Annotated in this window: 40 protein-coding genes (2 of these 40 cut by a window edge); 9 read left to right on the top strand and 31 right to left on the bottom strand. The window is 54.2% G+C overall.

Features of this window, described 5'->3' with window-relative positions; all coding sequences use genetic code 11:
• From NSS64_RS06830 to NSS64_RS06790, 9 genes are all read right to left on the bottom strand, one after another.
• Positions 1–380, bottom strand: the 5' end (the start) of a protein-coding gene (locus NSS64_RS06830) for an FAD-dependent oxidoreductase (RefSeq protein WP_341139667.1). The gene continues 2,383 nt to the left of window position 1, outside the view; only the first 380 of its 2,763 coding nucleotides appear in the window; its start codon is at positions 378–380; the stop codon falls past the left edge of the window.
• Between the two features lie 18 nt (positions 381–398).
• Positions 399–1,235, bottom strand: coding sequence for a carbohydrate ABC transporter permease (locus NSS64_RS06825; protein ID WP_340993649.1), 837 nt, complete (start codon positions 1,233–1,235; stop codon positions 399–401).
• A gap of 2 nt (positions 1,236–1,237) precedes the next feature.
• Entirely contained in the window at positions 1,238–2,221 is a 984-nt protein-coding gene (locus NSS64_RS06820) for a carbohydrate ABC transporter permease (protein WP_341139666.1), read from the bottom strand.
• A gap of 48 nt (positions 2,222–2,269) precedes the next feature.
• Complete coding sequence (locus NSS64_RS06815) at positions 2,270–3,793, bottom strand: ABC transporter substrate-binding protein (RefSeq protein WP_341139665.1); 1,524 nt, start codon at positions 3,791–3,793, stop codon at positions 2,270–2,272.
• Positions 3,794–4,177: 384 nt separating this feature from the next.
• Positions 4,178–7,363: an alpha-mannosidase gene (locus NSS64_RS06810; RefSeq protein ID WP_341139664.1), complete on the bottom strand. Its 3,186-nt coding sequence runs from the start codon at positions 7,361–7,363 to the stop codon at positions 4,178–4,180.
• 48 nt (positions 7,364–7,411) lie between these two features.
• Complete coding sequence (locus NSS64_RS06805) at positions 7,412–10,660, bottom strand: alpha-mannosidase (protein ID WP_341139663.1); 3,249 nt, start codon at positions 10,658–10,660, stop codon at positions 7,412–7,414.
• 565 nt (positions 10,661–11,225) lie between these two features.
• A complete protein-coding gene (locus NSS64_RS06800; protein WP_341139662.1) occupies positions 11,226–11,588 on the bottom strand; it encodes a hypothetical protein in 363 nt (120 codons plus the stop codon).
• 126 nt (positions 11,589–11,714) lie between these two features.
• Positions 11,715–12,755 carry a LacI family DNA-binding transcriptional regulator gene (locus tag NSS64_RS06795; RefSeq protein WP_341139661.1) on the bottom strand — a complete coding sequence of 347 codons (1,041 nt, stop codon included), beginning with the start codon at positions 12,753–12,755 and terminating at the stop codon, positions 11,715–11,717.
• A 188-nt stretch (positions 12,756–12,943) separates the two neighbouring features.
• On the bottom strand, positions 12,944–13,459 hold the full coding sequence (locus NSS64_RS06790; protein WP_209871359.1) for a hypothetical protein: 516 nt from the start codon (positions 13,457–13,459) through the stop codon (positions 12,944–12,946).
• 249 nt (positions 13,460–13,708) lie between these two features.
• On the opposite strand from NSS64_RS06790, the gene NSS64_RS06785 reads away from it, so the two are divergent.
• Positions 13,709–14,716, top strand: coding sequence for an ABC transporter substrate-binding protein (locus tag NSS64_RS06785; protein ID WP_341139660.1), 1,008 nt, complete (start codon positions 13,709–13,711; stop codon positions 14,714–14,716).
• A gap of 452 nt (positions 14,717–15,168) precedes the next feature.
• On the opposite strand, the gene NSS64_RS06780 is transcribed toward NSS64_RS06785, so the two are convergent.
• From NSS64_RS06780 to NSS64_RS06755, 6 genes are all read right to left on the bottom strand, one after another.
• The gene (locus NSS64_RS06780; protein ID WP_341139659.1) at positions 15,169–16,515 is read right to left on the bottom strand and encodes a glycoside hydrolase family 30 protein; all 1,347 of its coding nucleotides are present in this window, start codon (positions 16,513–16,515) and stop codon (positions 15,169–15,171) included.
• A 61-nt stretch (positions 16,516–16,576) separates the two neighbouring features.
• Positions 16,577–18,217: a sugar ABC transporter substrate-binding protein gene (locus tag NSS64_RS06775; protein WP_341139658.1), complete on the bottom strand. Its 1,641-nt coding sequence runs from the start codon at positions 18,215–18,217 to the stop codon at positions 16,577–16,579.
• A 33-nt stretch (positions 18,218–18,250) separates the two neighbouring features.
• Entirely contained in the window at positions 18,251–19,138 is an 888-nt protein-coding gene (locus tag NSS64_RS06770; RefSeq protein WP_340939351.1) for a carbohydrate ABC transporter permease, read from the bottom strand.
• A 13-nt stretch (positions 19,139–19,151) separates the two neighbouring features.
• Positions 19,152–20,147, bottom strand: coding sequence for an ABC transporter permease (locus tag NSS64_RS06765; protein ID WP_341139657.1), 996 nt, complete (start codon positions 20,145–20,147; stop codon positions 19,152–19,154).
• Between the two features lie 125 nt (positions 20,148–20,272).
• On the bottom strand, positions 20,273–21,292 hold the full coding sequence (locus tag NSS64_RS06760) for a LacI family DNA-binding transcriptional regulator (RefSeq protein ID WP_036698589.1): 1,020 nt from the start codon (positions 21,290–21,292) through the stop codon (positions 20,273–20,275).
• 390 nt (positions 21,293–21,682) lie between these two features.
• On the bottom strand, positions 21,683–22,438 hold the full coding sequence (locus tag NSS64_RS06755; RefSeq protein ID WP_340993657.1) for a YheC/YheD family protein: 756 nt from the start codon (positions 22,436–22,438) through the stop codon (positions 21,683–21,685).
• 217 nt (positions 22,439–22,655) lie between these two features.
• Here NSS64_RS06755 and NSS64_RS06750 point away from each other — a divergent pair, with 217 nt between their 5' ends.
• Together NSS64_RS06750 and NSS64_RS06745 are read left to right on the top strand one after the other, a co-directional pair.
• Complete coding sequence (locus NSS64_RS06750; RefSeq protein ID WP_341142776.1) at positions 22,656–23,471, top strand: DUF6492 family protein; 816 nt, start codon at positions 22,656–22,658, stop codon at positions 23,469–23,471.
• A 16-nt stretch (positions 23,472–23,487) separates the two neighbouring features.
• Positions 23,488–24,813 (top strand): sugar phosphate nucleotidyltransferase, encoded by a 1,326-nt coding sequence (locus tag NSS64_RS06745; protein WP_341142775.1) that lies wholly within the window; start codon positions 23,488–23,490, stop codon positions 24,811–24,813.
• A 177-nt stretch (positions 24,814–24,990) separates the two neighbouring features.
• Here the strand turns inward: NSS64_RS06745 and NSS64_RS06740 are convergent, their stop codons facing one another.
• The 7 genes from NSS64_RS06740 to NSS64_RS06710 all read right to left on the bottom strand — a co-directional run bounded on the left by NSS64_RS06740 (position 24,991) and on the right by NSS64_RS06710 (position 37,689).
• Positions 24,991–28,479, bottom strand: coding sequence for a glycoside hydrolase family 2 TIM barrel-domain containing protein (locus tag NSS64_RS06740; RefSeq protein ID WP_341139656.1), 3,489 nt, complete (start codon positions 28,477–28,479; stop codon positions 24,991–24,993).
• Between the two features lie 56 nt (positions 28,480–28,535).
• Complete coding sequence (locus NSS64_RS06735; RefSeq protein ID WP_341139655.1) at positions 28,536–29,414, bottom strand: carbohydrate ABC transporter permease; 879 nt, start codon at positions 29,412–29,414, stop codon at positions 28,536–28,538.
• Positions 29,415–29,426: 12 nt separating this feature from the next.
• Positions 29,427–30,335, bottom strand: coding sequence for an ABC transporter permease (locus NSS64_RS06730; protein WP_341139654.1), 909 nt, complete (start codon positions 30,333–30,335; stop codon positions 29,427–29,429).
• Positions 30,336–30,419: 84 nt separating this feature from the next.
• Positions 30,420–32,030 carry an extracellular solute-binding protein gene (locus NSS64_RS06725; RefSeq protein WP_341139653.1) on the bottom strand — a complete coding sequence of 537 codons (1,611 nt, stop codon included), beginning with the start codon at positions 32,028–32,030 and terminating at the stop codon, positions 30,420–30,422.
• A gap of 173 nt (positions 32,031–32,203) precedes the next feature.
• On the bottom strand, positions 32,204–34,492 hold the full coding sequence (locus NSS64_RS06720) for an AraC family transcriptional regulator (protein ID WP_341139652.1): 2,289 nt from the start codon (positions 34,490–34,492) through the stop codon (positions 32,204–32,206).
• A gap of 285 nt (positions 34,493–34,777) precedes the next feature.
• The gene (locus tag NSS64_RS06715; protein WP_341139651.1) at positions 34,778–35,572 is read right to left on the bottom strand and encodes a Nif3-like dinuclear metal center hexameric protein; all 795 of its coding nucleotides are present in this window, start codon (positions 35,570–35,572) and stop codon (positions 34,778–34,780) included.
• A 32-nt stretch (positions 35,573–35,604) separates the two neighbouring features.
• The gene (locus NSS64_RS06710; RefSeq protein ID WP_341139650.1) at positions 35,605–37,689 is read right to left on the bottom strand and encodes an alpha-glucuronidase family glycosyl hydrolase; all 2,085 of its coding nucleotides are present in this window, start codon (positions 37,687–37,689) and stop codon (positions 35,605–35,607) included.
• 185 nt (positions 37,690–37,874) lie between these two features.
• On the opposite strand from NSS64_RS06710, the gene NSS64_RS06705 reads away from it, so the two are divergent.
• A complete protein-coding gene (locus tag NSS64_RS06705; RefSeq protein ID WP_245368073.1) occupies positions 37,875–38,780 on the top strand; it encodes an AraC family transcriptional regulator in 906 nt (301 codons plus the stop codon).
• Positions 38,781–38,987: 207 nt separating this feature from the next.
• Here the strand turns inward: NSS64_RS06705 and NSS64_RS06700 are convergent, their stop codons facing one another.
• A complete protein-coding gene (locus NSS64_RS06700) occupies positions 38,988–39,641 on the bottom strand; it encodes a GntR family transcriptional regulator (protein ID WP_341139649.1) in 654 nt (217 codons plus the stop codon).
• 227 nt (positions 39,642–39,868) lie between these two features.
• Between NSS64_RS06700 and uxuA the strand changes: the two genes are divergently transcribed.
• Complete coding sequence (uxuA, locus tag NSS64_RS06695) at positions 39,869–40,945, top strand: mannonate dehydratase (protein ID WP_341139648.1); 1,077 nt, start codon at positions 39,869–39,871, stop codon at positions 40,943–40,945.
• On the top strand, positions 40,946–42,562 hold the full coding sequence (locus NSS64_RS06690; protein ID WP_341139647.1) for a mannitol dehydrogenase family protein: 1,617 nt from the start codon (positions 40,946–40,948) through the stop codon (positions 42,560–42,562).
• A 569-nt stretch (positions 42,563–43,131) separates the two neighbouring features.
• Here the strand turns inward: NSS64_RS06690 and NSS64_RS06685 are convergent.
• The 3 genes from NSS64_RS06685 to NSS64_RS06675 are packed head-to-tail and all read right to left on the bottom strand — an operon-like array spanning position 43,132 to position 47,491.
• The gene (locus NSS64_RS06685; protein ID WP_341139646.1) at positions 43,132–44,715 is read right to left on the bottom strand and encodes a glycoside hydrolase family 43 protein; all 1,584 of its coding nucleotides are present in this window, start codon (positions 44,713–44,715) and stop codon (positions 43,132–43,134) included.
• The gene (locus NSS64_RS06680) at positions 44,712–46,691 is read right to left on the bottom strand and encodes a YjhG/YagF family D-xylonate dehydratase (protein WP_445667778.1); all 1,980 of its coding nucleotides are present in this window, start codon (positions 46,689–46,691) and stop codon (positions 44,712–44,714) included. Before NSS64_RS06680 ends, NSS64_RS06685 begins: the two co-directional genes overlap by 4 nt.
• Positions 46,692–46,732: 41 nt before the next feature.
• Positions 46,733–47,491, bottom strand: coding sequence for an IclR family transcriptional regulator (locus tag NSS64_RS06675; RefSeq protein ID WP_341139645.1), 759 nt, complete (start codon positions 47,489–47,491; stop codon positions 46,733–46,735).
• A 96-nt stretch (positions 47,492–47,587) separates the two neighbouring features.
• Between NSS64_RS06675 and NSS64_RS06670 the strand changes: the two genes are divergently transcribed.
• Both NSS64_RS06670 and NSS64_RS06665 read left to right on the top strand, forming a co-directional pair.
• On the top strand, positions 47,588–48,502 hold the full coding sequence (locus NSS64_RS06670; RefSeq protein ID WP_340939324.1) for a dihydrodipicolinate synthase family protein: 915 nt from the start codon (positions 47,588–47,590) through the stop codon (positions 48,500–48,502).
• A gap of 247 nt (positions 48,503–48,749) precedes the next feature.
• Positions 48,750–49,778, top strand: coding sequence for a CdaR family transcriptional regulator (locus tag NSS64_RS06665; RefSeq protein ID WP_341139644.1), 1,029 nt, complete (start codon positions 48,750–48,752; stop codon positions 49,776–49,778).
• Between the two features lie 40 nt (positions 49,779–49,818).
• Here the strand turns inward: NSS64_RS06665 and NSS64_RS06660 are convergent, their stop codons facing one another.
• The 5 genes from NSS64_RS06660 to NSS64_RS06640 form a co-directional block, all read right to left on the bottom strand.
• A complete protein-coding gene (locus tag NSS64_RS06660) occupies positions 49,819–50,961 on the bottom strand; it encodes a glycerate kinase (protein ID WP_341139643.1) in 1,143 nt (380 codons plus the stop codon).
• A gap of 27 nt (positions 50,962–50,988) precedes the next feature.
• Positions 50,989–52,290: a GntP family permease gene (locus tag NSS64_RS06655; RefSeq protein WP_341139642.1), complete on the bottom strand. Its 1,302-nt coding sequence runs from the start codon at positions 52,288–52,290 to the stop codon at positions 50,989–50,991.
• A 641-nt stretch (positions 52,291–52,931) separates the two neighbouring features.
• On the bottom strand, positions 52,932–53,153 hold the full coding sequence (locus NSS64_RS06650) for a hypothetical protein (protein ID WP_340939320.1): 222 nt from the start codon (positions 53,151–53,153) through the stop codon (positions 52,932–52,934).
• Positions 53,154–53,249: 96 nt separating this feature from the next.
• Positions 53,250–53,879 carry a hypothetical protein gene (locus NSS64_RS06645; protein WP_341139641.1) on the bottom strand — a complete coding sequence of 210 codons (630 nt, stop codon included), beginning with the start codon at positions 53,877–53,879 and terminating at the stop codon, positions 53,250–53,252.
• Complete coding sequence (locus tag NSS64_RS06640; RefSeq protein ID WP_341139640.1) at positions 53,880–55,874, bottom strand: hypothetical protein; 1,995 nt, start codon at positions 55,872–55,874, stop codon at positions 53,880–53,882.
• Between the two features lie 698 nt (positions 55,875–56,572).
• On the opposite strand from NSS64_RS06640, the gene NSS64_RS06635 reads away from it, so the two are divergent.
• A protein-coding gene (locus tag NSS64_RS06635; protein WP_341139639.1) for a sensor histidine kinase crosses the window boundary here: on the top strand, positions 56,573–57,671 show its 5' portion. The gene runs 692 nt beyond the window's last position; 1,099 of the gene's 1,791 nt are visible here — the first part of the coding sequence; the start codon lies at positions 56,573–56,575; its stop codon lies off the right edge, out of view.

Genomic DNA, 57,671 nt, shown 5'->3' with positions numbered 1-57,671 from the left:
AGTAGCCGCACACCTGCGACTCCCTCACCTTCCATGATTACCTCATAGACCACCGAATCCAGCCAGACCCGGATTCCCTTCTCCCGGCAGAGGGCGGCGAGCGCCACCCGCTTCGCATCGGGATGGAAGCCCTTGGTCCTCCCTCCGAACACGGCAGCCGCTTCGGCAGTCCGGCGGTCAATCTCTTCCTGAAGCCCCCCGGGAGACCCGTAGTAATAACGGTGGATGCCGCCCCGGGTGGCGACACCGCCCAAGGCGGTATCATTTTCTATCAGGATCACGCTGACGCCTTCTTCGGCGGCCGCAAGGGCCGCTACACAACCAGCCGTCCCTCCTCCAACGACAAGTACATCTGCTGAGACGGCTTTTGACTGAATCATGCACACACCTCCTGTTGCTTAGCCTTTGATGGAGCCGGCCAGACCTTCGATGAAATACCGCTGCAGGAACAGGAACACGATGATAATCGGCACCACCGACATCACCGCTCCCGCGGCAAGTCCCGTCCAGTCTACGCTGTTCGTCCCGAAGAAGTTATACATGCCGACCCCCAGCGTACGCAGCGACGGCTTGCTTAAGGTGAAGGTCAGCGGGACGAAGAATGCATTCCACGCGCCGATGAAGCTGAAGATCGTCACTGTGCCGAGAATCGGCTTGGACAGCGGCAGCATGATGCTGAAGAACATCCGGAAGTACCCGGCGCCGTCAATCGTAGCGGATTCCTCCATCTCTTTGGGCAGGGAGGCGAAGTAGCCGACGAACAGCAGAATCGAGACGATTTTGGACGGACCGGACTCGGCCAGAATGACCCCCATCAGCGTATTATTGAAGCCGAGGCCGACAATCAGCTCGAACAGCGGGAGAATCGTGAAGCCCTTGGGCAGGAACATGGAGATAACCAGCAGGGTCATAATCAGTTTTTTGCCAGGCATGTTGCCTCTCCCCAGCGCATACCCGGCCATCGAGGTAATTACCAGGACAAGCAGAACTACCGATGCGGTAACAATCACCGAGTTGAAAAAGTACTGATAAAAGTTCGCCAGCTCCCACGCCCGCACAAAGTTATCGAAGGTCGGCTCTTTGGGGATGACGTTAATGCCGCCCAGGAACATTTCGCTCTGCGACTTGAAGGATGACGAGATGATCCAGATGAACGGATAACTCCAGATTAAAGTGAAGCCCAGCAGCAGAAGCTGGACAGGCAGTTGTCTGAGCAGCCGGTTAAGCCTGTACATGGTTATTCCGCTCCTTTCGCGCCGGATCTGCGGGCATATTTGCCGGTCAGCGCCTGGATGATGACGACTACGAGCACAGCCAGACTGAACAGAATGCCTGCGGCCGAGGCGAAGCCATACCGGGACGAACCGCTCTCCGGCTCAAACGCATACCGGAAAATATAAGTCTGCACCACATCGGTCGCTTTGACCGGGCCGCCCTCAGTCATCGTACGAACCAGATCGAACGGGTCCAGGTTATTGATGAACGTCAGCAGGGTAATGACCAGGCCAATCGGGGCCAGCATCGGAATCGTGATCCGGAAAAAGCTCTGCACTCTCCCCGCCCCGTCAATTCTCGCCGCCTCGTACAGCTCACCCGGGATCGTCTGTAATCCTGCGAGCCAGTAGATCATGGGGGTCCCGAAGCTTTTCCAGACGGAAACCGCCAGCAGGGTGGGCAATGCCAGCTTGGTAGAACCCAGGAAGTTAATCGGCTCACTGATGATTCCGGTATTCAGCAGCATCTCGTTCACCGCACCGCCCAGCGGATTCAGCAGAATGGAGAAGATCACTCCGATTACCGCTGTCGTAGAGATCACAGGCACAAACAGCAGCAGCCTATAGATATTTCTCCCCGCCAGGAACTGGTTGTTGAGAATAACCGCCACCACCAGCGCCAGCGGCATCTGGATCAGGACATGGGTCAGGGCGAAGAAGAAGGTGTTCATGAACGCGTTCCAGAAGCCCGGGTCGGCAGCCACCTCCCGGAAGTTGCCCAGTCCGATGAAATCAGCCGGCCAGCCGATGCCATCCCAGTTGAAGAATGAATAATACCAGCTTGCAATCATCGGCCATAGGGTAAAAGCGGAAAAGAACACCAGCATCGGCAGCACGAACAGATAATGATAGCGGTGCTTCTTGATTTGTTTGAACAGCTCCGCTCTCCGAGAGAGCGGAGCCTTGCCGGCGGGAGCAGGGATCGTCTGCTGCGTGCCGTAGCCCATGATGCATTCACTCCTGTCTGTTTCTGTATGGTTTCCGGGGTTCAGCGCTTATTCAATGATGTAGTTCTGCATCGGGTCCCAATCCGGGTACTTCAGGTCATCTCTGGTGAAGGTGATTCCGCCGTCATTGGCGATTTTGATCTGCTCATCGATCACCTTATTGGCCTTGGCATCGTATTCCTCCGCGAGCGGCACCGGATCTTCATTGCTCATTACCGCCTTCAGGAAAACCTCCTGAATCTTCGGCTTCGGCATCGAGTCACTGATGTTCTTCGAGAACTGGTCATAGTTCTGGTTGTTCGTATTCACCGCCGGGGCCATGCGGATCGTCTCGTCCATGACCTTCACAATCTGCTGCATATCGGCGGACATCTCAATGCCTTCCATGGCTGCCGGCATCAGCACCAACTCTTTGGCATATTCATAATTCGCCCGCTCGAACGCTTCCGAGCCCAGGAAGTCCAGCACCTTCCACGCAGCATCCTTGACCTTCGACTGCGAGCTCATGGCATACCGCGGCTCGGCAATGGTCGGCGTGTCGCGGTAACCCTTGCGGCCTGCATCCGGCACCGGCGCTGCGGCAATCCCCATATCCATGCCTGCATTCAGCTTGCGGATCTCTTCCGCCTGCCAGGCTGCGCCGATGAACATGGCTACGCGTCCGGCGGCGAACTGCTGGTGCATCTGCGCGGTATCCCAGTTCTCCCAGCCCGGAGCCACAATCTTCTGCGCATTCAGCTGACGCAGAATCTCGACCACCGGCGTCGCCGACTTCGACGAGAATAGGCCGGTCTTCAGATTAATGATCGTATTTCCTTCATATCCGATTACACCGCCGTCAAGTCCCGAACCCAGGCCGGATACGCTCAGCCCGAACACCGCCGGAGCCTTGCCCATCATGGCAAAGCCGTAGACCTGCCCCTTGCCCTCCTTCGTAATCTTCGTTGCAGCTTCGACGAATTCACTGTGTGTCTTCGGCGGCTCACTGTAGCCGTATTTCTCCAGAATGGCCTTGTTGTAATACAGCGGTCTTACCTTATCGAAGCGCGGGTCGCGGACCGGAACGCCGATGATCTCCCCGTTCACCCGGGTCTGGCTGGTGCGGCTGAAGGCGCCCTCCGGGAAGCGGGCCTGAAAGGCATCGTCCATGTAGCTGTCCAGCGGCTCCGCCCATTTGTTGTCGTAGACGGTGCGGGCCTGCGGCTGGCCACCTTCGATGAAGAAGAGGTCCGGGCCCTCATTGGCGGCAAAAGACAGCTGAAGCGCATTATTATACTGCTCTGTCGGATTGGCGATAACGGTGACTTTGACGTCCGGATTTGATTTCATGAAGATGTCCATTTGTTCCTTGTAAAAGGCTTCATCGCCGGGTCTGGCCGAGACGATGGAGAAATTCACCTTCTGGACCGCAGCGGCTGTAGCCGCAGGTGCTTCAGATGATCCAGCCGGAGCAGTTGTCCCGCTGCTTTCCCCCGTGTTATTGCCGCCGCAGCCGGCCAGCACCCCTGCCATCATGCCCGTCAGGGCAAATACCGTTGTCAGCGCTCTCATGAATGAACGTTTTTGGGTCAATTGCATACACTCCCCTTTAAGTAGGCTCGGTGATGATTGATATACCTCGTCTGTATCGTTACTTCTCCTTACAGCCTTATTGTAGCAAGTACCGCGAACCGCGCGTATCCCATGCATCTACGATCCGGGTGGAGATATCTATGCAATTAGTGAGGGATGGGGTGCACATGTACAGTCGTCGCGGGCAGCGTCCAGCGAAATCAGGATCACTTATGCTCCTCATTCGCTCACCTAGCCGACTTTTGAGGAATTCAAGTGCACTTCTGCTCTTCATTGGCTCATTTGGCCAGATAGAAACTTGTATGCATTAGCCAGCAATCTGAGCGCCTGCTCTCCTCATCAAAAAAAGCAGTGCCGCCCATACAGGCGAACACTGCTCTTTCATTATGGTGCGGTCACTTTCAGCGTAACCACCTCGTACGGTGTCAGGACGCGGAAGACGGTCCCTCCGCTGGCCGCCAGCCTGGACTCCGTAACCGGCTTCTCCATCAGGTTAAGTTCCGTCAAGCCGGCTGGGTCCAGCGGCAGGTTAAGCTCCACCCGGTCCCGGCCGCCGCCGGATTCGTACAGGCGGAGTACAGCACCGCTGCCGTCCTCCGCGATCTTGACGGCATCCACGATCGTATGCCGGCTATGCACATCCAGCAGCGGGCCGGACGGCGGCAGGCTGCCCTCATGCTGAACGGCCGTACAGGCAAGCAGCGGCTGGTTCAGCTCGAACCCTTGCTGCACAACGTTCCCTGCTCTCCAGTCACCTTCGTGCGGATAGAGGGAATAGGTGAATTCGTGCACCCCGATATCGGCGGTATGGTCCGGCCAACGGGGCGAACGGAGCAGGGACAGGCGCATCGTATTTCCTTTGATATCGTAGCCGTACTTACAGTCGTTCAGCAGGCTGATCCCGTAGCCGCCCTCCGACAGATCCGCCCAGCGGTGCCCGCATACCTCGAACTGGGCTTGTTCCCAGCTGGTATTGTTATGGGTCGCCCGCTCAATGCTGCCGAAAGGAATCTCATACACTGCCTTCGCGGCCCGGATATCCACCGGAAAAGTAGCCTTCAGCAGCTTATGCTCCTCCCGCCAATCCACCCGGGTCTCGAAATCCACACGCCGGGAATGGCGGTGGAAGATGATATGCTGTTCCACCCGTGACTGGTTCAGCTCCCAGGTGAAACGGAGAATATCGCGGGTGTTCCCCTGCAGGACCGCTTCACTGGACAGCAGTCTGGCTTCCGCAGCGGGCTGCTCCGCAAAATGCGGGTCCATATCCCACGCATCCCAGACCGTCGGCCGGTCATGGAACAGCTGCAAGCCGTTGGCGGCGGCGCCTGGGGCGACAAGCTCCCGGCCGTTGCTTTTGTCCAGCCAGGAGCTGATCCGGCCCAACCTATCGAAGGTAATGTGAGCATTCTCTGTCTCCCAGCGGTCAAGTAGGGCAGGTATCTCTGCTGATTCTCCGCCAAGACTTGCCGGGTCCGCAGCAGCTACTGCCACAGCCCCTCCTGCTCCTCCGGTCACCCTATGGCGCAGCCAGATTACCTTGTACCCCATCGCTGGAACTTCTCCCGGCGCAATGAACAGCTTCACCTTGCCGCCAGACTCCAGCACATCGCAGGGAAGGGCCTGACCCTCCGCATCATAAGGCCGCTGAGCGAGCAGCTCCGCACCGCCTTGAACCAGAACCGTATCCTTCCGCGCCCAGGACAGGCTGTTGAACACAATCAGCGGCGTGCCTTCTCCCCGCGTGTCTATAGCAGCTGCCAGTGTGCTGGTGGCTTGACTGCGGGCCTGTTCCCCATAGCCAAAAACATCCTCATAATGCGCCTCCGACTTCACATACACCTCCGGGATGGAGGTGCCGGGAATGATGTCGTGGAACTGGTTCAGCAGCAGCAGCTCCCAGCCTTGGCGCAACGGCCCCTGTTGCACCTCCGCACAACGCTCAAGCGCTGCCGCGCCGGACAAATAGGACAGAGCATTCCAGATTTCCGCTTCGCGGTAGAGCGCCTCCGCCTTGCGGTTCCAGCGTTTATTTTTGGCGTGTGTGGTATAGGTTCCTCTGTGCAGCTCCAGATACATATCCCCGGACCAGACAGGCAGCTCAGGGGCAGCATCACGGATTCCGTCAAAAAACGCATGGGCCGTGCTGAACCGGCTCTCCGGCAGCCCCGGCAGGGAAGCGGAGCGTTCAATCACTTCCAGCATTTCGCGCGTGACCCCGCCGCCTCCATCCCCGTAGCCGTAGAGCAGCATTTGTTCGGGGTGTGCTTTTTGCTGGCGGAAGCTGTCCCAATGCTCTCCTACATCCGCCGGAAGTGTATTCTCATTCAGGCCGTGATTAAGGAAGGACAGAATCCGCGTGCCGTCGATGCCCTCCCACTGAAACAAATCATACGGAAAAGCATTCGTGTCATTCCAGTTCATCTTCGTAGTCATGAAGTAATCGACACCGGATTGCTTCAGCAGCTGGGGCAGGGAGGCACAATAGCCGAAGGTGTCCGGCAGCCATTCCACCCGCGGAACCTGGCCGAATTCCTGCTCATAGAAGGCACGCCCGTAGAGAAGCTGCCGGACCAATGACTCTCCGGAGGGGATATTCAGATCCGGCTCGACCCACATCCCGCCTACCAGCTCCCAGCGTCCCTCTGCGATACGCTGTTTGATGCGCTCGTACAGGTCGGGATAGTGCTTTTTGGCGTATGCATATAGCTGCGGCTGGCTCTGGGAATACCGGTAATGCTCATAATGCTCCATCAGCGTGATGACTGTCGAGAAGGTCCGGCCGGTCTTGCGCACCGTCTCCTTCAGCGGCCATAGCCAGGCCAGATCGATATGGGACTGGCCGACCATGTGCATCGTACCGGCTACTCCCGGGTCCCGGCTTCCTCCGGCAGCTTTGAGTGCGCTCCTAAGCTTCGCCTCCGCTTGCCCCATCTGCTCTTCACTTAGCGCTGCCGGGTCCCCGGCTTCCTGAATCAGCGCTTCCAGTGCGCGTTCAAGATATAGCCGTTCTGCGGAATGTTCCGGCAGCCGCTGCAATGTCTCGTAACCTACGGTTACCGTAAAATATAAGCTCTCCGCCGCCGTATCCACGCTCACCAGTCTGGCCTCCTCGAACCTGACCGGCGGGGCATCATTGTCCTTCTGCCCGTTGAGCGGATCTGTGGGAATCGGCGGCACATGATACAGCTCGATCTCCAGCTTCAGCTTACCGCTTGCCGCCAGTTCAGCGGAGAGCGGCACGAAGCTCCGGTTCTTGTCCAGGCCGTGATACGGTGTGCCGTTCACAGACAGCAGCCCCTCGCCCCCGGCCTTGAACACAAGGCCGGTCGTTCCTGCCTGCCATGCAGCAGGCACCTGTGCGGTTGCCGTAAGGAACAGGGTCTCCCGAACCTTGCTCGCAAGACGCCCGGGGGAAGCCGTCTCCCCTTCCGGTCCGTAATAACGGTAATCCCCTTCGTCTACATACTCCGCTCTGCGCAGCGACCACTCTTCAATCTCCAGGCTGTCCCTATACCGGCGCAGCATCAGCTCACTCAGCAACCGTCCGGTCCGTCTTGTCAGCGGCATATCCCAGCCTCCTCTATTGAGTTAGATGCTCCTGTTTCAACCCTCGCGTCAGGCAAAAGTCAAATGAACTGTGTGGATCTCATAAGGCTTGAAATCAAGCCGGATCGCAGGTCCGTCCACCTTCTCAGTCTCCAGCGGCCGCTCCATCAGATCGCGCAGCTCCCAGGAGGAGACGGCATAATCGCTGCTAACATCCGCCGTGCAGCGTGTTCCGGTGAACTCATGCAGCCGGACGATACAGCCGCTGCCGTCTTCGGCCAGCTTCACGGCATCGATGGCAATGTTCGGGGCATTGCAGGTGATCAAGGATTTGCCGGCTCCGGCGGTGTAGGCTCCTTCGACGGCCAGCAGCGGCTGGTTCAGCGCCCATGCTTCCTGCACCGTACCCGCAGCCACCCAATCCCCTTCATGCGGAAGCAGCGAATACGTAAAGTTATGCTCTCCCTGATCCGCCAGCCGGTCGGGGCTGGTCGCCGATTTGATCAGCGACAGCCGCATCGTATGATCCTTAATGTCATAGCCGTATTTACAGTCATTCAGCAGGCTGACCCCGTAGCCCCGCTCCGACAGATCCGCCCACTGATGACCCACGCTCTCAAACCGTGCATAATCCCAGCTTGTATTCCAGTGGGTCGGCCGCTTCACGTTACCGAACTGGATATCATAGGTCGCTTCTGTAGCACGCACAGCCACAGGGAAAGCCGCCTTCAGTAGCTGGTGCTGCTCATGCCAGTCAACATAGGTCTCGAAATCAATCCGCGCGCTTCCGGCATAGACCTTGACCTTCTGGACAATGGTGGAATCCATATAACTCCAGGCGAATTCCAGCACCGCCTGAAGCGGGCCGCTTTCGGTCAGCTTGACGGAGCGCAGATCGCTGATGATCCGCATCTTCTCCTGATAGTACAGATCGATATCCCAGGCATCAAACATCTTTGGCTTATCCTCGAAGACCTGAAGCACATTGCCGCATTCACCCGGTGCCAGCACCTCGCGTTCTGCGCTGCGGTCGAAGATCCGGCTAAGCTGTCCGTCCGCATTCCACTCCAGAATATAATAAGGAGTAGTTAGTATGGAATCCTGCCAGCGGAAGGGAACGGAGGGTTCTGGCTGAGCGGCTTCTGAACCGTCAAGCTGAGCGGCAACAATCACTGTACTGCCCATCGCCGGGACCGCCGCTGTCTGCACCAGCCACTGCCCGCCGGAGCGCTGTGCAATCAGCCGTTTGCCCTCGGCATCCGTCCAGATGGCGTTTTCTGTATCGTGAGACACGGTTGCCAGCCGGGGCGCGGTGAAGAAGGCGCTGTTAAACAGTGTATATTCTGTGCGCAGCGGGACTTCCGCCGGAGAGAGCCCGGCTTGCGGCGCAGGTGAACCCCCGGCAAACTCCGCAGGGAGACCGGCATGCGCTGCAGGCGAACCTTCGGCAGACGCAGACGCTGGACCGACAAGTCCTTCCACAGCCGCTGTCCGCGCGGCCAGGCCAAGCTGCTCCGCTTCGGCATATTCTACGCGGGAATCCTGGTACACCTCATGAATGGAGGAGCCGGGAATAATATCGTGGAACTGGTTGCGCAGAATAGTCTGCCAGCCTTCCAGAAGCGAGTCCGCAGGATACTGCTCGAATCCTCCGCTTTCCGCCGCCCAGAGCATCTGCAGCCATTCCGCTTCGCGGTAGAGCAGCTCCAGCTTGCGGTTCATTCTTTTATTATAGGCTTGGCTGGTATAGGTCCCCCGGTGGTACTCCAGGTATAGCTCCCCGTCCCAGGTATGCACATACTCCTCTGTAGCATCTATCGTCTCATGGAGACGCTCGAAGTACTCCGCTGCCCGGCCCGTCTTCACCTGCGGAAGACCCGGCATACTATCCAGCCGCCGCCGCATCTCCAGCATCTCGCGGTTGACACCGCCGCCCCCGTCCCCGTATCCGTAGGATAGCAGCAGCTCACGGTTCAGGTTCTTGTCCCGGTACTGTTCCCAGATTCCCTGCACGGAGAACGGCTCGATCAGGCCGTTATAGGTGTAATACCAGGCACCCGATTCCGGGCCCTCCGGCGTCGTGATGAAGTGGGTCAGCACCTCGCTGCCGTCAATTCCTCTCCACTGGAACGTATCATGCGGCATCCGGTTGTACTGGCTCCAGCTGATCTTGGTCGTCATGAAGGTGTCAATGCCTGACTTGCGCAAAATCTGCGGCAGCGCCCAGCTATACCCGAACACATCCGGCAGCCATAAATATTTGCAGTCCACGCCGAACTCCTCACGGAAAAACTTCGTCCCGTACAAAATCTGCCGCACAAGCGACTCGCCGCTTGTCAGATTACAGTCCGCTTCCAGCCACATCGCCCCTCCGGCTTCCCAGCGGCCCTCTTCCACCCGATGCTTAATCTCCTGATAGATCTCAGGGTAATCCTGCTTGATGTATGCATAGAGCTGAGGCTGGGTCTGCAAAAAAATGTACTCCGGGAACTCCTTCATCAGCCGCAGTACAGTGGAGAAGGAGCGGGCGGCTTTCTCGCGGGTGTGGGTCAGCCGCCATAACCAGGCCACATCGATGTGGGTATGGCCGATGGCGGTTACCGTCACCGGATGCTCCTGCTCCAGCCGGGACAGGTCTGCGAGCAGGCTTGACTCGGCCTCTTGGACTGAGGCATAAAACGCCGCGCTTCCGGGTCTGGACCAGTCCAGCAGGTTGAAGGCCTTGTTCAAGGCAGCCAGCAGCTCATGCTTCTGAATTTGGCTGTCTGGAAGCTGCTTGATTGTCCCAAGCGCCGCCCGGCCTGTGTAATAGAGGTTGTCGGCGGACTCATCCAGATAGGCCAGCTCCGCCCGCTTGATCTTGTGCTCCTGCGGAATCAGCTGCCCATCGCCGTTCAAGCCCGACCATAAGCGGAAGGTGAAATCCAGCTCACGGCCAGCCGCGCCGTCTTCCAGAAATACCTCCTGGTGGTTGGAGTCCACCCCCTGATAAGGCTTCCCGTCCAGGTACAGCAGCGATTCGAACCCGCTGTTATTGCCCCCGCCGGTACGCCCGAAATCGAACAGCCCGACCACGCGTTTCCCCTGCCAGTCCGCAGGCACAGCTACCTTGCGGTGCAGCCACAGATAAGCATCATAGCCGGTCCAATACTCACCGGTCCGCAGCTTCGTACCCCCGTCAAGTGTAGGCGGATAAGCACCATTAGCCCCCTCCTGATCCTCAGTAACCTGCCATTCCTCAAGTGTAATCCCCTCACGGTACCTGTAACTCTCCAGCTCTCTCAACCGCGCGCCAAGCTTCTCTTCTGTCCAGAACATATTCGTTCTCCTCCTTCGTTATAACACGTGTTATTAAACAGACAAAAGTGGTGGGCGGGCGGAGATCAGGAGCACTAGTGCTCCTAATTCCTGCGCCTAGCCAACTTTCGGCTAATTCAAGTGCACTTGTGCTCCTCATTCGCTCATCTAGCCAACTTTCTAGAAATTCAAGTGCACTTGTGCTCCTCATTCGCTCATCTAGCCAAATTTCTGGAAATTCAAGTGCACTAGTGCTCCTCATTCGCTCATCTATCCAAATTTCTGGAAATTCAAGTGCACTAGTGCTCCTCATTCGCTCATCTAGCCAACTTTCGGCTAATTCAAGTGCACTAGTGCTCCTCATTCGCTCATCTAGCCAACTTTCGGCAAATTCAGGTGCACTTGTGCTCCTCATTCGCTCGCCTAGCCAAATTTCTAGAAATTCAAGTGCACTTGTGCTCCTCATTCGCTCATCTAGCTCACCTTAAGTAGCACATCCAGCCCATTTCCAGCCAACTTAAAGAGATCTATCACTCTCATTCCAGCTTCCGGCCTACTTCCAGCCGAACCAGAGGGATTTATCCCTCTAAATTGCCGCACCCAGCCCATTTTCAGCCAACTTAAAGGAATTTATCCCTCTCTTTCCAGCACTCAGCCCGCTTTCAACCGAACCAAAGGGATTTATCCCTCTCATTTCAGCATCCAGTCCACTTTCAGCCAACTTAAAGGGATTTATCCCTCTCATTTCTGCATCCAGTCCACTTTCAGCCAACTTAAAGGGATTTATCCCTCTCATTCCAGCTTCCAGCCCATTTTCAGCCAACTCAAAGGGATTTATCCCTCTCATTTCTGCATCCAGCCTGCTTTCAACCGAACCAAAGGGATTTATCCCTCTCATTCCAGCTTCCAGCCCATTTTCAGCCAACTCAAAGGGATTTATCCCTCTCATTCCAGCTTCCAGCTCACTTTCAGCCTTGCCAGAGGGATTTCCCTCTAAATTGCCTCATCCAGCACATCTAGCCCACCCGGTGCATTTCATTTTACAAACCGGACTATCTCCAAGTACCTCCAGCAGCTACGCGCTTTCCCCCGCCCTCAACACGGCCGGGAGCCAGATTTTCTCGGCCTGTCCTGCTGCACTCCCGCCGCTCATCTGTTCGAGCAGGCAGCGTACTGCCTCTTCCCCCATACTCACATAGGGGATTTCAACGCAGCTTAAGGATGGCAGGCTGAGCCGGTGGCCCTGGATGGTATTATCAGCTGCCATGATGCGCAGGTCTTCGCCGATCTGCAGGCCCAGCTTATGAGCAGCCCGGTACAGATCGGGGATCGCACTCGACCAGTTAACCAGGAGGGGCGCAGACGGCTGACCGCTGAGCGCCGCAAGCCTCTGGAGACAATCTGCCCACGCGCCGCCATGCTCCTCCAAACGAAAGATTACCGGCTCCATCCCACGCGATGTACACCAGTTTGTGTAGGCCTCCCGGCGGTTCCGCTCCGCCCAGTTATCCTCCTCCGCCTCATGGTACACCTCGGCGTAGACCGGCCCCGGGTGCTGTGCCGTGCCTTCCCGCATCAAGTAATCCAGTGCGGTCTTCACACTGCCTGAATAATCAGCCAGTACCGAGTATACTCCCGGCACTTCCGCATACCCTTCCACGGAGACGTAGGGGACTCCGGCAGCGCTGACGCGGGAGGCCCATTCTTCGTCCCGGTAGCTGGTGTGGTCCAGGGTGACAATGCCATCGATCTTCCGCTGGTGATACAATTCCAGCAGCTCGGCCCTGCCGCCCTTATTCCCCTTGGGGCGCGGGGAGCAGAGCAGGATGTGATACCCGCCCAGCTCACACTCCCGCTGCATCCCTTCCAGCAGCCGGATGAACAGCGGATGACGCGTATCCCCGTATGCGGCAAGCGTCATGCTTCTGCCCGTCTTCATGCTGCGCGCACCCGCGTCCACATGATAATTCAGCTCACGGATCGCTTCCAGCACAGCCTCACGTGTATCTGCCCCAACCCCTATGCCGGGCGTATCGTTCAGCACCGCAGAGACGACACTGCGCGACACGCCCGCCCGTTTGGCTACATCGAAGCTGGTGACTCTTTTTTTGCTCATACTTTTCAGCACCTCAAGGGAAGTATAACACGTGTTATGAAACAAAGTATAGCGCTATCTTATGACGATGGAAAGGCAAGCTAAAACCGGGAAGTCCCCCCTCTCAACAAGTCACAATCCGTATACCCATCCGCACAAAAAGCCCCGCAGCCCATATTCAACGTCATTCATGGCACGGGGCATTTTATTTATTTCTGCAGCTCCTGGTCCTTTTGCTTCAGCAGGTCTGCATATTCTTCCTTGTACTGCTCCAGCTTCTGCTTGAGCTCGGCATTGCCGGGACTCGTCTTCAGCAGGCTGCTGGTCGTCAGGATGTTAGTGACCACACTATCAATCTTCTCGTCAATAATATCAATTTTACTCTTGGCCGCAGTCAAAGCAGGATCTGGCGTAGTCACCGGCACTGGACCAACCAGCGAGCTTCTCTCGTCGGACAACGGAGGAGCGGCTTGTCCTTTATCATCCAGGCTAATCGTTTTGCCCTTCACCGTCACTTTGAACCCGGCCAATTCGCCAATCGCCCGTACGGGCGCGTAGCTCTTGCCATCAATGACAATGGCCGGATCTGCCAGCTTTTTTCCATACACATTTACCGTATACTCCGCCTGAATGGCCTTTCCTACCAGTGTTGCAGAAGCACCAAGCGCCTGCGCACCCACCATCAGTATCGCTCCGGCAATGACGCCGGCAGCAATCTTTTTCATAAGAAATTCACTCCCTGTATAAGACTATAACTATTATTCTATCATTTTATAGCGGCGGGTGCTTCTCTTCGGCTGTAAATTGGCTTACAGTTATTTTTTTCCAATGAAAAAAGAGTTCTGATTGTCCCCTAATTACCTCGGATCAGACCAACTTAGAGATTGACAACACGGCTATTCCTCTCTATCATAGTTAAATGATAATGATTATCATCTTCATTCAACTACATACCTTCTAAAGGAGCATAGCACATGCCAAGCCTCAAAAAATTAGTACTCCCGTTAACCCTGCTTCTCTTCACCTTGATTCTGGCCTCCTGCGGCAAACCGGACAATACGGCTGCGTCCACTCCCACAACAACCGCCGCCACAAGTCAACCAACCCTAGCTCCTGAAGCCAGCCCGGCGGCTGTCACGGAAGCTGCTGCAACACGGAAGTATACGGATTACAAGAAACGGGAGGTTGAAATCCCCGCCGATCCTCAGAAAATTGTGTATGTTGGCAGTAATCCGGGTGACCTGCTGGCGCTAGGGATTAAGCCTGCGGGAGCTTCGCTAAGCGTCATCGGCACTCAGGTGGCTTACCCCGATCTGCTCGAAGGGATTGAGGACATCGGGTATCCGTTCTCTGCTGAGAAGATTCTGGCCTTATCCCCAGACCTGATTATCTTCGACGATTGGGACGAGACCGGGATTGAAGCATTAAGTAAAATCGCGCCGACCGTGGTGGTGGGACTGGACGGCACCTTCCCGACGGAGGAGCGTGTCCGGCAACTCGCTGACTTGTTTGGCCGCACGGAAGCTGCGGACCGCTGGTTCAATGATTATAAGACGAAGGTTGCCTCCGTGAAGAAGCAGCTCAACCTAACTGAAGGCGATACAGCTACCTCCCTGCTGGTGCTTGGCTCCGAGCTGTACATTATGGGCGGCAAAGGTCTGAACGAAACGCTGTACGGACAGCTTGGCTTCAAACCGGCAGAAGGCGTACAGAAGCTGGTCGATGCCGGCGAACGGTTCGTAACCATCTCTGACGAGGTGCTGCCACAGTATATTGGAAAGCATATGTTCCTCCTTACCGACAGCAGCAGCAAGACGGCTGCAAGACAGAGCGCGCTGATGGACAGCGGCTTATGGAAAGCAATCCCTGCCGTCAAAGAAGGCCGCGTATATACCTTCGATAGCAAGTATAACTTCGATGATCCGATTACGCTGGACAGGCTGCTGGATGAGATCGCGGGCATTTTCAAAGGTAAACAGTAATTAGAAAAATCGCGTTGACCGAATGTAATCGGTTTTTCGATTACATTCGGCTCAGGAGCCTCGCGACAGTGTGTTGTAATCGATTTTTCGATTACATTCGGCTCACGTGCCTCGGACAGCGTATTGTAATCGGTTTTTGGATTACATGCGGCCCATGTGCCTCGCGACAGTGCATTGTAATCGGTTTTCCGATTACATTCGGTCCATGTGCCTCGCGACAGCGCATTGTAATCGGTTTTCCGATTACATTTAGTCCATGCGCCACGCGACAGTGCATTGTAATCGGTTTTCCGATTACATTCGGTCCATGTACCCACACAACGCCCATTGTATTGGCTTTTCCGCATACATTCCGCCCAATCACCATCGCACTTCTCTCCAAAAAAGACTAAGGCTGCCTGGGAAAATCCCGGCAGCCTTAGTCTTCTTCTACACTAAACCGCTACTTCCTCTTACCCGCCCACCTTCACAGAAACCGCACCCTTCGCAGCGATATCTAGGGTTAATAATTCTTCCCCCTCCAGCCGCACAGCCACGGTCTCCGGGGTCTCTCCGTCGTTGAACAGGACGACCGCTAGCGAGCCGTCCGCGTTGCGGAAGGCAACCGAACGCAGATGCTCCCGGCTCGCCGCAGACTCCAGACGCAATGCCCCGGGGCGGATCACCTTGCTGAAATGTGCCAGTGCATAGTAGTCCAGGGTATACGTCAGCTCCCGGGTCTGCTGGTTGACCGTCACTACCCCGCGGCAGGTGCTCTCCCCGAAGCCCGGCACCGTAGGGCCGTTCTGTTCATCCAAGGCCATATTCCATAGCACGAACGATTTGCTGTGATTCCGCAGAATCTCAATTCCCGTACGCATCACATTGGAGAAGGCCTGCTCGAACGGGGGAATCCATTCCCCGCCGGAGCCTTCGGTGAAATGGACCTCATGATCCGGGTAGGCCGCCTGCACCACCGACTGTGCGGATGCCGCCCCGCCGTACCAGTGCCAGGCTACGCCGTCCACCTCTGCCCCGGCTGCCTCCAGCACAGACAGCGGATAATCCGGCCGGTCCCAGTTATGGTCGTAGCAGAAGATTTTGGCGGCCAGCCCGTGCTGCCTGAACGCAGGCTTCAGATAATCCCGGATGAACTCCCGCTGCTCCTCCGGCAGCATCAGCATACTGGGGTAATGCTGCGGCTCATAGAGCGGCTCGTTCTGCACAGTGACAGCATAGATAGGTAAGCTATGAGCGGCATAGGCCTGAATATAGCGGACAAAATAATCCGCATACACCCCGTAATACTCCGGCTTCAGCCGCCCGGCGATCATCGAGCCGCTGGTCTTCATCCAGCCCGGTGCACTCCAGGGGGAGGCCATCAGCTTCAGCTCAGGATTCAGCCTGAGTGCCTCCTGTACCAGAGGAATGATGTCCGCTTCATCGTGGGCGATGGAGAATCCGGCCAACTCTGGATCACTCCCGCCTTCAGGCAGGTCGTTATAGCTATAGACCGTTCTTGCATAATCCGAGGCGCCCATGGGATTACGCAGGAAGGACAAGCCGATCCCCGCCTGCGGATCGAACAGCTTCCGCATCACCTCCGTCCGCTGCTCTGCGCTTAGCACCTGATGAATCAGGTAGGCGGCCGAGTCGGTGAAGGAAGCCCCGAAGCCATCCATCTCCTGATAGGTCTTTCTCGCATCAATGTCAACGGTGACTGTAACTCTACCAGCAGGAGTCTGCGGCAGCGCCGCAGCAGGCTGTTCCACGAACAGCCGGTCCTCTCCGCCGGACTGGTACATGATCATTTCCCGCATGTGTTATCCCTCCATCTTCTTATATAAAAGGGCCCTAAACGGGCCCTCCCTTGCGCCTTGCCTACTTAATGCCCAGCTTTTCCTTATTGGCCTTCATCTTCTCGCTGCGCACCTCTTCAATTTTGCTCCAGTTATTCTTGTCCAGGAAGGCCTTATGCTCCGCCAGAACGCTGTCAAAGGTTGCCTCGTCCTTGGCACGGATCATGCTGACCAGTGTAGTGTTCCAGTTCGTATTAATGGCCGTCTGGCCGCGGGCCTCCGGCGTTCCCTGATCCGGGTTAATGTTCTCCAGGATGAAGTGCGGCTTCAGCTTGCCCTTGCCCCATTCCTGCATCTGCTTGATCGACTCGGGGAACGCATCCTTGCTCAGCGCTTTGTGACGGTCATGTCCGAAGAACATGAATTCGCCCATCCGGTAGTCCTTCTTGAACTTATCCGCATTATTAAGCTGCAGGTCCTTCACTTCCGGCAGCAGCTCAACTGTACCGTCCGGGTTCGATTTATACGTCACGCCTTCAACCCCGTAGTTCATCAGCTTCTGTCCTTCTTCGCTCAGCAGATACGTGAAGATTTGAATCGCTTTGGCCGGGTCTTTACAATTCTTCGTGATGTAATTGATCATCCAGCCGGTAATCCCGGATTGATTGAGAGTCGGCTGATGTCCTACAGTGCTCTGCGGCCCGTCAATAGCCATGTACTCCTTACCTGGATTGGCACTCATGAAGATCTGCAGATTGCCGCCCTGCTGAGGCGTACCATCGAGCAGCATCGTAGCATATTTGCCGGATTTCACCTTTTCCTCAAAGCCGGTTCCGTCATCCGCGAAGCTGTCATCACTGATCGCCCCGTCCCGGTACACCGCATTCAGCGTCCGCAGCCAGGTCAGATAATCCTCATCCAGATTGCGGTTGTAGAACTTACCGTCCTCCGTCTCCAGCGGAACGCCGATGAAATCCTGCAGCGCATCCCCGAGCGAGCCGGTCCCTTCCCCGATCGCATTGAACCCGAAGGGAATCATGTCCGGGAATTTGCTCTTAATCTCATTCATTGTCTTCTGGAAGGCCTCCGGGGTCCCGAAGTCAGGGCTGCCCAGCGCTTCATAGACATCCTTACGGATGACAAAAGCCGTCTTCGCCGGAATATTGCCGCTGTCATAATCCGCCTGTGTATTGGAATAGTTCGGATAACCGTAGGTTTTGCCGTCCTTCAGCTGGAACCAGTTCAGCGTGTCGGCAGCGGCCACCTTGTTGAAATACGGGTCATACTTCTCCGCCAGCTCATTGAGCGGAAGCGCCCAGGTGGCGGCTTTTTGCACAACCGGGGAATTGGAGTCGAAGATCGTCAGCAGATCCGGCATATCGCCGCCCGCGAAGAACGTATTCAGCTTCGTATCGTCCCCGGTAATGAACTTGATATTGATGTTCAGATCCTCTTTGATCTTCTTGGTGACTACATCCTTGCCGAAGTCCGTATTCCACCAGTCTGCGTTCACATACCAGGTTAAGTCCGTAGTCTCGCTCTTCTTATCCAGCTGCCAAGCCGGAGTCTCCGGGTCTACCGTATACCGGCCTTCAAGCGACACCTCTACTTCCTTAGTCGAACCGCCGCCGGAGCTGCAACCTGCCGCCACCAGCATAGCTGCCATCAGGAGCAGCACAGGCTTAAGCGTCTTTTTGCCGAGAACTTTAGTCATCTTGATCATCTTCTTGACCTCCTATAATGTAGTGAACCTCTTCTACTCCTTGACCGCTCCCAGCATCATGCCCGAGATGAAGTACCGCTGAAGAATGGGATACATCGCAACAATCGGCAGTGTGGTAATGACAATGGTGGCCAGCTGAACGCCTTTGGTGGTGGTCTCAATCACGACGGAGCCTCCGATATTCTGCATGGACTGGGTCTGCGACTGCACAATAATCTCATACAGCTTCATCTGCAGCGGGTAGAGCGCCTGATCGGTAATGTACAGCTTCGTGGTCATGAAGTCGTTCCATTGTCCCACCCCGTTGAACAGGGCGATGGTGGCCATCGCGGGCATGGACAGCGGAATGAAGATTTTGAGGAAAATATGCCAGTCGCCTGCGCCGTCAATCTTGGCCGACTCCTCCAGCGAATCCGGCACGTTGCGGAAAAAGTTCATCAGAATCACCACATCGTAATAACTGAATAATGCCGGGATAATGTACACCCAGAAGCTGTTCAGCAGCCCGAGCGATTTGATCAGCAGATACGTCGGAATCATTCCGCCGGAGAAAAACATCGTGATGACGCCCATCGCCACATACAGCTTGCGGCCGCGGATGTATCTTTTGCTGAGACCGTAGCCGATCATCGCGCAAAAGAATACGTGGGTGATCACCCCTATGAACGTCTTGGCGACCGAGACAACGAAGGATTGACCGATCGTGCTGTCATTGAAGACCGCCCGGTAATTCTCCAGCGAGAATTCTTTGGACCAGAAGATGAATCCGCCCTCGGCCAGCGCCCTGCCCGAACTAAGGGAGGAGATAATTACGTTCCATAGGGGAACGAGGATAATAACCATGAAGCACACCAACAGCACCTTATTCACCGCATCAAAGATCCGGCTGTCGAGATCTTCCCGTATGACCTTCCGATTCACTCTAACGCCCCCTCTACAACACGGATTGATTATCGTTCAATTTACTGGTGACCTTATTGGCCATAAGCAGCAGGATTACCGACACAATGGAGACACCGAGGCCGACAGCCGTAGCATAAGAGAAATCGCCCTGCGTCATCCCCATGCGGTAGACATAAGAGTTGATGACCTCTGCTTTCTCCCGGTTCTGCGAGTTCATCAAGACCAGCGTCTGATCCAGATTCGAGCCGAGCAGGCCGCTTACCGTCAAAATCAGATTCAGGCTGATGATCGCCTTCATGTTCGGAAGGGTGATATTCCAGATCTGGCGGAGCCGTCCCGCTCCATCAATCCGGGCCGCTTCGTAGTAGGTGGGGTCAATCTTGGCCATAATCGCCAGATACAGAATCGTTCCCCAGCCGGCTTCCTTCCAGATATCGGACAACGTGGCAATCCACCAGTACTTCCCGGCATCCAGCAGGATGTTGGACGGCTTCGAGATCAGCCCGAGATTCAGCAGCAGCTCATTGAACAGCCCCGAGGTGGAGAACCAGGTGATCAGCATCCCGCCCAGGACGATCCACGACAGGAAATGCGGCAGATAGGAGATGGTCTGGACGAATTTTTTGAAGCGGCCCATGTTCAGCTCATAGATCATAATGGCGAGAATAATCGGAATGATGAATCCGATCCCAAGCTTCAGGAAGCTGATGCCCAGCGTATTAATGACCGCATCCCAGAAATATTCATCCGACAGAATAATCCGGAAGTTGTCCAGACCCACCCAGGGTGCAGTGGACAAGGTATCAATGACCGTGTAATTCTTGAAGGCAATCGTCAGCCCGTAGATCGGTATGTAGCAGAAAATAATCATAAAAATAATGCCCGGCAGCACCATCGACTGAATCTCCCACTGCCTCTTGTAATCGGTTACAAACTCTTTGATCCGCTGCCCCACAGGCTTCTTGGCGGACGGCGGGATCACTGGCGGGATGGAAGCTGATGCAGTAGACGCTGATGGCTTATTCATGATCTTGTCCCCCTCTCCATTGAGATATCAAGTTGGTGCTCAATTTGTTGCTCAAGGCAATAAAAACGTTTTTATTTTGGCGCAAAAAATCCCCCTCCTGTAAAATCAGTTTCACCCGCTGCCCTCTATCTGCGGTCCTTCCGCTCCAGCTTCACATGACTTGAGCCTCTTACGACAAGCTCGCCCTGCAGCTTCTGTGCTGCGCCCTGCTCCTTGTCCTGAATCATGCGGACCAGATGATCAATCGCCAGCATACCCTGTCTTGCAATCTGATTCCTCACCGTCGTGAGCGGCGGCGAATAGTAAGGGGCGATATCAATATCATCGAAGCCCATCACGCTGACATCCTGCGGCACTTCATAACCGTAGCTCTTGAGCGCTTGAATACAGCCCATTGCACTGATATCATTGCCGGCCAGGAAGGCGTCAGGGACTCTCGCGGGATGCAGACGGAGATAAGACTTCACGGCATTATAGGTGCTGTCCTCCTCAAAATACCCCTGAAGGATAAAATCCTCCTCCACCGGAAGCTGGTATTCACGCAGCGCCGCCAGATAGCCTTCCTTCCGCTGCACGCTGTCGAACATCGTATCCACGCCGGAGATATAGGCAATCCGCTTATGCCCCAGGCTGATTAAATACTTCGTAGCCTCATAGCCTGATTCGTAGGAATCAAAGATAATGCTGCCCATCCCTTCATCCTCCAGCACCCGGTCCAGAAACACCGCCTTGATCTTGTCTTTCTTCATAGCGGCAATATCCTGCTCGTCGATGCCCAGCTCCTCATAGATAATGACGCCATCCACCCGCCGTCCGAGGATATTGCTCATAATGACTTGTTTGTCCTTGGTGACGAATACATTCAGGCCATAGCCCATGCGGTCGCACTGACGGGACATGGATTCTACCAGCTTATAGAAGTACGGACCGGACACGCTTGTCGTGAAGAACCCCAGCATCTTCGTGGTCCCTGATTTCAGCAGCTTGCCGTTCAGATTCGGCACGTAATTCAGGCGCTGGGCTACCTTGAGAATATGGGCTTTGGTCTCCGGGCTCAGCACATCCACATCATTCAGAGCGTTGGAGACCGTGGAGATGGAGACCCCGGCTTCCCGTGCGACATCTTTGATCGTTATCTTAGCCATATCAATGTTCCTTTTTGATAAAAACGTTTTTATTGACTCTAAAGTAACATGAAACCGCTTTAAATACAACACTTTTTCTCATGAGCTCTTTTCAGCCGCCTTTTCTGCTCATTATTGCCGCCGGACGCAAGCATAAGCTGGTTCAGCATACAATAACTTCTATGTATTTGAATTTATCTTATTTTACTATAAGACAGCGGGATTTAGCTATGCCGGGGTGAGGGTGCGGAGCAGACTTATGCCAAGTGGAAACGGCTTTGCCGTCCCTTTAAAGGACGGCACCGCTTCGGCGAGAAATAGAAAGATAATGCATAGGGTGAAACATATACATTTTTATATTTCGAAGGAAAGCCTTGCTTAGTCTGGCAGGCCTTCCTTTGGCATATCGTATTATTTGGTCAAGCCCAAACGCCGGTATCTCATGACTCTGCGGTACATGGATTTATCCTTGAGCTGATTAAAAATATAAGGATCGGGATTCATATTCACTTCAATAATCCACGGCTTCAGCGCGCGGTCCAGTCCGATGTCTACACCGAACTGCCGGTGGTGCGGATAGGTCTTCCGCAGCTGTGACGCTATGCGGACGCCCAGGCGGTTCATTTCCCCCTTAAGCTGCACAAGCTGCTGCGCAGACAGATGGGTGGAGAGCAAATGCTCCACTGCGGTCGGTTTGCCGCCGCTGTGGTAATTGGTCACAATTTTGCGCGGGTGCCCGAGCCGCCCGATAATCCCGGTAGCTTCCCAGACCCCCTTGGGACTGAGCTGCACCATCACCCGGATATCGAAACGGCGCCCGTGGTGCTTCAGCAGGTGGATGCCTTTTTGCAGCAGATAGCTCCTCTTGCCGATTCTTGCCGCCAGACTGTGATGAAAAGCCTCAAACGTAGCGAACCGGCGCACGGTCTCCTCATATTGGTACATATATCCCTGCCGCTCCCTCCGCTCCGCGCGGATCACACCCATGCCATACGTTCCCCGTTCCGGCTTGATATAGATCATTCCATAGCCGTGTATCATCTGCTCCAGATTGCGCCTGTTAAATCTCCGGGTATCGGGGATAAAAACCTTGATTGTCTCGTTCTTAAGCAGCAGTTGTGTCTTATACCATTTGCTCTGACCTGACTGAACTTTTTTGGCTGTCACTTACGCACTCTCCTGTCCGGGATGGGAGCCACCGCTCCCAATTTACATAAAGTTACATATTCACTGCATCCTATGCCGGTGGAGGTGCAGTTGAATATATCATTTGTCCCGCACAAAAAGATTAACTTTCTCAGGATGATGGCCCTATCAACCGCTGCTCAGCAGGCATACCCTAGTGAAGACGCTCAAATGTCAATATATGTATGGAGATGAAGCTATGTCCGTTGCTGCCGTAAGCGTGGCCTCAAGTGCTCCACCGATCGATGTCCTGATTCCTGCTATCGAAAAAGATCTCGCCACCCTCCCTTATGTAATTGATAGTCTTCGCCGTTATGTACAGCACTCTATCAGTAATATCTATATTGTCTCGCCGGAGAATAGTAGAATCAGACAGCTGTGCTCCCGGAAAGCTTGCGTCTTTGTCAATGAAACCACCGTCCTCCCGTTCACCAAAAAAGCGATCCGCTATTCCTCCTCCCGCTGGAACCGGTCAGGCTGGCTGTATCAGCAGCTGCTCAAGATGAATGGGGATCAGGTGTGCCGTGAGAAGTATTTCCTGGTCATTGATGCAGATACGGTGCTCATCCGTCCCCACCGCTTCCGTTCCGGCGGGAAAAGCATCTTCTATTGCCGCAGCTGGAGCCAGCCGGAATATTTCCGCACCTACCGCAAGCTGCTCGGTGCCCCTGCGCCTTCACCCAAGTCGTTCGTGACCCACTACATGCTGTTTGATTCCGCGAAGCTGGCCAGTCTCAAACGAAAAATTGCAGCCCGCCACGGCATGTCCTGGCACGCGGCTATTCTGCACTCTATCAACAAGAAGCGGCAGTTCGGCTTCTCCGAATTCGAGACCTATGCCAACTACGTGTACAGCGCAAACCGCACCTCTGTGCTGCTCAAGAATGCCAATAATAAAGCGCTGAAGACCCCGGCGGGCTCGCTGACTGAGGCGCAAATCCGGAAGTACGCCGGGTCTTACCGTTCGCTCTCCTTCCATCAGCGCAAGGGATACTCCACTCCGGGCAAGCCTTAAGGAGGCAAGAAACGTGATGCATACTATTCTTCTGTGCGGCGGCTCCGGCCAGCGGCTGTGGCCTCTGTCCGGCAGCATCCGCTCCAAGATGTTCCTGCCGCTGCTGCCTGCACCGGGCGGGGGCACAGAATCCATGATCGGGCGGGTATGCCGTCAGCTCGGTCAGGCCGGACTGGATGAATCCCTGTTGCTCGTGGCCCATCAGGAGCAGGTAGCCCTCATACAGCGGTATACCGGGAGTAAATATCCGGTGACCGGTGAGCCTTGCAAGCGCGGCACCTTCACTGCTGCCGCGTTAGGCGCGCTGCATTTGCTTGCCGCCGGAAAGGCACAGCCGGAGGACATCCTCTGTATCGCTCCGGCCGACATGTTCGCGGATGATGATTTCTTCCGCCAGTTCCATCAATTCGAGGCACTTCTGGCCGATTCTGAGGCCGAACTCCTCCTGCTTGGAACAAGGCCTTCGTATCCCTCAGAGCAATACGGCTATATCGTTCCGTCACTGGAGAGCTCTTGCGGGTATGCTCCGGTATTAACTTTTGCAGAGAAGCCGGATAAGGTGAAAGCCCTGGAGCTGATGCGGGAGCAGGCCTTATGGAATTGCGGGGTATTCGCTGCGCGGCTGAGCTTCCTGCTGGAGCATCTGGAGAGGCTGGGGCTGCCCGTGGAATTCGCAGCATTAACCGCGCAGTATCCAGAGCTTCCGGTCCGCAGCTTCGACAAGGAAGTGGCAGAACGCAGCACCAAAGCGGTTGTCGTAAGGCATGAAGGGGAATGGTCCGACCTGGGAAGCTGGGATACGCTGACAGACCGGCTGCCATCGCAGGTTATTGGAGCAGGCGGGCTATGGGGAGAATGCGGAGACAGTCACCTTATTAACGAGCTGGAGGTGCCGCTGCATGTCATTGGTGTCTCCGGCATAGTAGCCATAGCCGGTCCCGAAGGTATCCTGATCGCTGATAAGAAGGACGCTAACACCATCAAGGATATTCTGGCGGAGAATTCAGTAACGGAGCCGAGGTATGGTGAAACGGGCTGGGGCAGCTATACCGTTGTAGACCGGGAATCAGACGGCTCCCGGCTTGTCCTTACGGCAATGCTTACCCTGCTGCCGGGCCATGAGCTGCCTGAAATGACCTGTGAGCATTGTGCCAAGTCCTGGATGATTGTGTCCGGTCACGGAGAGGTTAAGGTGAACGGAGCTACATCCACTGCATTTGCTGGCGGAAGCTATACCATAGCGAGAGGACAACAGCATACGGTCAGCGCCTGGAGCGCAATGAAGCTTATTGAGGTACGGATAAGCGAAGCAGGAGAGGACGGGAAGGTCTATAGCTGCTGATAGGAAGATGCGGGCTTCCTCTCCACTGCCGACGGCACAATCAAGAGGGATACCGCAAACATCAAAGGGATACCGCAAACGTCAGCCATCCGGCTGTGTGCGGTATCCCTTATTTGCGGTGAATGCTGTTGCCTGCCGTTAGACAATCTGCCGGCGGACCGCCGGATGGCACAGCTTCTAGGCGAACGGCGGCAGGAACCGGAACCACTTGAAGTCAAACCGGCTGCCCGGCAGGAACAGGAAGGTGACGGTCTGGCTGCCGCTTACCGGCGGCTCCAGCGTGAATTCACGCTCCATATAGCTGGCGCTTCCGGCAAATTCAATCAGCTGCTTCGATTCACCGGCAGGACCGCTGAACAGAATTTGCATTGTATTGTTCGCAAGCGCTGAGCGTCCGCAGATGAGGAGCCGTGAGCATTCCGCTGCGCCGAAGTCCATTCCGGCAAATATAAGCGACACATTGTTGCCGATGCCCTCAATGGCCTCCTCCGTTATGGTGAAGGTATCGCCGTAGACCGCAGTGTTGGCCAGTGCATCCAGACGCTCGAATGCCTTGGTCTTGCTGACAAACGTGAAGCCTTTCAAATGAATCTTCTTGCGCAGAACGAAGGACAGCGAGGTAATCCCCGTCAGCCGTCTGGGCAGCGTATACCGTTCCTCCTGGTAGACATTCCAGCGGGAAGGCTTCTGGTAAGTCACGGTTGTGAGCCTCCCGGCACCGGGCTGCCCGGGCACGCCTTCCCATATCTCTATCGGAAATTCCTGATCATCCAGCGAGAAGATCGGCAGAATAATCTCATCGGCCCCATATCCGCCGAAGTCGATTCGTTCGAAGCAGATCAGGCTCTCCCCTTCGCGGGCGGTAGCCACCCCCCGTTCATTGCCGTTGGTCAGATTCCGGCTGTGGGTGCTGTTAAATCCTGATGAAACAAACTCATAGGGATTCAGATAAGCCTGCCCGAAGCCCGTAAGCTTGAATTCCATCTGCGAATAGAGCCGGATCCCGTCAGCGCCATTGGCTGTCCCGCAGCGGATGTATACCTCTCCGTCACCTAAGGCCGTGATTATGGCTTCATGGCCGCTCGTCTCAAGGGTGGCGATATTGGCATCAATTCCGGCGGCATTCGTAATCCGCCACTCGACATCCTGCCAGGTGGCCCCCTGAGGATGAAGCTTAACACGGACTGGAAGCGACGGGCGATCAGGCGTCAGAGTATTACCCCCGGGACAGATGATCTCCAGCTTGCGGACCGGGATCTCCCCAGCCCTGCCGCTCTCCGGATGACCGGAGGACACATCCGCCTCCAGCGGATAATGCGCATACAGATACAGCTCATCTTCAGTTGTCGTTCCCGCTGCCGGAAGCACCGATTGCAGCGTAAGCTCAGCCGGAGCCAGATCTGCCGAAGCCGCACGCAGCGTAATCGTTCCGGCCTCCAGTGTGCCGGCAATCACTGCCAGCAGCTTGCCGCTGAACAGGCGGCGGCTTACGCCCTGGTAGGAATCATAGTCCGTGCTGTCCCCGTTATCCAGACCGATCAATCGTCCGGGACCCTCCATACTGAGGTGAACGCGGTTATTGGCATTCGCTACCGGCCGTCCCTCCTCATCCAGAGTGCTGATCGTTACGAAGATAAGGTCCGTACCGTCTGCTGTAATTACCTGCTTGTCGGGAGCAAGGACAAGCGAAGACGCATCTCCGAACGAGGAGATTTGCTCTACAGCAACGACCTCCCCCTTCTCATCATAAGCCGCTGCCCGCAGGACACCGTCCGCATAAGGCAGCTGCCATTCGCCAAGCAGCTTGTGTCCATGGGCATGGTCGATATCCACGCAGCCCTGCGAGACTTCATTCAAGAACAGTTCAATGCGCGGAGCGTTCGAGCAGACACGCACATCTATCAGCTGACCCTGCGAGAAATCCCAGTACGGGAAGATATGAATCATCGGATGCGTACGGTAATCTGTCCATTCCGCCTGATAGATATAATAGGAATCCTTAGGGAAACCGGCGGTATCCAGCTGTCCGAAATATGAGTTCTTGGTGTGATACGGGGTAGGCTCCCCGATATAATCAAAGCCCGTCCACAGAAACTGTCCCAGCGAGAAGGATGCATCCCGGTCGGCGGTGATACAGGCCTCCGTGCTTTTGGCGCCCCAGCTGGTAGAACTGTTCCCTAGCGATGAGCACTGCTGATCATCATCGGCAAGCACAGATTGAGCCAGCGGGAAATGATAGACTCCCCGGCTCTGCACTGTCGAGCAGGTCTCACTGCCGTAGATGATCCAGTCGGGATGCTGCTTGTGATGCTGCTCATAATATTTCTCCGCATAGTTGTAGCCTGCAACCTTGACGATATCAGCGCATTTCTGCGCATTCTCCCAAGGCATATAGTTTGAGCCGATGGTAACGAAGGCATTGCCCCGCGGATCATGAATCAGCACTTCCTCCTGCAGCTCCCGGGTGAGCTCCTGGCCGCGGCTGTCTGCATGGGTATCGTATATCTCATTGCCGATACTCCACATGAGCAGACTTGGACGGTTGCGGTCCCGCCGCACCCAGCTGGCGATATCGCGCTTCCACCACTGCGGATAGAACCGTGCATAGTCATAAGGCGTTTTGCTGCGCTCCCACATATCGAAGGCTTCAGACACGATCAGCAGCCCCATTTCATCGGCCAGCTCCATAAGCTCTACCGCCGGCATATTATGCGCGGTACGGATGGCGTTGACTCCCATCTCCTGCAGCAGGACGAGCTGGCGGCGTAGCGCCGCTCTGTTCACAGCAGCCCCCAGAGCGCCCAGGTCATGATGCTGGCAGACTCCGTATATTTTGACATGACGGCCGTTGAGGAAGAAGCCCTCGTCACTGTCCAGCTCCAGGGTCCGGAAGCCGAACCTCTCCCTCTCCGCTTCAATCACTTCATCCTCAGCCAGCAGTTCGGTTTGCAGACTGTAGAGATGGGGACCGGAAATATCCCATAGCAAGGGCTGGTCAACAGTCAGGCGGCTGCGGGTATGTACGGTTAATTCACCCTGCACCGTCACCTCAGTAACTTGCTCTGCAACTAAGGCTCCTGCTGCATCCAGAATGCTATGCCGCAGCTTCAGCTTCGTCCCCGCGCCCGCTGCTTCAGCGATATGCAGCTCAGCATCCACATCTACAGTCCAGGCCTGACCTTCCGTTGCCCTGGCTGCAATATACAGCCCGTCAGCGGCGATATGCGTCTTCGGCACCGTCTTTATCCAGACGGGCCGGTAAATTCCGGCACCGGAGTACCAGCGGGAATTGGGTGATTCGTGGATTACACGCATATAGATTTCATTCTCTCCGGCGACCAGGTGCGGAGTTATCTCGAATTCAAAGGTAGAGTAGCCATATTTCCACTCACCCGCTACCTGTCCGTTCACATATAGTGTCGAGTTCATATACACTCCCTCGAAACGCAGGAACACAAGCTCATTCACCGGCACTGCATCGAACCGGAGGCGGGTGCGGTACCAGCCCTCTCCATTCTCGTAGAGGTTGCGGGTATCATAGATCAGCCAATCATGCGGCAGCGTAACAGCTATCCAATCCGCACCTGCGGCCACCTTGGCAAGCTCCGAATGAAGCGGCTGCCTGCTGAATTGCCAACCTTTGTTGAGTTTCCTTTTTAGACTCATGGCTATACTTCCTCCTTATCCTCACCATAGCTAAGCTTCCTGAATGACTTCATCTCTCATCCCTTCAATGCCCCAACCATTACGCCCTTGACGAAATACTTCTGCAGGAACGGATACAGCAGCAGGATCGGCGCTGTGCTCACGATGATTGCCGCATATTTCAGCGTTTCGGTCACATCACGGCTATGGAGCAGTGTTGTAGTCCCCAGCATGCTGGCATTATCATTCTCAAGAATGATGTTTCGGACCACGAGTTGGATCGGGAACAGGCTCTGGTCGCGCAGGAAAAGCATGGCGTTGAACCAGCTGTTCCAGTGGCCTACACCGTAATACAGAATCAGCACCGCAACCACCGGCATGGACAGCGGAATGAAGATACGGAACAGAATGGTGAAATGGCCTGCACCGTCCAGGAAGGCGGACTCCTCCAGCTCCTTCGGTATCGCCATGAAATAAGTGCGCATGATGATTAGGTTGAACGTACTAACTGCCGTAGGCAGAATCAGCGCCCAGAGGCTGTCGAGCAGGCCATAGGATTTCACGATCAGATAGAAAGGCACCAGTCCCCCTTGGAAAAACATGGTGAATACAATGAAAAACATGATCGGCTTTTGCAGCATGACCCCTTCCCGTGACAGGAAATAAGCGCCCAGGGAGGTAAGCGTCATGTTAATGCCAAGTCCCACCACCAGGATGAACAGTGTATTTTTGAAGCCGGTCAGAATGACTGGGTTGTTAAGCACCGCCTTGTAAGCTGCCAGCGAGAAGCCTTGCGGCCAGAGCAGAATGCCATCGAAGGAGATCAGGCGGTTCCCGTCACTTAACGAGGAGAACAAAATATACAGCATAGGATAAAGTGTCAGAATAATCATAAGCACCATAATAATCGAATTGCAAATATCAAAGATTCGTTCACCGAGCGATGCTTTAATCATAGTTGTCCCCCCTTACCAAAGACTGTTTTTACTTGCACGTTTACTGAAAGAGTTAGCGAGCAGCAGAATGGTGAAGTTGATGACGGAGTTGAACAGACCTACCGCCGCACTGTAGCTGTAGCTGAATTCCAGAATCCCTTTACGGTAAACAAAAGTGGATATGACATCAGCCGTCTCGTAAATACTGGCGCTGTATAACAGAATGATTTTCTCAAATCCGACATTCATAATATTTCCGAGTGCCAGGATCAGCATAATCATAATCGTAGGCAGAATGCCGGGCAGGGTAACGTGGCGGATCTGTTGAACCTTGGTCGCTCCGTCGATTTTGGCAGCCTCATACTGCTGCTGGTCAATGCCGGTGATGGCTGCCAGATAGATGATTGTTCCCCAGCCGATTTGCTGCCAGATCTCACTGATTATGTAGATGGGGCGGAAGGACTCGGGCTGTTGCAGAAATGAGATCCGGGCGCCGCCAAAATAGGCAATGACATCGTTAATCAAACCATCCGATAAGGTGAAGTAGCGCACAATTCCCGCCACAACTACAAGTGTAATAAAATGCGGCATGTAGGTAATAGTCTGAGTGATCCGGCGGAAAAGCGGGCTTTTCAATTCATTTAGCAGCAAGGCCAGAATGATCGGTGCCGGAAATCCGATGAGCAGATTAAAGAAGCTTAACAGAACGGTGTTCTTAATTACGCGGAAAAAGTAAATACTCGAAAAAAAAGCTTCAAAGTGCTTGAACCCCACCCATTCACTGCCCCATATTCCTTGGGAAGGCACAAATTGCTTGAAGGCAATAATCGTTCCGTAAAGCGGAACATAGTGGAACAAAACATAATACAGGATGACAGGCAGCATCATCAGATACAGCCATTTATTGCGCAGTAAGTCTTTTCCCAGTCTGGTTTTCAGCATATTTCCCTCTCCTTTGCTGCAATGTTTAACGCAGGGACTGCCCGTATCTGTTCTCTGTAGCAGCCCCTGCCGTTATAAGTTTAGTTAGCGGTTCAAATAACGTTCGTAGGCCGCTTGTTGAATTTCCAGTGCGCGCTCGATGCCCAGATCCTTCATTTGCTGAACAGCTTGATCGTATTTATCAACAGATTCGGTACCCAGGATGATCTTGATCTCCGTTTCTTTCACAAAGGCATTGATATCGTTCATAATACTGCTCATTTCATCCGCTTCTTCAGCAGTTGGTGTTACCGGAGGAAGCAGGTGGCTCTCATGATTGGTCTGTTTCCAGATGCCGATGGATTCAGTAGTTGCCGGATATTTCGCCGGCAGGTTGTTGTCCTGCTGAATCATCGGGAAGTTGGTACCGTGAGAATATTTGGACATGACCTGATCACTGCCGAGGCCCTCCGGATTCTTAACTACAAGATCGGTATATACGGGCTTTCCGTCTTTGAGCGTGTAAGTAGTGCCTTCAACCCCATAGGTATTCAGCATTCTGCCTTCTTCGGTAAAAGCGTAATCCAGCCAGCGCATGGCAGCTTCGACATTCTTGGTGGTGGCAGAGATGGCCGCCGAGCTTGTCCCCGCATAGGCATTATCCAGCTGTCCGAACTCCGGAAGTCCACCTTTGACAGCAGACGGGTATGGAGCGGCTACGAAGTCAGCCTTCGGATCAGTTTCCTGTACGGCTGAATTATATTTCTCAATATAGTACTGCCAGCCAATCGTTGCACCGCTTACATTTGAAGTCATTTTTTTATCGACTGTAGCTGCATCAATGGAGGCGAAATCCTTGTCGATCAGCCCTTCTTTGTACCACTGGCTCATCGTAGTCAGGTAATCCTTGTAGCCCGGCTCCAGATAGCCGTACACTACTTTTCCATCATTGACATAGAAGTTCCCCATCACGCCGAAGGCTCCGGCGAATCCGCCTGTTCGTTCACCCAAAAACATCGTGCGAAAGGTTACAGGGGAGGCAGCATTCTTTTTCTCTTTAAAAGCAGTCAATACGGTGTGCCACTCTTCAATCGTTTCCGGGATGCTGAGATTCAGCTCTTTCAGCCAATCTTGACGGATAATCGGCCCGCCATAGACACGTCCGGCTTCCGAGCGGATGAACGGGAAGGCATAGTAGGTGCCGTCATCCGTTTTGATCATTTTGTCAATTTCCGGGTGCTCCTGGAGGGTCTTTTTCAGGTTAGGCGCGTATTGCTCAATCAGATCATTAAGCTTCAGAATATATCCCTGCTCTACAGCCTTGTCAGGACCGCCCGGATATTGCAGCCATGTATTCAGGAAGATATCCGGCAGTTCACCTGATGCCAGCAGCAGACTGAACTTCTGATCAGTCATGGGTGTTCCGCCCAGCTGTTTGATGATGATTCCTGTGCGTTTCTCGTATTCGTCATCGACCGGCAGACGTTCCGGCGTGCCTCCCAGCTGTTCGTTCATATAAGTCAGCTCTATTCCGCCCGTCATCGGATAAGTGAAATCTGCAGCGGCTTCATTTGAAGCAGGGGCGTTCCCTGCAGATGTGTTTGGAGCGCTCTCATTGTTCACATTCCTGGAACTGCTGCAGCCTGAAGCCAGCAATGTGAGACCTAACAAAACGACAACCGGTTTATGAAGCTTGTTCGTTCCAAATAATTTCATCGCTAATTCGACCTCCGTTATATGTTTAGTTAACGACTTGATGCCTCTACAATGTAAGCTGAATCTTGTATACAAACAATATTCAAAATGCGGAATCCATTGTTAAAAACGCAAAAGAGGATAGAATCAGCCTGCTTCTATCCTCCTGTAGAGAAATTGGGTATCCGGTTTGTTTATTGCAGAGTTTTGAACCTCCCAGGTGTGATGCCTTCATATTTTTTGAATACCCGGATGAACGCACTGCTGCTGGAGAAGCCCACACGGGAAGAAACCTCCTCAATGGTGACTCCTTCCTGAAGCAATTTTTTGGCCTCGGCAGTACGAACCTGACTGATGTAATCATGCAGCCCCTGACCCGTCTGTTCCTTGAACAACCGGGACACATATTGCGGAGTGATGCCGAAGTTGGCACCAATCATGGACACACTAAGATTGATATCCGCATAATGATTCTGCACATAGGCAGATACCTCGTCTCCGATTCCCGAATTTGAGACCAGTGCAAGCTTCTCCGTGGCTTTGCTGCAAGCCATTTGGATCAGCTCTGTCAGCTCATGACGAAAATCTGCTCGGGTGGAGCAGGCCAAGAGCCTTTTCATCGGACGCCATTCCTCCCATAGCTTCGAGCGCTTCGTTTCATGCGGGACAGCCTTCATAATGGAGCTGGTTAAATCAAGCATGGCATATCTGACAAGCTCTATGGACGCCTGGGAACCGAAGAAGCGGGCCAGAATCTCATCTGCCATCACCGCAGCCTTCTCAAATTCACCGCTTTTGACCAGATTAATAAATACAACTTCATCATTGATTGTCAGATAATAATCCGTCTCCTGTGGTTCAATATCCCCATACCAGATTGATATATTCTCTTCCAGCACCAGCCGGTATTCCTGAGCCTCCAACGCCTGCAGATATCCCTGATGCAACCTGCCCATCCCATGAAGCAGCCCGCTGCCAGCCATCGCAATCTGCAGACCGTATTTCTGCTGAATGAAATCCAGGGTTTGGCCCAGCGCCTCTTCAATATCCTCCTTCCAGTTGCCGGAGCGGCCGGTGTTAATATTCATCACCGCCGCCAGCATACCGTCCATTTCGGTGAAGCTCAGGCCGTGATTCGGACCTGTGAAATCCATAATGATATTGGACACGATGAAATTGGAAAGGCTTGGCGACGGACTGCCTGCTCCGCTGGCCTGAATGTAGAATAGAAGTACCGCAAAATCCTCCGAATCCCACTGGAAGTGATGGACTCTCGCCGCTTCCTCCAGTGATAATCCATCTTCCACCTGCCCTTTGAGCAGCCTTGATAAGTAGTAGGTCTGCAACACACGCAGCTGCCTGAATTGCTGGCTGTTAATGTCATCCCTCTCCCGAATAGTAGCCAAGGCGCTCTCCCGGATGAATGAGAATTCATCCAGCACCCGCTGTGTCTGCTCATCTGTGGAGGGAGAGAACATATTAACCAGCTCGCGGACAGGATTATAATTCTTGCGGGCAAAGTAGGAGATGACCACCGTCCCGATCAAAAAGCTGATAAATAGTCCCAGCAGGTTCAAATTGCGGATATGCCGCGCTTTTTCCCAAAATACGCTTGAAGGAAACACACTGATATATTTCCACTTGGTGTTATCGGAATCGATGAAGGATACCATATTCTCCGTACCGGCGATATCCTGGAACGAAGTGCCTGCTGTCTCATCCCCAGCCCGGGCGTCCGGCACAGCTAGCTGCGGAGCAGCTTCGTTATTCTGAAATAAAATCTGATTATGATCATCGGCAATGTAGACCTCGCCGTTATTCACCCAGTCCACATTCTGCAGCATGCTCTGAATCTTGCTGCCGTTCAGCGGCAGAACCAGCATCCCCTTTAGTCCATTGTCAGCAACGCTGCTGGTGAACGGCTTCATCATTACAACCTTATTCTCCCAGCGCCTAAATTTGATAAACGGCATGGGGGCCTCGCTAATGTCACTCTCACCGTTCAGCTGCGCCAGCCATTCTTCATAGGTCAAGCCGATCATCGTGCTGTTCATCGCATAAAAGTCTTCACTGTCTGTATACGTCTCATCCGTCAGCACCCTGTCCAGACTGCTAGAATACAGATAGATTCCATCAATGAAATCATTGGCGGATTTGTACTTGCTCAGTTCCTGCCGGGTTTGATAGATCTGAAAGGCCCCTGCTCCCTCAGTCTCAGGTGTAAGTGTTAAGTATTTATTCACACTGCTATGAATGGATAATTGCATGGCCAGCTTCTCAGCCTGATTAATCTCGCTGTCTACTGTATTCTGCATCTGCTTAAGCATGGCGCTGCCTGCACGTTCAATCTCATACTCAACAATCTGTTTTGTCTGCAGATAGATGATAGCGCTAACAATAAGCGGGATAAGCATGATCACAGAATAGGAGACGATCCATTTAAAGGCTATACTCTTACTGAACCTAAAGCGCTTGTAATTCATCTGCTGTGCTCCCTTACTGTTGCTTATCTGGATTCTGGATGGATCGGACTTCACCTTCGTTACTTTGCCTTTTTTGTGAAGTTTTCAAGTTCACCTCATATAGAATTCCACTATATGATAGTTGAGCCCGGCGGGCAATCCGCAATATGAAACACATCGACAATTTGTAAACAAGACCGCTATACTATGCCATCCGGCTGGACAAATAAAACCTCTTTGCCGGCAGAAGACCTAAGGGGAAAAGCATTATCCCCGGGTCTTCAGCCTTCAAAGAGGTTGCGCTATTTATACAATTTGAAACACTGGCTGCTCTGGAATGAAGCGCACCGGCACCTGCGGGAACTGCCGGGCCAGCCGCGCCGCCAGCAGCTTCATTCCCGGCGCTTCGCTCTCGGCATGGCCGAGCATGATGAGTGCCCTGTCCTTGCCCTGCCGGACCGCATCGCGGATATACTCAGGCACCTCCCATTCGGGGCCTTCACCGGCGATGACCAGATCAAGCGACTCCTGCTCATACATCGGGATGACCGAATGGCCATTCCCCCGGTAACCGACCAGTACCCCCACTCTGGAGCAGGTGGCGGAGAGGTTCCCGGCAACGCGGACATAAGGGATATTCAACTTCTGCTTCAGATACTCTGCAACCCCGGAAACGGTCATCTCAGGAATGGAGAGGATCGACACCTCGGGCAGATGCCGCTCCACATAGGCTTCCCATTCCAGCTCCTGCAGCAGTCCTTCCACGATCCCGTCCAGCGCATAGCGGTGTATCGTGTCATGGAAGCGGTAGATGCCTACCCCGCTGCTTGAAATCAGTGCAGACTTCTCCTGGTAGACGGAATCCTGCTCCAGCGCGCTACCGTGACCTTGGTGGCTATAAAATACACCTTCATGCGTGATCACCAGGTTGGCGCCAAGCCGGGCCGCCTGCTCCACTACATATTGCGAAGCGGCGAAGGCAGTCACGATTCCCTGCACTTCTGTTCCCGCAGCGTCCGGCTCAAGCTTATCCACCGTATTCACGGGCAGCTGTATCCCTGCGGCTAAATGCTCTATCACATCACTGAACGTCACTGCCATGAGATCTTCTCCTCCTTGGTGTTACCTATAACTTAATAAATAGTCCGTCCCAATGCATCTGCAATCCCGCTCTTGCGGTAGAAATACGTATTGATCTGGTCGCGCCATTCCTTGGCATGAGCCGCCTGCCCCTTAAGGCGTTCCTCCACCTGAGTGTACAGGCCTTCTGCGATGCTGCCCTTCAGTCCGCCCCATGCGTCCAGCAGCCCCTCGGCACGCTCTGCACCTTCGAAATGCGTATCGTAAATATGCTGGATCACGGTTTTGCCGGAATGCAGCACATGAGTGTACGGCACATGATGGAAGAACAGCAGCAGCTCATCCGGGCATTCCTCCAGGGAATCATAACGTACGGCGTTGCTGCCCATATACTGGGCGCTGTACCCTGTGCCTGTCGCCACGGTCCGGTCTACCCCGATGCCCTGATGATCGGCATAGTGGTAGGTGCCCCACATTGAATATTCATAGCCGTCCACATTCGGGCCGTAGTGATGCTCGGGATTGATCATCCAGCCTACGCCAAGCGGCGATGTATAAGACTCATAGATCTCCCAGGAGTCCAGCAGAATCCGGCTGATCACTCCGGCAACCGCTGTGTCCGTGCCGAATGTCAAGGCGATCCATTCGGCCGCAATCTCCTCCGCACTCAGCTCAGGATTCCAGGCCAGCCGGCCGAAGCCGTAGAGATTCGCCTGAGCCAGCAGATGGCCGGTCCAGTTCTTGTCATTGCCCACATTGGATACCGCCGCAATTCCGCTCAGGCGGTTGCCCCACAGCGATCCGTCAACGATCCGCTTAACAGGGGCCGGGCCGCCCTTGGCCTGCGTATCGAATTCCATAATCTCCTTCCACTGTGGAACGAGATAACAGACATGGCGCTGCTGTCCGGTATATTCCTGGGCGATCTGGAATTCGATCACATGGTTCGTCCGTTCCAGGGCACCGAAGAGCGGAGATACCGGCTCTCTGACCTGGAAATCCATCGGGCCGTTCTTGATCTGCAGAATGACGTTATCATGGAACTGGCCGTCAAGCGGCTTGAAATGATCATAAGCCGCTCTGGCCCGGTCCGTCTTGCGGTCACGCCAGTCCTGCTTGCAGTTGTATACAAAGCAGCGCCAGATCACGATGCCGCCGTAAGGCTCCAGGGCTTCCGCCAGCATGTTGGCCCCGTCTGCATGGTTCCGTCCGTAAGTGAACGGGCCGGGACGGTTCTCCGAATCGGCCTTGACCACGAAGCCGCCGAAATCGGGAATAGCAGCATAGATGTCTGCGGCTCTCGACTTCCACCATTCCTTCACGCCGGCATCCAGCGGATCAGCGGTGCCTACTTCCCCTTCATGCATAGGTCCGGCGAAGTTCACGCACAGGTACAGACGGATGCCATAGATGCGGAAGATATCCGCGATTCTGGCCACATCCGGCAGATAGGTGGAGATAAACAGCGTCTCCAGCGCATGAACGTTCACGTTGTTGATCGCTATAGCGTTAATGCCGGCGGTAGACATCAGCCGCGCATAGTCTGTAATTCTGTCCATATCCTTCGTGAACTGGTTATTCTCATACAGGAAGGATCTGCCGGAATAGCCGCGCTCCACACTGCCGTCGAAATTATCCCAGTGATTAATCATCCGCAGCGAATTCACAGGATTCACTATTTCATCCAGATTCTCAATGTCCTTGCCGCTGGCAATCAGGCGCAAAAGATGGAAGACGCCGTATAACACACCTGCCTGGGAGGAAGCCCCTACAGCGATGCATTTAAGGGACTGGCTGGTTCGGATGGCGAACCCTTCTGCTCCTACAGCTTGGACGGTCTCGTCCTCGAACAAGCCCTGGATCAGCGGATGATCACCCGTGAAGGTGCCGAAGGCCACACCGAAATCTTCAAGCTGCGGCTTGGAGACAGCCTCAAGGTCCAATAGTGAGGCAATGCCTCTTGTCCATTCCTGAAGTGCAGCCTGGATGGTCTCCCCGCCTTCTGTAACGGATACTGCTCCGCACCATTTCGCATATTGCTTATATAGGGGGCCTTGTTGAAGCTTAGGATAGCTTAACCACGCATTGTATCCGCTGTCATATTGTGCAGCATACTCATTCCCGGATTGTTGTCTCATGTCCATATCTCCTCTGCATACATCTTGTATACTAGATTTCATTCAGGTTCATCCTACCACGCAGCCGCAGCCCCGGAACATTGTCAAATCACGCTAATATTTACCCAAATCAAGCAGAATCCTGTATACTAATAACAAGTGTACATCCCTATCAAGAGAACGCAAAGTATCAGGGGGCGATCCTATTGGTTGCAGCTTTTGAACCGCCGGTCCCGGGGCAAAGCCTTAGTGAAACTATCATCCCGGATGTGAAAACCACGCTCAACCTGTTCGGCATGCATCTGCGCAAGGTGAGCGGGGAATGGGATTATCCGCAGCACGCCCATCCCCAATATGAATTCAATTATGTGCTTGAAGGAGAGCAGCTGCTCACCGTCAACAACCACAGCTACCTTCAGCGCGCCGGGGATCTGGTCCTCTTGAGGCCGGGCGACATCCACTCCAGCCGCAGCGGAAACGGCGGGGCCTTCACCTATTTCTGCATCCATTTCGATATTGATGACAAGCTGTTCATTTCACTTCTCAGCCGGTTGAATCATGTATTATTCACCTCAGAGAGCAATGTTGCCCACAGATTAGGACCGCTCCTCAGCAGGCTGGTGGAGATTTCCACCTCCGGCTCCGGCAGCATCACGATCTCCCAGCGCATGAGGCTGCAGTCTGCCGTCTTCGAGCTGTTCGCCCAGCTCTGGGAGGTCTTCTCCCTGGAGGCTGACAATTCCTCCCCGGGCACTTATGAGCGGATCGAGCTGGCCCACCAGATCCGCAGCCGTCTCCAGGGGCTGGTCTATCAGCAGTTCAAGCAGGAGGTACCCTATGACAGCCATTATGGCGTTGACGACATCGCCGCTGAGCTGGGGATCAGCCCCTCGCACTGCTACCGGGTCTTCCGCCAGGTATTCGGCCTCTCCCCCCGCGTCTACCTGTCTGAGCAGATGCTGCATGAAGCCAAGGTGCTGCTGGATGACCACAGCCTGAGCGTCAGCCAGATCTCCGGCTTGCTCGGCTACCGCGATATCGCCCATTTCAGCAGACAGTTCAAGCGCTGGAGCGGCCAGTCGCCGCGGGAATACCGCGAGGGCAGGAGCTAGGCAGAGCGCGGAGCCTGTACAGCTGTATATCAAGTAGAAGCGGCTTCGCCGTCCTTTTAAAGGACGGTACCGTTTCAGCGAGAAATAGAAGGATAAGTTATCGTGTGCAACCTATAAGTTCTTATATTTTTAGTAAATGCCTGCCTTTATCGTTGATGAGGGCGGGCTTTTTGCGCTATTGCGGGCGGGGCTTGCTGAAGGCCAGCCCTATTTTTTGATATACGTGGCGAAATGCTCCTGGAGGTTCTTGGAGTCGATATCCGCCCGCAGATGGTGGTGCAGCAGCTCGTCGATCCCGGCGGTGTCCCCCTGCACGATATAATCCAGCAGCTGCTGGTGCTCCTGCCGGATGGCGGCCAGCTTCTCATCCTTCAGCATGTGCAGCTTCCGGTAGCGGATATAGTGCACATTGAACTGCTGGAGCACACCCCACAGGAATTCGCGCCCTGCCAGGCCGAACATGGTGCGGTGGAACTGGTCATCAAGCTGCAGGAACACCTCTGCTCCCTCCGCCTGCTCAATACACTTCTGCTGCTGCGCAAGGTTGTCCCTCAGCTCATGCAGCCCTTTAAGCGGGATATTCCCGGCCAGCGATTTCATAATCTCCTTCTCCAGCACATTGCGCAGGTAGATAATCTGTTCCACGGACTCCAGGTCTATGTAGGATACGAGATTGCCTTTTTTGGGATAAATATCGACGTATTGCTCCAGGGACAGCTGCTTCAGCACATCACGGATCGGCGTCCGCGACAGCTGGAAGCGCTCGGACAGAGCCGTCTCACTGATCATCGCCCCCGGCTTCAGCTCAAGGGAGAGAATCTCCTGCTTGAGGTAGGCCATTATTTCTTTTTTGGAAGTCATGGAATAGACCAACTTTCTGTTCGGGATTGTTCTTCCCCCCATTATATAGAAAAGGGATATGAATTTCATTGACAAAGATGAACGCATATTCTATGATCATTACGAATCCTATCTTGTATACAAGATTATGCCACATGTAACGCTGGTTCTGTAAGGTCAATTGTCACAAGGCTTCGAATGGTTATCATTTGTATTTATGCTTATCTTACTTAAGGAGGAAAATGACAATGAATATGACTTGGAGATGGTACGGCGAGGGCAATGACAACATCACTCTTGACCACATCCGTCAAATCCCGGGCGTTATGGGCATCGTCTGGTCACTGCACCACAAGGTGGCCGGTGAGGTCTGGGAGATGGAAGACATCCAGAAGGTTGCCGATCAGATCACAGCCAAGGGCTTCAGTACAGCGGTTGTTGAAAGCGTCAACGTTCATGATGATATCAAAATCGGACTGCCGTCCCGCGACAAATACATTGACATCTATATCGATACGATCCGCAAGCTGGCCAAGGTTGGCGTCAAGGTCATCTGCTACAACTTCATGCCGGTGTTCGACTGGACCCGTACCGAGCTGTACAAGGAGCTGCCGGACGGCTCGAACGCCCTCTTTTATGAAAAGGCTGCCATTACTGATAATCCGCGCGAGATGGTAGACCGCATTCTGAAGGGTGCCGGACAATTCACGATGCCTGGCTGGGAGCCGGAGCGGCTGGCCAAGCTGGATGAGCTGTTCGCGGCCTATGCTGATGTTACCGAAGATAAGCTGTTCGACAACCTGAAATATTTCCTGGAGCGCATCATTCCGGTGTGTGAAGAAGTGGATATCCGCATGGCGATTCACCCGGATGATCCGGCCTGGCCGATCTTCGGACTGCCGCGCATTATCCGCAGCCGCGATACGATCCGCCGCTTCCTGGACATGGTGGACAGCCCATATAACGGCCTGACCTTCTGTACCGGCTCTCTCGGCACCAACCCGGAGAATGATCTTCCGGCGATGATCCGCGAGTTCCACGACCGGATTTATTTTGCCCATATCCGTAATGTGAAGGTGTTCGAGAACGGCGACTTCATTGAGGTATCCCACCGGGGCCGTGATGGCAGCGTAGATGTTGCGGAGGTTGTTAAGGCGTATCATGAGAGCGGCTTCACCGGTTATGTGCGTCCGGACCATGGCAGACATCTCTGGGGCGAGGAAAAGAACTGCCGTCCGGGATATGGCCTCTACGACAGAGCGATGGGCATCATGTATCTGCTCGGCGTATGGGACAGCCTGGAGAATGTCAAGGGGGCCAAGTAAATGCTGAGTCTGAGCAGAAGCAGCATCGCTGACCGGGAAGCCTGGGAAGCCGCAGGGGTAGAGCTGCCGCAGTTCGATTTCGCAGCGGTAGCGCAGAATACGTTAGAGAAGCCGGAGTGGGTTCACTTCGGGGCGGGGAATATTTTCAGAGGCTTCGTGGCGAATGCGCACCAGAAGCTGCTGGACAGCGGCAAGGCCAATACCGGCATCATCGCCGCCGAGACCTTCGACTTCGAGATGATTGACAAGGTCTATAAGCCTTACGATAATCTGACCCTGCTGGTGCTGATGAATGCGGCGGGCGACTTCCAGAAGCGGATCGTCAGCAGCATCGTCGAAGGCATCACCGCAGATAAGACCCGGGAAGCGGACTACCGCCGCTTGACGGAGATCTTCGAGAATCCAAGCCTGCAGATGGCGAGCTTCACGATTACGGAGAAGGGCTATTCCCTGACTGGTCCTGACGGGCAGTACCTTGGCATTGTGCAGAAGGACATCGCCGGCGGGCCGGAGCATCCGGTTCATGCCATGAGCATCGTGGCTTCCTTCGCCTACAAGCGTTACCTGAAGGGCCAGTACCCGATGACCTTCGTCAGCATGGACAATTGCTCGCATAACGGCGACAAGCTGAAGAACGGCATGGTTACCATCGCCAAGGAATGGGCCGCCAAAGGTCTTGTAGAGGAAGGGTTCGTGGCTTACCTGGAGGATGAGCAGAAGATCACCTTCCCGCTGTCCATGATCGACAAAATCACCCCGCGCCCGTCCGAATCCGTCCAGGCAGCATTGCTGGAACAGGGAATCGGCGGCATGGATGTGATCGTCACCTCCAAGAACACGTACACTGCTCCCTTCGTTAACGCGGAGATCAGCGAGTATCTGGTCATTGAGGATAAGTTCACGAACGGACGTCCGGCGCTTGAAGAAGCCGGTATTATCTTCACGGACCGCGACACGGTTAATAACGTGGAGACGATGAAGGTAACCACCTGCCTCAACCCGCTGCATACGGCGCTGGCGGTAACCGGCTGTCTGCTCGGCTACACGCTCATTGCCGATGAGATGAAGGACGCCACGCTTCGCAAGCTCGTGGAGACCATCGGCTACAAGGAAGGCCTGCCGGTTGTGGTTGATCCCGGCATCCTGAGTCCGAAGCAATTCCTGGACGAGGTGCTGCAGGAGCGATTCGCCAACCCGTTCATCCCTGACACTCCGCAGCGGATTGCTACGGATACTTCACAGAAGGTCGGCATCCGCTTCGGCGAGACGATCAAGTCGTACATCCTGCGCGGGGATCTCGACCCTAGGGAGTTGACCGCTATACCGCTAGCGATTGCCGCCTGGTGCCGCTATCTGCTGGGCGTGAACGATGAAGGCGCTGCATTCACGCTCAGTTCCGACCCGCTGCTGGAATCGCTGCAAGCGCGGCTTGCAGGCGTTGCCTTGGGCGCGGATGCTGCCACGGCCGCTGGCGTGCGCGCGGTGCTGGAGGACCAGGCCATCTTCGGCGTGGATCTGTACGCCGCCGGACTCGGCGGGACGATCGAGGGCATGTTCACCGAGATGCTGGCTGGTCCGGGCGCGGTAAGAGCTACGCTGGAGAAGTATACGGCCTGAGTTGTGGGCGGGTGTGCGCGAACATAAGTAGAAAGGCTAGGCTCTCCTTGAAAAAGGAGGGCCTAGCCTTTCTTGTATGGTGAGCGTTGTAAGGATGTCGGTGGCAGGGTGATAATGTATAAACCGGTCTGCTTAGCTGAGTGTTGCGTTTCTGCTGCACCAAATCACACTAGACTGCGGAAGTTGGCCCGCGCTGGCGGTGGAAGCGGAGGCACTCTGCTCTTCATTTACTCACTTTGCCCGCTTCCGGAGGATTCAGGGGCACTTGTGCTCCTCATTTACTTGTTTAGCCAACTTTTCAGGGATTCAGGGGCACTTTTGCCCCTCGTTTGCTCGTTTAGCCAACTTTTCAGGGATTCAGGGGCACTTGTGCTCCTCATTAACTCAGTTGGCGCGCATCTGGATAAATCAGTGAGATTTATCCCTTTCAATTACTCCCGTCGGCCGATTTTGGCGGATTTAATGGGATTTATCCCTTTCACTTGTTCATTCCACTAGTTTCCCTTTCAGCCTTAGTCTCATGGAGTCTCATGGGAGCATCCTTTTCGATGCTCCAGGTATAGGCCGCCCTACTCCTGCTCCAGATACTCGAAGTAATCGAAATCTGCCGGATGCAGTGTGCCGCTGAGGTCCTGGGCACACATGCCGATGAAGGTGCCGGTAAACCGGATATAGGCCGGGAAGTCATCGGACAGATGATAGATTTCCAGGGCAGGGCCGATCTGCTCCCAAGTGGATTCGCTAACCTTGTAATAGAACTGGGCGAACTCGCCGTCGATGATGACCTTAAGCGACACGCTTACTCCGGCAGGCAACGGAATCTCAGGTGTCAGGGTGTCTTCATAGACCCCGTCCTTGGAGCGGATGAGTCCCAGGGTTCGACCAAGGACTTCATCGTGCGTGATCCGCAGATAGAGGTAATCCTTCGTGTCGTAATAGACGATCAGGCCGGCCATCTGCTGGAAATGCTCCGGCTCGAAGTCCACCGAGGTCTCGGCGCTGCAGCGGAAGGCCTGCTGGCGCAGGGCGACCAGGCTCTGGCGGTGCATGGAGCTCATCGACTCCCTGCCCTTCAGGCGCAGATAGCCCGGACGCTCCTGAAGCGAGAGCCAGGATTCATCAGCCGGCACGCGGAGCGTGCTCCAGCGGACATCCAGCTGCGGAGCCTCGAAGTCGTCACGCGGAGCGGCTGCGGCAAAAGGATGCGCCGGAAGATCCGGTCCCTCCACCGTCAGCGCCGGAGCGTTCCCGCCCCCGGACAGGGCCAGCCAGCCGTCGGCGGTGAATTCGACGCGCTGAATCGCAGTCTCCCGGCCCAGATTGCAGTACTTGTCCTTGACCGGACGGCCGCACAGATGGACCATGTACCATTCGCCGCTCTGTGTCTCTACTAGGCTGGCATGGCCTGCTTTTTGCAGCGCCAGTTCAGGGTTGCCTGCCGAGGTCAGCAGCGGATTAAGCGGAGCGGTCTCATAGGGACCTTCAATCTGCTTGGCGCGGGCTACGGTCACCGCATGATCATACTGCGTACCGCCCTCAGCCGTAATCAGATAATACCAGCCGTCCTTCCGGTATAGGTGCGGACCTTCGGTCAGCGCCAGCTCCGTTCCCTTGTAGATGTTAGTGACCGGTCCGATCAGGCGCTGCTCTTCCACCGAATATTCCTGGAGCACAATACCGGCAAAGCTGTTGCGGCCGGTGCGGTGATCCCACAGCATATTGACCAGCCATTTGCGCCCGTCTTCATCATGGAACAGCGAAGGGTCGAAACCGCTGCTGTTCAGGTACACAGGCTCTGACCAGGGGCCTTCGATATTCTCCGCAGTCACCAGATAGTTAGGTGTATCCTTGAAGGCACCCTGGCGGCTTTTGACATCGGTATAGATTAGATAAAAGAGTCCATTATCGTACGTGAGGCAGGGCGCCCATATTCCGCCGGAATCGGGGTCCCCTTCCATATTGAGCTGCGAGCTGCGGGTCAGCGCATACGTAAGCGGCCGCCAGTTCACCAGATCGCGCGAATGATGAATCCGCACGCCGGGGAACCATTCAAAGGTTGAAGTAGCAATGTAGTAGTCATCTCCAGCCCGGCAGATCGACGGGTCCGGATGAAATCCGCGCAGAATCGGATTATGAATCAGATTTCGGCTCATAGTTTCTCCTCCAATGCTTGCCGTCCTGCTTCCAGTAAGGCAATGATTTTGTCAGTGTCGTAAATGCAGCCCTTCCAGGTTCCGCCGCTGGCCGCCTGCAAAGCAGCCCACAGCCGGGTGTCCTCCGGCAGACCCGGGTCTACCGCCAGGCCCGGATGCGGCGTCCGCGAAGCCAGAATCAGCGTTCCCGCTTCCTTCGTCAGCGGCTCATCTCCTTCTCCGACCAGATTCACGCTTCCTTCCAGACTCACGGTATCAATGCGCACTTCCACCCAGTCATTATCGCGAAGCTTGCCGAGCGGGCCACCTGCCAGCGCTTCCGGCCCCATATGGCCGATGCAGGCACCGGTGGATACGCCGGAGAAGCGGGCATCCGTGATCAGCGTGACATATTTGCCGTAAGGCAGATGCTTGAGCGCCGAGGTGAGCTGATAAGTCTCCTCCATCCCGGTTCCGCTCGGTCCACGGCCGATGACGGCCAGAATATCCCCCGCCTGAACCATACCCAGCTTGATGCTGCGGATGGCGGCTCTCTCGGTGGTGAACACCTTCACTCGTCCGGTATGGCGATAGACGCCCTCACTGTCGAGAACGGCAGGATCAATGGCGGCCGATTTGATGACCGCCCCCTCCGGGCAGAGATTCCCGACCGGGAACGTCATGGTGGAAGCCATGCCTTGGCGCTTGGCCTCTTCCGGGCTCATGATCACGGAATCCGGGTCTACACCGTCTGCTTCCAGCAGCCGCTGCCGCAGCTCCGTCCGGCGCTGCGAGCTCTCCCACCAGTCCAGATTCTCGCCCAGTGTCCGTCCGGTCACCGTCAGCACGGACTCGTCAATCAGCCCCAGCTTCCGCAGATGCAGCATAACTTCAGGGACTCCACCGGCGAGGAATACCCGGATGGTCGGATGCGGCACGGGACCGTTCGGCAGCACGCTGACGAGGCGCGGAACCATCCGGTTCACCCGGTTCCAGTCCTCGACGGTCGGAACCTTCAGCCCGGCGGCATGGGCGATGGCCGGCAGATGCAGCAGCAGATTCGTTGAACCGCCGAAGGCAGCGTGCAGCACCATCGCATTCTGGATCGACTGATCTGTCAGAATGTCGCTCATGACGATTCCGTTCTGGTCCAGATGCTGAAGAGCCCGGGCCGACTGACGGCCGATATTCTTCCAGATCGGCTGGCCCGAAGGGGACAGTGCCGAGTGCGGCAGCGCCATACCCAGCGCCTCTGCAATGACCTGGGCGGTAGCCGCCGTACCGAGGAACTGACAACCGCCGCCCGGGGTTGCGCAGGCCCGGCAGCCGAGATCTGCCGCTTCTTCGAGGGACAGCTCTCCGTTGCTGTACCGTGCCCCGATGCTCTGTACCTTGCCCGCGTCTTCTCCCTCCACCGGCGGAAGGGTTACGCCGCCGGGGACGATAATTCCCGGCAGCTTATGCATACCGGCAAGGGCCAGCAGCATGGCGGGCAGGCCTTTGTCGCAGGTAGCTACGCCAAGCACACCCTTGCGGGTAGGGAGTGAACGAATCAGCCGCCGCAGCACGATGGCCGCATCATTACGGTAAGGCAAGGAATCGAACATGCCTGCGGTTCCCTGGGAACGGCCGTCACAGGGATCGCTGACGTAACCGGCGAACGGAATCCCCTCATTCGCGGTAAGCTCCTCCGCAATCTCCTCCATCATCACGCCGATCTCCCAGTGGCCGGTATGATATCCGAGCGCCAGCGGAGTGCCGTCCTCACGCCGGATACCGCCCATCGTTCCGAGAATCAGGTACTGGGGCCGGTTCAGCAGCAGCGGATTCCAGCCCATCCCGGCATTCTGTGTCATCCCAAAAATCTCTCCGCTCGGTGCATTCCGCAGCACCTCCCCGGTGATCGGCAGCTGGCCTGCCGGACCTTCCGCAGCGGTATGTACCGGAACAGCTTCAATGATGTCTTCCTTCATAATCTCTTGTACGGTCAATTTCATATGAATCCCTTCTCTCCCTCAGAATGAATGTGCCCGGATGTCTATGACAGTGAGAGCTTCCCCGCCAGCGCCTTCACCTCACGCAGCGCAATCTCCCGCTTCGCATCGAATGCGTGCTGAAGCATCGAGGTGCTCACCGCAGCAACCGCCCTTCCTGCGGCATCCAGAACCGGCGCAGCGGCGCAGCTGATGCCCTGGATAATCTCCTCCTGATCCAGCGCATAGCCGGTCTTGCGGATCGCAGCCAGGGCTGCGGTGAACTCAGACCAGTCTGTCAGCGTGCGGGAAGTGACCGCAGGCAGCATTTTACCCGGATAACGCCGCTCCAGTTCCCCCTCCGGCAGCAGTGCCAGCATCATCTTGCCCATCGCAGTCGCATGGGCCGGAAACCGCATCCCGGGGCTGGACTCCAGCCTCACCAGGGACTGCCCCTCCTGCTTGGCCAGGTAAATAATCTCATCGCGGTCCAGCACCGACAGCTGAAAGGTCTCCCCCACCGCTCCGACACTCTGCACCGACTCTGCCAGGAACCGCTCTACCAGATTCATATTCTGCTTAAGCGAATCATTATAGACGGTATTATAATAGGAGATTCCGGCACCAAGCACGTACCTCTCGCCCGCATCCTTCACCACCCACCCCAGAGTCTCCATGGTGCGCAGCAGCGAGAACATCGAGCTTTTGTTAATGCCGGTCTCCTCACAGAGGTCTGTCATCTTAAGCGCTCCGGTCTGTCTTGAGATGGCCTTAAGAATCAGATCAGCCCGTTCCAATGCCGGAACCCAGTACTTCTGGTCCACACCTTCATTCCCCTCTCATAAATCCATTGATTAAGCCTTCCAAGTTCACTATAATAATCATATGTTTATAATACCAAACCAGGAGGCAAAAATAAAATGAAACTTAGCCACCCGAATGCAGGTGTCATTCCTCCCGTCCCGACCATTCTGGATTCCGCCGGGAAATTCGACCGTGACGGAATGAAGCTGCTGATCGACAGCCTGATCGCCAAAGGGGTTCACGGTCTGTTCTTCCTTGGAACGGCCGGAGAATTCACACTGTTCACCGCAGAGCAGCGTGAAGAGATCGCAGAGCTATGCCTGGAGTATACGAATGGCCGTCTTCCGGCCTGGATCGGCACCGGCAGCAATACGGCCCCTGAGACACTCCGGCTCTCCCGCCATGCTGCTGAGCATGGAGCTACCGGCATCGTCATTATGAATCCGTATTACTACAAGCTGAACGGGGACGCCCTGTTCGCGCATTATGCCGCTGTGCTGGAAGCGGTCGATGTACCGCTCATGCTGTACAACTTCCCGGCCATGACCGGCCAGGATCTGACTCCGGCCTTCGTAGCCCGGCTTGCCGCACATTATCCGAATGTAGCGGGCATCAAGGATACCGTGGACCAGCTTAGCCATATCCGCCAGATGATTATGCAGGTGAAGGCGGTCAGTCCGGACTTCTCGGTATTCTGCGGCTTCGACGAATATTTGCTGCCTACGCTGGCTGCCGGAGGAGACGGGGCGATCGCTGCCAGTGCCAACTTCGCTCCGCAGCTGATGCTTGGCGTGTACGACAGCTTCAAGAAGGGAGACCTGGCAGGCGTCCTTCAGTTCAACCGGCAGATCGTTGAAATTCCGGCGCTGTATGCCATCGACGACCCGTTCATCGCTTCGATCAAGGAAGCTGTCCGCTTGTCCGGCGTACCGGTATCCACCTTCAGCCTGGCTTCGCCTGGGGTATGGAGCGCAGAGCATGAGGATAGGCTGAAGCAGATTTTTAGCCGGGCGGGTATTGCCCAAGGGTAAGCGATATATATAGTGCGCACTCATCCATTCATATTTATCAAAGTCAGCCCGTCTATCAAGGTCAGTCAGCCCGCATTGGGGCTGGCTTTTTTTTGTACAGCTTCTTGCACGGTTCCGTGTAAACTGCCTCGTGATGTTCCCCCTATCTTCGCGGTGAAGGTTAGTCTATAATTTTGTTCAGGTGCACAATGAGTGAAGTAGAGGCAATAGAGGCGGTTACCCGCTCAAGACGAGGAGGGCGTTCCGGTTGTTTCAGCTATCCGAGAAGCAGGCGCAGGAGATTGTAGACAAGATGATGATGGACATCCCCTATAATATCAACATCATGAATCATGAGGGGATCATCATCGGCAGCGGGCATAAGGCAAGGGTGGGCACCGTTCATCAGGGGGCTGTCGAGGCGCTGTCCACCGGGCAGAGGGTCGAAGTCATGGAGGATGGGCGATATGAGAAGAAAGGCACCAACGAACCGATTGTCATCGGCAACACCCGCGTAGGTGTAATCGGGATCTCCGGCAGCCCGGAAGAAGTCCGGCCCTTCTGCAATATCGTAAGGACCACGGTATCGCTGCTCATTGAGCAAAGAAATACGCTGGAGCATCTGGCCAGCGAAGCCAGCCGCAAGAAGGCTCTGCTGGAGATGCTCCTTGACCATCAGGGAGCGTACTCCCAGAAGCTGCGGAAAGAAGCCGCAGCCTATCAGATCGATCTTCTGCTCAAGACCACCGTGCTGTATCTCAAGCATGTGCGGCCGGAGCTGGATGAGGCGAAGCTTCTGTTCCTGCATCCGTCCTTCCAGCTCGACGGGGATACATGGGTAATCCTGGTCCAGAACCGGCCGGACTGCAGCCCGCTGATTGCGCAGCTGCTGCATAATCAGCCGCAGCTCCTGCTGTCTTCGGGCCGGCAGGAAGCCAGCATCGCGGAGGGTTACCGTCAGGCAAAAGCTGCCCTTGGCGTTCTTCTGGCACTACGCCCTGCTGAGCAATCAATCCGCTACGAGGATGCGGAATTCCTGGTGAAGCTCAGCCAGGCGAAGCTGTCAGACAAGCCCGGCACGGCGATCAAGCTGGAGGATACCGCCGATCTGCTGGAGACGCTCCGCAGCTTCATCAATCACAATTGCAGTGTCTCGCAGACGGCTGAGCAGCTGAACATCCACCGCAATACGCTGCAATACCGTCTCAAGCGGATCGAGAGCATCACCGGCAAAGACCCGAGGAACCTGCTGCAGCTCTTCGAGCTTACGCATGAGCTGCTGGCATTGTACAAGTAGATGGCCCCAGGATTATTCCCGGGGCCACAGTTTGCACATTCTATTCAGCCAGCTTCAGCAGCCTGGCGATATTCTCACAGGTCCGCTCGACATTGGCGGGGCCGTCCGCCAGCAGCTTCTCCAGGCTCGAAGCGCCGGGAACGATGCCGAAGACGGCATCGATTCCCTCGGCGTAGAGCGTCTCGATGCCCTCGCCGATGTAACCGGCCAGGGCGATGACTTTTTTGCCGCAGGCCTTGGCAGTGCGGGCTACGCCGTACGGCGTTTTGCCGAATTTGGTCTGGAAGTCAATTCCGCCTTCACCCGTGAAGACGAAGTCTGCCTGCTCCAGCTTCTGCTGAAGCTCTGTGTATTCAATCACGATCTCGATTCCCTTCTGCAGCGTTGCCTGTGTGAAGATCATCAGACCCGCGCCCAGTCCCCCCGCTGCACCAGCTCCGGGAAGGTCGCGGACATCCTTGTGAAGCTGCCGCTTCACCACCGCCGCATAATGGGCCAGATTGGCGTCAAGCTGCTGCACCATATCGGGCGTGGCCCCCTTTTGTGGACCAAATACGGCTGAAGCCCCCTGCTCTCCGCAGAGCGGATTGGTCACATCACAGGCAACGATGAGCTGAACCTGCTGCAGTCTCGCATCAAGCCCGCTAACGTCAACACTCGCCAGTTGCCCCAAGCTGCCGCCGCCGCGTGGAAGTACGCTCCCAGCTTCATCAAGGAATCTGGCGCCAAGCGCTTCGGCCATTCCGGCACCGCCGTCATTGGTGGCGCTGCCGCCGATGCCGATGATGATTTTGCGGATACCACGGTTCAGACATTCCAGAATCAGCTCGCCTGTTCCGTAGGTGGTGGTGATCAGCGGATTCCGCTCCGCCTTGTCTACCCGCTGAATGCCGCTGGCCGAAGCCATCTCGATGGCCGCCGTCCGGCCGTCACCGAGAATGCCGAATTGTGCCGTCACCGGCTGTCCCAGCGGTCCTGCAACTTCTAAATCATGAAGCTCTCCGCCCGAAGCGTCGACAAGGGACTGCACGGTCCCCTCCCCGCCGTCAGCCATCGGAACATGGATGTAGGTTGCTTCAGGGTATATTTTGCGGAGTCCGGCCTCCATCGCTGTACATACTTCTTTCGCGGTCATGCTCTCCTTGAAGGAATCCGGCGCCAGCACAAAGGTTCTCTCTCTCATTTCCACACCTCATCTATCATATTGATCTTAGAGTAAAAATCCGTAAACCAGCGTAGCCACAATCGTCATCGTGCCGCCAACCATGGCCTCATACGGGATGAGCCCCATGCGCTGCTTGATTGACATTTTCATACTGTCCGCCGTGACATGGAAGTAAGTGCCCTGCGGCAGCGAGTCGATGACCGTAGCTCCGGTATGAACCATCACAGCGGCAGCCAGCGGAGCGGTGCCCATATTCAGAATGGCCTGCCCGAAGGAGCCGGTAGCGACAATAACACCCGTGGATGTTGAGGCGGTAGCCGCAGCCATCAGTATCCCGGAGATCGGTGCCAGGAACGTCCCGGAAATCCCGGACAGCTCAATCAGATGCACCACCTGGGCGGACAGATCGGAAGCGGAGATCAGACCGGCGATGCCGCCTGCCCCGATCAGAATCAGGACGGTTGCGGTCATTTTGCTAAGGCCGGAGGACGTATATTGCAGCACCTTGCTGCCTTGCCCCATCGCCAGCATCCCGATAATCCCCGCCAGCGGCAGAATGTAGAGCGCATCCACCTTAAGCTTGGTCAACGCTTCGATCCCGGAGATGGAGCCGATCGGGTTAATCATCAGCAGGACGATCGCCACGAGCGGAGCCACAATAGCTCTGCTGAGCGGCGGGTAAGCGGCTGTGTTCGCAGTGTCTGTCCCGTTCGCAGCCTCCGCCGGGGTAACCATAACCCCCTTTTTCTTCAGCAGGGTGGCTAAGATAACGGTTACAATTAATCCGCAGATTGCCGGGATCACGCCTGCCAGCATGACATTGCTGAGATCAAGATCGAAGCCGCGCGCAGCAGCAATCGTATTCGGATTCGGTGAGATAATATTACCCGCCTTCCCCCCGCCCGACAAGGCCAGCAGCAGCGCCAGCTTCGAGATCTCCATTTTGTTGCCTACGGATAAAGCAATCGGAGCCACAATCAGTACCGCTACCGGAATGAATACCCCCATCGCCGTAATGACCATCGTGGCCAGCGCGAGGGCCAGAATGGCCTTGCTTCCGCCGAACTTTTTCACAATAGCCTGGGCTATGGCCTCAGCCGCACCCGACTCCATCATCACACCAGCCAGCACACCGGCGGCCAGCACCCGCAGCACCGTGCCCATTACACTTTGTGTACCGCTTACAAGAACACTCACGGTCTGTTCGAGATTGGCTCCGCCGATCAGCGCCCCTGCAATGGCACCCAGGAATAGAGCGTAGACCGGATTCAATTTTCTAAGGATCAGAATAATGGCAATTGCCAGCCCTGCAAGCGCCCCATACCAACCAATGATTAATCCTTCCATTTCAAAGTTCCCCCTAACAACTTGTTGAACACGCTCTCATTATAAGGTCTGGGGGGAGGAAAAGAATATTGATGAACGGACGAAATGCATTGTGCATGTGACTAACGGATTAGGGGTAGATCTCAATTTTGGAATAGGTGCTCTGTAAAGAAATACGGACACTCGCAATATAGGGATTATTGAAGAATACGCTCTCTAAGTAATTCTGCGAGTAGTCCTGAAATTGCTTGATTCAAGCTTCTGATGATGGCCATCTCCTGCCCTCTTCTCCTCCAACTGTCGAGTTAGAATGATATTTCCATTAACTATGACTCTAAAGATTTCTAACAGTGTTTAATCGAAAGTATGGGACTTCGAACATGCAAAAAAGCTCATTCCTAATCATGGTTCAAGTGGGAATGAGCTTTTGAAAGTTCATCATGTGTTAGATGGTTTATTCATTTTCTATAATTTCAACTTCTAACATTTTTTGTTCAATCCATTTCATAACCATATCTGCCTCCTCTAGAGCAATTATTCCTTTCTAGCTTTTATATTTATAAGTTTCGTAAGCCCATAATAATATAATCCCCACAAATTCCACTGTCTCTAATTTACAGACCGGTTCAATTTCATCTTCTTCCTCATCGTAAAACGGATCTTCAATTATAGTATATTTTTTTATAAGATATAACGTTTGATGCATTTCCTCCATGTCTATATTCGGGTATATTTCCCCTTAATAAATCAAAATAATTCTCAATATCTTTTTTCAAATCTTTAAATCTCCAAGGTATATCAGATCCTAAGGGATCACTTATCATACTGGCGAACTCAAGTGATTTTTCATCGTCAAAATCCAATACAACCCATATTGAATTCATCCATGTATTTCAATCTAAATTTATATTTCATCATCACTGTAGTACCCTTCAATTCAGGATATTTGTTTGCTCAAGCTTCTCACTTTACTTAACTCTCTAATTAAAATATTCATTTACTACTGCAGTTAATAGGTCGTTTCCTAGCTCAATATTAGTCAAATAATAAATGAAATAATCTTCTACATCAGATTGTTTAAACAGACTCAGATATTGGAATGCAAGCAATACAGTATTATCTAATCCATTGCTTTTTTCTAGTTTTCTTTTTACATAATGAATTATTTGATTAGTCATTTTATTATCCTTTGTCTTATGAAGAGCATTGAGAACGAATATAATTTCATCCTCGTTGTCTTGTTCAAAAATCTCATGTAATTCATCATCACCTAACTCTTCTTGAAATAGCTGTTCCTTGACTAAATTGAACTTTTTCAAAGCTTCTAATTCATCATTATAGTAATCTTCCCAAAAACTTAAATAAGCAAGTTGCTTCGGTAAAAAAGCCGAACTATTATTAGGCTTGTTCCACAAAATCCAATCAGAGTTTTTCCTATCGGATACAATGTCAAATAAAGAGATAGAATACGGCACAACTTGTTTTAGATCATTTTCCACTCTATAAAATTCCTCTTTATTCTTGCTTGTTTCAACAGAATAAACCATATATTTTTTATCTATTGATAAATTTTCTTGTTTCTGGATTCCCTCTTTAATACGTACTCTCATTTACCTTACTCCTTTAATATTAAAATCAGCATCTAATTCAATTATCCAAAATAGGTCGTTCTCATTTACTCTGAGACTCTTCGGTTTAGATACCTTCAACTTTATATCAAACGAACTAACCTTTCCTGTCACCTGATTCTGGTAAAAATGAATTTCTCCCTTTCCATACGGAGTTTCATACTGTTGCTTTGAGGTCATTTTAGCCCAATCTTCTATTTTAGTACCATCATTAGTTAATGTTTTCAGAGCTTTTTCATCCCATAAATCCTCACCTTTAATTATAACATCCGAGTTTGATAAAACATCCTCTTTAAGGATCGATTGCTTATACTGTTGATGTTTATAAATGTCACTTGCTTTACCCGGCCCCTCAACCCTACCACCCTTCCCTTCCAACCCATCCATATACCGCTGCTGCACCGGCGTCTTCGGCAAGGCTGGAGTATCTGGGATCTCTCCTATCTTAAACACAAAACCTTCTGGCGTCTGCACCACCGGACCCAGATTCGGAAGCTTCTGCTTGATCCCTTGCAGGGCATCCTTCGCTGCTTGGCTGATGACGTCTTCTACCTCGCCCAGCACTTTACCTGCTTTGCCTGCTTTGGTGACCTGTAGTCCAGGAACAAGGATGGAAGCGACCGAGCCCAGCATTCTCGCCTTCTCTTCCGGGGTACCCTCATCAAATTGATGATACGCCATCTTCGTCGCTTCCACCAGCACTTCCGGATGGTCAATCAGATATTGCGCTTGCTGCTTCATTTCTGTGGTGGTTTTGACCGGGTCTACCACTAGTTTGAAGGCAAGGGTTGCCGTATCCGCCACGCCCATGACGACCTCTTTCACCAAACCTTCGGTAAAAGCCAGCACCACCGTATCCGCCTGACGAACCCGACTCTCCCATTTCGTCAGCCCGTAGGTATCCTCCAGCCACCCCAGATAACTGGTGTACATCGGGGTAAGATATTCATTCGGCACATAGACTTTCGTCTGATAAAAGTCCCAGGTGCTCTCATTTTCCTTGTTGTCTGCGGTAATTGGCGTGCCGTCCGGCAGGGTAAGCGGCGGCCCGTTCAACCGCCGCTCTGCTTCGATCTGCTCTTGAACCTGCTTAAGAGCCGCTGCGGTCTGAATTTCCTGCCGCTTCGCCGCAAGCTGACTCCGCGCATACGCTCCGGCGGCGTTCTTCTCCATGGCCAGCCGCAAAAGCAGTAAATATTCTTCGTTATGTAGTAAGGGAACCTTCTCCGCCGTAATTGACGGATCATACTCACAGGCGGTGACTGCTGGTTGTCTGTAGTGGGCGCTTAGATCTTTGCCGGTTTCATAGTAGATCTTGGCTACTCCTAGAGAAGCCAGCTTCTGCCGGGACTCTTCGGCCTTTGCATGAACTGTCTCCATCTGCGCCTGATTGCCGAACGCCTGATACACCTTGAAGGCCATCTGGGCCTTAGCGATCTCATTCCGCGCTGCGAAGATATCGTTCAGCTTACTTTGTGCAGCGATACTCTCTACGGTCAGCAGGCCGGAGGTCTGAATAACATTCCTGAGCTGCTGCACCACCGGGTCCCTGCTGAGTTCATCTTTTCCCGATAGAACGGCAATCGAAGTGATGAGATTCGTCGCACTTCGCTGCACAAATTCGGGGATGGAGACCCGTCCGGCGGCTGATTGCAGCCCCAAGCTTCCGAAGGCCGCGAGCAACAGATTAAATTGCCCCGTCAGCTTGTCCGCCTGCCGTTTATTCTCTTCCTGCAATTCCGAGACGCCTCTCAGGGCGACCCGGATAATATCCTCTAACTTCTCCGCTTCTACGGTTAATTCATTGATCAGGACCTGGGCTTTGACCAGATGATCGCCCATGGGAATACCGCCCCAGCTGCTGGACTGGCCCTTCAATTGAAGGTACAGCCGGTTGGTGTCCTGACTCACCTGGCCGATTTTCGTTTGCAGGCGCCGGACTTCATCCTCGTTAAATACAAGCTTCGTTGATGCCATCTTCACCCTCCCGCTGTACAGCATGTTTAACTGTAAGTTATGTTACACAAATTCACAGAATCATAGACTTATAACTCCTTGCAAACATACGGAGTTCTAAGATGATTCATTAACTCGCTTGAAAGATACTTTTTCTGGTATTGATCCAAGGTTGTATTTATGATTACGTTACCATCCAAGTAGAAGTCACCAGGCCAAATGTATGTGGAAAACCGAATACAATGTGCTTCCACCAAGGGATTCGGGCCAATGTATGCCAAAAACAGCATACATTGCGCTGTTGAGCAGGTGTGTGGTCCGAATGTATGCCAAATACAACACACATTGTGCCGGTGCGCAGGTGTGTGGTCCGAATGTATGCCAAATACAGCATACATTATGCCAGTGCTCAGGTGTGTGGTCCGAATGTATGCCAAATACAGCACACATTGTACCGGTGCGCAGGTGCATAGGCCAAATGCATGCGATAAACCGAACACAATAGATGGTCCCGCGTACTTCTTCAGAATGGAGTTCCAGTATTCCACATAAGGATTCAATATTTATCCATTATTGTTGTGCAGATCCCTTTATTATCGGAATTCGGAGCCGTAAAGTTTATCAAAAAAATATTTTCATGACATATATTGGCTGCCTGTTTCGCGCTATACTCTATTGTAAGCGTTATTACAAATATACTTACGGAGGTGATTTCATTCGTGTATACCCGTATCATCACCTTCATGAACAACCTGAAGCTCAGGACCAAGCTCTTCCTCTCCTTCGGCAGCGTCGTCCTGATTCCGGTGCTCATTGTGGGGGTGTTCCTGACCAGTGAACTGCGGAATATGGCGATGAACAATGCGCTGAAGCAGATTACGGCGAATGTCGACCGTGTGAAAAAACGGACCAGCGAGATGTTGAACGTTCCGGTGGATATCGTCTACCGCCTGTCCAATGACAGCCGGCTGGAGGAGGCCGCGAATCACCGTTACGAATCGGTCTATGATGTGGTGCAGGCCTATTGGGATTACCCCGACTTCCGGGATTTCGTCCGCCTGTACAAGGAAGTCTCCAGCATCCGGCTGTATATCGACAATCCGACGGTGCTTAACAACTGGGAATTCCTCCAGGCCGATGAAGCGGTTACCCGGGAGCCGTGGTACCAGCTCGCCCTGGCCCAGAAGGGACTGGCGTTCTGGAGTTACATTCCTGACAGCCGGAACGGCCAGTATTATCTCAGCCTGATCCGCAAGGTCGACTTCCTCAAGCAGCGCACAACCGGTGTGCTGGTCGTGAATGTCAATTCGGATCAGCTCAGCAGCATCCTGAAGCAGGAGAGCTTCGAGACCTTTATCGTCGATGAGAACGATAATATTGTCGCCTCCAACCGTGCAGGCACCCTCGGCAAGTCGCTGCACGAAATCAACCTGAAGCCGCTGTCCACCCTTGCCGGGCACGGGCCTGCAGATATCACGATTGACGGGCAGTCCTTCAAAATGCTGATCGACGACTGGCATCCCCAGGGCAGCCTGAACAGTCTGCGGATTATCTCTATTTTCTCCGTTGAGAGCATTGTAAGTGAACCTAACCGGATTATTTCCCTGGCTTCTTCCGTCATTATCTCCTCCCTATTTCTTGCAATCATCCTAATCTACTACTTCTCACGCCTGCTAACCGGACGAATGCTCCATCTCAGCAAGCATATCTCCAAGGTCGCTTCCGGGAATCTGGAAGCCCGGCTCGTGATCGACGGCAAAGATGAGATCGGCCAGCTGGCCCGGCAGTTCAACCACATGGTCCGCAATATCAATGACC

The sequence above is a fragment of the Paenibacillus sp. FSL H8-0122 genome (assembly GCF_038005345.1).
In the GTDB taxonomy this organism is placed as follows: domain Bacteria; phylum Bacillota; class Bacilli; order Paenibacillales; family Paenibacillaceae; genus Paenibacillus_AQ.
Note: the sequence above shows the minus strand (reverse complement) of the source record. Positions and strands in the feature narration are given on the sequence as shown.

What these genes read in the sequence shown, in the direction of transcription:
- NSS64_RS06825 (WP_340993649.1), bottom strand. Translation starts at nt 1,235, where the DNA reads ATGTACAGGCTTAACCGGCTGCTCAGACAACTGCCTGTCCAGCTTCTG.
- NSS64_RS06820 (WP_341139666.1), bottom strand. Translation starts at nt 2,221, where the DNA reads ATGGGCTACGGCACGCAGCAGACGATCCCTGCTCCCGCCGGCAAGGCT.
- NSS64_RS06810 (WP_341139664.1), bottom strand. Translation starts at nt 7,363, where the DNA reads ATGCCGCTGACAAGACGGACCGGACGGTTGCTGAGTGAGCTGATGCTG.
- NSS64_RS06805 (WP_341139663.1), bottom strand. Translation starts at nt 10,660, where the DNA reads ATGTTCTGGACAGAAGAGAAGCTTGGCGCGCGGTTGAGAGAGCTGGAG.
- NSS64_RS06800 (WP_341139662.1), bottom strand. Translation starts at nt 11,588, where the DNA reads ATGAGAGGGATAAATCCCTTTGAGTTGGCTGAAAATGGGCTGGAAGCT.
- NSS64_RS06795 (WP_341139661.1), bottom strand. Translation starts at nt 12,755, where the DNA reads ATGAGCAAAAAAAGAGTCACCAGCTTCGATGTAGCCAAACGGGCGGGC.
- NSS64_RS06790 (WP_209871359.1), bottom strand. Translation starts at nt 13,459, where the DNA reads ATGAAAAAGATTGCTGCCGGCGTCATTGCCGGAGCGATACTGATGGTG.
- NSS64_RS06785 (WP_341139660.1), top strand. Translation starts at nt 13,709, where the DNA reads ATGCCAAGCCTCAAAAAATTAGTACTCCCGTTAACCCTGCTTCTCTTC.
- NSS64_RS06780 (WP_341139659.1), bottom strand. Translation starts at nt 16,515, where the DNA reads ATGCGGGAAATGATCATGTACCAGTCCGGCGGAGAGGACCGGCTGTTC.
- NSS64_RS06775 (WP_341139658.1), bottom strand. Translation starts at nt 18,217, where the DNA reads ATGATCAAGATGACTAAAGTTCTCGGCAAAAAGACGCTTAAGCCTGTG.
- NSS64_RS06765 (WP_341139657.1), bottom strand. Translation starts at nt 20,147, where the DNA reads ATGAATAAGCCATCAGCGTCTACTGCATCAGCTTCCATCCCGCCAGTG.
- NSS64_RS06760 (WP_036698589.1), bottom strand. Translation starts at nt 21,292, where the DNA reads ATGGCTAAGATAACGATCAAAGATGTCGCACGGGAAGCCGGGGTCTCC.
- NSS64_RS06750 (WP_341142776.1), top strand. Translation starts at nt 22,656, where the DNA reads ATGTCCGTTGCTGCCGTAAGCGTGGCCTCAAGTGCTCCACCGATCGAT.
- NSS64_RS06745 (WP_341142775.1), top strand. Translation starts at nt 23,488, where the DNA reads ATGCATACTATTCTTCTGTGCGGCGGCTCCGGCCAGCGGCTGTGGCCT.
- NSS64_RS06740 (WP_341139656.1), bottom strand. Translation starts at nt 28,479, where the DNA reads ATGAGTCTAAAAAGGAAACTCAACAAAGGTTGGCAATTCAGCAGGCAG.
- NSS64_RS06735 (WP_341139655.1), bottom strand. Translation starts at nt 29,414, where the DNA reads ATGATTAAAGCATCGCTCGGTGAACGAATCTTTGATATTTGCAATTCG.
- NSS64_RS06730 (WP_341139654.1), bottom strand. Translation starts at nt 30,335, where the DNA reads ATGCTGAAAACCAGACTGGGAAAAGACTTACTGCGCAATAAATGGCTG.
- NSS64_RS06725 (WP_341139653.1), bottom strand. Translation starts at nt 32,030, where the DNA reads ATGAAATTATTTGGAACGAACAAGCTTCATAAACCGGTTGTCGTTTTG.
- NSS64_RS06720 (WP_341139652.1), bottom strand. Translation starts at nt 34,492, where the DNA reads ATGAATTACAAGCGCTTTAGGTTCAGTAAGAGTATAGCCTTTAAATGG.
- NSS64_RS06715 (WP_341139651.1), bottom strand. Translation starts at nt 35,572, where the DNA reads ATGGCAGTGACGTTCAGTGATGTGATAGAGCATTTAGCCGCAGGGATA.
- NSS64_RS06710 (WP_341139650.1), bottom strand. Translation starts at nt 37,689, where the DNA reads ATGAGACAACAATCCGGGAATGAGTATGCTGCACAATATGACAGCGGA.
- NSS64_RS06700 (WP_341139649.1), bottom strand. Translation starts at nt 39,641, where the DNA reads ATGACTTCCAAAAAAGAAATAATGGCCTACCTCAAGCAGGAGATTCTC.
- uxuA (WP_341139648.1), top strand. Translation starts at nt 39,869, where the DNA reads ATGAATATGACTTGGAGATGGTACGGCGAGGGCAATGACAACATCACT.
- NSS64_RS06690 (WP_341139647.1), top strand. Translation starts at nt 40,946, where the DNA reads ATGCTGAGTCTGAGCAGAAGCAGCATCGCTGACCGGGAAGCCTGGGAA.
- NSS64_RS06685 (WP_341139646.1), bottom strand. Translation starts at nt 44,715, where the DNA reads ATGAGCCGAAATCTGATTCATAATCCGATTCTGCGCGGATTTCATCCG.
- NSS64_RS06680 (WP_445667778.1), bottom strand. Translation starts at nt 46,691, where the DNA reads ATGAAATTGACCGTACAAGAGATTATGAAGGAAGACATCATTGAAGCT.
- NSS64_RS06670 (WP_340939324.1), top strand. Translation starts at nt 47,588, where the DNA reads ATGAAACTTAGCCACCCGAATGCAGGTGTCATTCCTCCCGTCCCGACC.
- NSS64_RS06660 (WP_341139643.1), bottom strand. Translation starts at nt 50,961, where the DNA reads ATGAGAGAGAGAACCTTTGTGCTGGCGCCGGATTCCTTCAAGGAGAGC.
- NSS64_RS06655 (WP_341139642.1), bottom strand. Translation starts at nt 52,290, where the DNA reads ATGGAAGGATTAATCATTGGTTGGTATGGGGCGCTTGCAGGGCTGGCA.
- NSS64_RS06650 (WP_340939320.1), bottom strand. Translation starts at nt 53,153, where the DNA reads ATGAATTCAATATGGGTTGTATTGGATTTTGACGATGAAAAATCACTT.
- NSS64_RS06645 (WP_341139641.1), bottom strand. Translation starts at nt 53,879, where the DNA reads ATGAGAGTACGTATTAAAGAGGGAATCCAGAAACAAGAAAATTTATCA.
- NSS64_RS06640 (WP_341139640.1), bottom strand. Translation starts at nt 55,874, where the DNA reads ATGGCATCAACGAAGCTTGTATTTAACGAGGATGAAGTCCGGCGCCTG.